The organism is Kitasatospora kazusensis (genome assembly GCF_039529945.1).
GTDB classification, from domain to species: domain Bacteria; phylum Actinomycetota; class Actinomycetes; order Streptomycetales; family Streptomycetaceae; genus Kitasatospora; species Kitasatospora kazusensis.
The window spans coordinates 1-55940 of sequence record NZ_BAAANT010000026.1 but is presented as its reverse complement, the minus strand read 5'-3'; the positions used below and the strand labels follow the sequence as shown (position 1 = coordinate 55940).

Below are 55940 nucleotides of genomic sequence, written 5' to 3'. Positions count from 1 at the left end.
GCCCGAGCTCGGAGGCGAGCAGCAGGAAGCGGCGGTTGTGGTAGCGCCCGGCTCGCGAGGTGTCACGGATGTCGCGCGCGGCGGCCAGTCCGTGTGCGGCCTCGTGCAGCAGCCGCTCGAAACCGAGCCGGGTGCCGCAGGCCGAGGAGGACTCGCCGATCAGTGCCTCGGGCGAGGCGAGGTCGGGGAGGTCCTGATGATGGGCCTGGATGTCGCTCCAGGCGGCGGCCAGTTCGGCCGCCAGGACGAGAGGCTGTGTCGTGCTCACGCTATACCAACGATGGAGTGAGAGCCGATGTTCCGCGAGTTCCCCATCGCCGGGAATTCCCAGCGAACTCTCAGGAATGCACTGTCGTGCGTAAATTGCGCTGCTCGGATCTGACGCAAGACCAACCCCCTGCAACTCTGGGCCCAGCGAATCTCGCCGGCCTCTCGGCATCGCCCCGGGACGTGTCCGACTCCCACAGCGAACGGCCCGCAGCCGCATCGAAATTGACAGGGCCACGGGCCGTATACCGTACCGCTAGTTCAGCAGGACCGGCAGTTGACCCGTCAGTAGCCTCTCGGAAGAGTGGACGGGAAGTAGAACAATCGGACCGCAGTGGCGCAAAGAGCGACTCACCTTCGCCTCAGCGGTCCATCCACAAGTCAGGGATGGACCGCTGACGAACCACGAGGGAAGTCGATCCGAACAACCGGCGAACCGGATAGCGGGGCGAACCTCCCCGCACACCGGCCGACCGACCGTCAGGTCGGGCGGCACCGTTCGGCCGAAAGCGTCCGCCCGAGGCCATCCGGCCGCGACAGTCCGAACGCGACCGTCCGGGCGACGGCTCGGTACGTCCGGGCGACGGCTCAGTATGCGCGCGCCACGATCGCGACGTTGCCGTCCTGGTCGTCGGTCAGCGGCACCGAGCCGTCGGCCGCGACGATGCACCGCACCGAGACGCCCTGCTCGGCGAGCTTGGCCTCGCCCTCCGGGCCGAGATCGGCCCAGGAGATCCGGCCCCAGCCGGTCGCGGCGGCCTCGGCGGCCTCCTCGATCGTCTTGACCTCGACCGTGCGCGACTCGCGGCGCTCGCGGGACTGGCGGAGCAGCAGGGCCTGGTCCTCCTCCAGGATCCCGGGCAGCAGGGCGGCCAGACCGTCGATCGAGACCGGCTCCTTGCCACCGGAGATCCGGCGGGCCAGCATGGCCGTCCCGTTCTCCAGGTCGCGCGGGCCGACCTCGATGCGCAGCGGTACGCCCTTGAGCTCCCAGTCGACCGCGCGGCGGCCGAACGGGGTGTCGGTGCGGTCGTCGACCACGACGCGGACACCGGCCGCCTCCAGCTGGGCGCCGATCTCGCGGACCTTGGCGATCACCGCGTCGTCACCCTTGATCGCGAGCACGACGGCCTGGACGGCCGCCAGCCGCGGCGGGACGCGCAGGCCGTTGTCGTCGCCGTGCGACATGATCAGGCCGCCGACCATCCGGGTCGAGACGCCCCAGGAGGTCTGCCAGACGAACTCGCGCTCGGCGCCCTGCAGCTGGTACGTGGTGTTGAACGCCTTGGCGAAGTTCTGGCCCAGCTCGTGGCTGGTGCCCATCTGCAGTGCCTTGCCGTCGCCCATCATCGCCTCAAGGGTGAGGGTGTTGATGGCGCCGGCGAAGCGCTCCTTGGCGGTCTTGCGGCCGAGCACCACGTCGATGCCCAGGATGTTGGTCATGAAGTCGCCGTAGACGTCCGTGTGGATCATCGAGGCGTACTTGGTGGCGTCCTCGTACGTGGCGTGGGCCGTGTGGCCTTCCTGCCAGAGGAACTCGGTGGTGCGCAGGAAGACGCGGGGGCGCAGCTCCCAGCGGACCACGTTGGCCCACTGGTTGATCAGCAGGGGCAGGTCGCGGTGGCTCTGCACCCACTTGGAGAAGTACTCGTTGATGATCGTCTCGGAGGTCGGCCGGACGACGATCGGCTCGTCCAGCTCCTTGCCGCCGCCGTGGGTGACCACCGCGAGCTCGGGGGCGAAGCCCTCGACGTGCTCGGCCTCCTTGGTGAGGTAGGACTGCGGGATGAACATCGGGAAGTAGGCGTTCTGCGCGCCGGCCTTCTTGATCCGCGCGTCCATCTCCTGCTGCATCCGCTCCCACAGGCCGTAGCCGTACGGCCGGATGACCATGGTGCCCCGCACCGGACCGTTGTCGGCCAGCTCGGCCTTGTTGATGAGGTCCTGGTACCAGCGCGGGAAGTCGTCCGCCTGGGGGGTGAGAACGGGTGCCTTGGCCATGGGGCAGATGGTACGGGGATCGGGGCCCTGACTGTGAATCCGGCCGGGGCCGGGACAGGTGGGCCGGCCGGGAGCGCGCACGGGGGCGCACGCCCGCCGCGCGCGGATACCTCCTTGCACCCCTCTGGACGCCGGGGGCGAGCCAGGGTTCGCTGGAGGTGGGGCGGGACAGCTGGGGGGTCCGGAGGCAACAGGTCCACGGACCGGATGGGAGGCCGCGATGGCTTCGACACAGGTGGGCGGCACGACGGCACAGCGACCACGCACCCACGGCGGTGGTGGCGCGCACAGCCGGGCGCGGGACTGGGCCGAGATCCAGGAACGCATGCTCGTACCGCTCTACCAGGCCGTCTACGACCGTTTGGAGGTAGGACCGGCCACCAGTCTGCTCGGCCTCGGCTGCCGCTCGGGGCTGGCTCTGCTGCTCGCGGCCGAGCGCGGCGCGCAGGTGTCCGGAGCCGAGCCGGAGACCGAGTTGCGCGAGCTCGCGCAGGGGCGCGGCCTGCCGGTGTCGGCCGACGGGTACGAGGCGCACGGGGAGCGCACGGCCACCGCTCTCCCCCGCACGGCCCACTCGCTGGTCACGGTTTTCGACCAGCTCCCCGGCACCGAGGACCCCGCCCCGCTGATGGCCGAGGCGGCCCGGCGGACGCTGCGGGGCGGCCAGGTGGTGCTGGCCGGCTGGGGGCCGCCGGAGCGCTGCGAGAGTGCCTCCGTCCTGGACGTGGCGCACCGCCGGGCCCACCGCGGCGCCGGGCGCGCGCCGTCCGCTCCGTTCGCGCTGAGCAGGCCGGGCGCGCTGGAGGCCCTGCTCGCCGGGGCCGCCCTGCGGCCCGCCGGCAGCGGGCTGGTCAGCTGCCCGTTCGCCTACGCCGACCTGGAGAGCGCGGTACGCGGGATGCTCTCCACCGGGCTGTACCGGACGGCGGTCGAGGACTCCGGCCAGGCGGTGGTGGCCAAGGAACTGGAGGAGGCCCTCCAGCCGTACGTCCGCCCGGACGCCTCCGTCCGCATGGCCAACGTCTTCCGCTACGTGGTCGGCGACAAGCTGCGCTGAGCGCGGCCGCGCAGGGCGCCGAGCGGCATCGGGAAGACCGTGACCGCGCGGCTGCTCACGCCTCGGCCAGGCCCCCAGGGGCGCGTGGCGGTGCGCGACCCGGGCACGCCGAGAGTGCACGGTCGCGCGCGCGGTTCTCCCCCGGCCTTCGGGCGGGAGGTACCCCACGCGCCCCTGCTGTGGTGATCCGAGTACGGCTGGGGGAGGCCGCCGCTACCGCCGCTCGGCCGGCTTCCAGTCCTCGATGGTCAGCGCGAACCGCTCGTGGTCCCGCCAGCCGCCGTCCAGGAACAGCATCCGCGGGGTGAACCCCTCGTGCCGGAAACCCAGCCGCCGGGCCATCGCGATCGAACGCTCGTTGTCCGGCTGCACGTTGATCTCCAGCCGGTGCAGGCCCAGGCCGCCCTGGTGGGCCGGGGTGAAGCACTGGTCCAGCACCAGCAGCATGCCCTCGGACATCATCCCGGTGCCGGCGAACGGCAGGTACGAGTCGTAGCCGAGTGCTCCGTTGCAGAACCGGCCCATCACGATGTTCGCCACGTTGCACTTGCCGACCAGGCCGCCAGTGGCCTCGTCCACGATCAGGAAGGTGCGAAGCCCGGGGCCCTGGCGCTCCAACAGCTCCGGCAGCGCGTCCGGCTCGATCGGGTTCCACCGCCCGATGTGCTCGGCGGACCGCCGGACCGCTTCGGAGTAGGCCACCACGTCGTCGGGCCTCGGCGCCCGGATCGTCACTCGCACCCCACCATCATCGGGCATGTGTGCGGCCCGCCGCCCGGAACTTCCGGGCGGCGGGCCGCACGACGACCACCGGGTGGATCAGAGCAGGTCCTTGAACTCCTTGGGGAGCTCGAAGTCGGCCGGGCCCTTGCCCGCGCCCAGGCCGAACGCGCCACCGGGGGCGGGTGCCTCCGCGGCGCCCGGGCCGAGCGCCCGGCGCTCGGCGGCGGCCGCCTCCTCCTGCGCGCGCTTCAGCGGGTTGCCGGACTTCTTGCGGCCCTTGGCGGGCTGGGCCTTCTTGCCGGACTTCTTCGCCCCGCCGCCCATGCCCGGGATCCCCGGCATGCCGGGCATGCCCTTGCCGGAGGCCATCGCGGACATCATCTTGCGGGCGTCGAAGAACCGCTCGACCAGGTTGCTGACCTCGCCGACGCCGACGCCGGAACCCTTGGCGATGCGCAGCCGGCGCGAGCCGTTGATGATCTTCGGGTCGGTCCGCTCGGCCGGGGTCATCGACTTGATGATCGCGCCGACGCGGTTGACGTCCTTGTCGTCGATGTTGTTGATCTGCTCGCGGATCTGCCCCATGCCGGGCAGCATCCCGAGCAGCTTGGAGATCGAGCCCATCTTCTGGACCTGCTCCAGCTGCGACAGGAAGTCGTCGAGCGTGAAGTCCTTGCCGCCGCCGCTCTGCAGCTTGGCGGCCATCTTCTCGGCCTCGGCCTGCGAGAAGGTCTGCTCGGCCTTCTCGATCAGCGAGAGCATGTCGCCCATGCCGAGGATGCGCGAGGCCATCCGGTCCGGGTGGAAGGCGTCGAAGTCGTCGACCTTCTCGCCGTTCGAGGCGAACATGATCTGACGGCCGGTGACGTGTGCGACCGAGAGCGCCGCCCCGCCGCGTGCGTCGCCGTCCAGCTTGGAGAGCACCACACCGGTGAAGTCGACGCCTTCGAGGAAGGCCTGCGCGGTGGTGACCGCGTCCTGGCCGATCATCGCGTCGACGACGAACAGGACCTCGTCCGGGTCGACGGCGGCGCGGATGTCCGCGGCCTGCTGCATCAGCTCGGCGTCGATGCCCAGACGGCCGGCGGTGTCGACGATGACGACGTCGTACTGCTTCTGCTTGGCGTACTCGATCGCGTCCCGGGCGACCTTCACCGGGTCGCCGACGCCGTTGCCCGGCTCGGGGCCGAAGAACGCCACACCGGCCCGGTCGGCCACCACGTTCAGCTGGGTGACGGCGTTGGGGCGCTGGAGGTCGCAGGCGACCAGCAGCGGGGTGTGCTTCTGGGACTTCAGCCAGTGGCCGAGCTTGCCCGCGAGCGTGGTCTTGCCGGCGCCCTGAAGGCCCGCCAGCATGATCACGGTCGGGCCGGTCTTGGCGAACCGGACCCGTCGGGTCTCGCCGCCGAGGATGCTGATGAGCTCCTCGTTGACGATCTTGATGATCTGCTGGGCGGGGTTCAGCGCACCGGAGACCTCGGCGGTCAGCGCCCGGTCCTTGACCTGCTTGATGAAGGCCCGCACCACGGGGAGCGCAACGTCCGCCTCAAGGAGGGCGATCCGGATCTCGCGGGCGGTGGCGTCGATGTCCGCCTCACTGAGGCGGCCCTTGCCCCGGAGGTTCTTGAACGTCGCTGCGAGGCGATCGGAAAGAGTGTCGAACACGTCGGTCGCGGGTCCCTTGCGGCATCGGTATGGGTACGGTCGTCGCCCCCAGGGTATCCGGCCGTCCCCCGTACGGTCTCCACCCGGGGCGGAGCAGCTCAGCTGCCGGCCGCCTCCAGCACCTGGGTGACCAGCGCGACATCGGCCTTGGGGATCACGACCACGTGCTGCTGACCGGCCGCCACCAGGTCGAAGCGGGCGAACTTCCAGTGCGCCGTCTTCTTCTCCGACGGCGTCAGGGCGAACGGCCCCTGGACGGCGACGATCTCGTTGGACGCCTTGTTCTGCCAGGTGATCCGGTCCGCCGCGAGGAGCAGGTGACCGGAGGAGAGGTGCGGGATCTTGCGGCCCTTGCCGACGGACAGCATCTTGACCGTGCCGAGCGTCGTGCTCATGCACAGCACCTTGAGCGTGGTGCCCTCGCGCAGGTCCGCGAGGTCCTGCTCCGTACTGAAACGCCGTCCGCGCAACGCCGAGAGGAGGACATCGGAGAGGGTCTTGGTTCCCGCCGAGCGGCGGATCTTGGTGGTCATGGCCAGGGATCCTCGCAGAGCCGCCCGGGCGGCTCACGACCGGGCCGCTCCCCCGGCTCAGCCCAGTGCCGCCTGCACCTGCGCCGCCACCTCCCGGGCCCGGTCGGGGGTGAGCGCCAGGCCCGCCGGATCGGTGACGTAGAAGGCGTCGACGGCGTCCGCGCCCAGCGTGCTGACGTGGGCGGTGCGGACCCGGACGCCCGCGGCGTCCAGCGCCCGGCCGATCCGGTGCAGCAGGCCGGGGGCGTCGTGGGCGCGGATCTCCAGGATGGTCGCGCTGGACGAGGCGCCCGGGGCGACGCTGACCACCGGCGGCGGGGTGGGGACGCCCCGGCGGCGCGGGGCCGCCGCGTCCCGCTCGGCGAGCTTGCGGGCCACGTCCAGCGAACCGTCCAGGGCCCGGCGCAGGTCGGCCCGGAGCCTGGCGGCCTCGGGGAGTTCGCCGTACTCGGCGGCGACCGTCCAGGAGAGCAGCAGGACGGGCCCGGCGCCGATCGGGTCCAGCTCACGCAGGCCCGCCGCCCGGACGGTCAGCCGGTGCAGGGCCAGCACACCGGCCACCGTGCCGAGCAGACCCGGCTGGTCGGGGATGGCCAGGGTCAGCTCGACGCCCATCGGCTCGGCGGTGAAGTCGCCCGGTGCCGCCTGGGCGAGCAGCGAGAGCGCCGGCCCGTCGCCACGGGCGGCCTCCACGGCCAGCCGCTCCTGCTCCGCCGTCGGGTCCGCGTCGGCCGGGTAGCCGGGGGCGCCCTCCAACCGGTCGGCCACCCGGGCGACCAGACCGGCTACCAGGGAGGCCCGCCAGCCGGTCCAGGCGGCGGGGCCGGTCGCGGTGGCGTCGGCCTCGGTCAGCGCGTGCAGCAGCTCCAGGCGGGGCAGCGTGCCGACCACCCCCGCGATCAGGGCGACGGTGGCCGGGTCGTCCGGATCGCGCCTGGTCGCGGTGTCGACCAGCGTCAGATGGTGCCGCACCAGCAGCGCCAGGGTCTCGGTGTCCGCCTTGTCGAAGCCCATCCGGACGGCGACGTCCCGGACGATCACCTCGCCCGCCTCCGAGTGGTCGCCCGGCCAGCCCTTGCCCAGGTCGTGCAGCAGCGCCGCGACCAGCAGCAGGTCGGGCCGGGCCACCCGCCGGGTCATCGCGGCGGCCCGGACGGCCGTCTCGACCAGGTGCCGGTCCACCGTCCAGCGGTGCACGGCGTTGCGCTGCGGGCGGCAGCGGACCCGCTCCCAGTCCGGCAGCAGCCGGGTGATCAGCCCCTCGGCCTCGTACGCCTCCCAGACCGGGAGGCAGGACTCCCCCGCGCCCAGCAGGGTGATCAGCTGCTCGCGCGCCTCGTCCGGCCAGGGCACCGGCAGCGGCCGGGCCTCGGCGGCCAGCCGGCGCACGGTGGCGTACGAGACGGTCAGCCCGGCCTGTGCGGCCGCGGCGGCCGCGCGCAGCGGCAGCACCGGGTCCTGGGCCGGACGGGCGGCCTGGGCCAGCACCGCCTCACCGTCCTGTTCGACCACGCCCTCGGCGAGCGGGCGGCGCTCGACGGCGCCGCGCGCCACCGCGCCGGTGCCGCGGCCGGCGCCGGTGAACGGGAAGGCCAGCCGGACGGCCCGGCGGCCCCTGCTCCCGCGTGCGGCCAGAATCCGTTCGACGGACCGCCAGGTCACGTCCCCGGCGTAGGCGATGGTGCGGGCGGCCTCGTAGACCTGGCGCAGCAGGATGTCGGCGTCCAGCACGCCGAGCCGGGCCGCCACCTGGTCCTGGTCGTGCAGGCCGAGCCGTTCGGTGGCCCGGCCGGTGGTGAGGTGCAGCGCGTCGCGGACGTCGGCGAGCCGGGCGGCGGCGTCCGCCAGGCCGTCCCGGGGTGCGTCGGCGAGCCAGGTCGCGGCGATCGCGTCGAGCACGACCACGTCGCGCAGACCGCCCTTGGCCTCCTTCAGGTCCGGCTCCAGCAGGAAGGCCAACTCCCCGTGGCGCTCGGCCCGTTCGGCACAGAGCTCGTGCAGCTCGGGCAGCCGCTTGGGCGCGGCGGCCCGCCAGTCGGCGAGGACGGCCGAGCGCAGCGCGGCGGTCAGCGCCGGGTCGCCGGCCAGATGGCGGGCGTCGAGCAGGCCCAGCTGTGCCTTGAGGTCCTCGGCGGCGACCTTGCGGGCCTCGCCGAGGGTGCGCACCGAGTGGTCGAGCGCGACACCGCTGTCCCAGACCGGGTACCAGATCCGCTCGGGCAGCGAGCTGCCGACCGCGCCCTGGTGCAGCAGCAGGACGTCCAGGTCGCTGCGCGGGGAGAGTTCGCCGCGACCGTAGCCGCCGACGGCCACCAGGGCCGTGCCCGACGGAGCGCCGGCCGTCGAGAACAGCCCTGCGAGCCAGCCGTCCGCCAGCCGGGCGAGCGCCTTCCGGCGGGCGGCGCCGCTCTCGCCGGGCTCGGCGAGCAGCCGGTCCCGGGCGGATGCGTAGTCGGAGGGACGGCTGTCGTCGGCGCTGCGGCCTCCGTCCGAGGGGCGGTCTGCGTCAGAGGGGCGGTCTGCGGTCGTCACTTCGGGTTCCCCGTCCGTCGTACGAGCCTGTCCGGATACGCCTCCGGCGGACCTGCGGCCCGGGGGCGCAGGTCCGCCGAGGACCAAGGTGGAGAAGCGGGACTAGAGAGCGTCGGGACCGCGTTCGCCGGTCCTGACCCGGACGGCGGTGTCGACCGGGACGCTCCAGACCTTGCCGTCGCCGATCTTGCCGGTCCGGGCGGCCTTCACCAGGACCTCGATCACGTCCTCGGCGGCGTCGTCCTCGACCAGGACCTCTATCCGCACCTTGGGGACCAGGTCGACGGTGTACTCCGCGCCCCGGTAGACCTCGGTGTGGCCGCGCTGGCGGCCGTAGCCGCTGGCCTCGGTGACGGTCAGTCCCTGGACTCCGAAGGCCTGCAGCGCGGTCTTCACGTCTTCCAGGCGGTGCGGCTTGACGACCGCGGTGATGAGCTTCATCAGGCGTCGACCTCAGTCTTCTTCTCGGCGGGCACGGTGGACACGGCGGTGTGGGCGGGCGTGCTCAGCGCGCGGGCCAGGCTGGCGCCCACCGCGCTGAAGTCGTACGCCGACTCGGCGTGTTCGGCCTGGTCGATGCCCGCCACCTCGACGTCCTCGGAGACCCGGAAGCCGATGGTCTTGTTGATCGCCTGGCCGAGCAACCAGGAGATCACGAAGGAGAAGGCCGCGACGGCGGCGACACCGATCGCCTGCTTGCCGAGCTGGCCGAACCCGCCGCCGTAGAAGAGGCCCCGGGCGGTCTGGCCGACGTGGCCGGTGGCGAAGAAGCCGATGAGCAGCGAGCCGATCACACCGCCGACCGCGTGCACGCCGACCACGTCGAGCGAGTCGTCGAAGCCGAGCTTGTACTTGAGGCTGATCGCGGCGGCGCAGGCGGCACCGGCGATCACCCCGATGGCGAGCGCGCCGAGCATGCTGACCGAGCCGCAGGCCGGGGTGATGGCGACCAGGCCGGCCACCGCGCCGGAGGCGGCGCCCAGCGTGGTGAACGCACCGTGCTTGATCCGCTCGTAGGCGAGCCAGCCGAGCATCGCGGCGGCCGTGGCGACCTGGGTGTTCATGAAGGCCATCCCGGCCACGCCGTTGGCGGCCAGCGCCGAGCCCGCGTTGAAGCCGAACCAGCCGAACCAGAGCAGCCCGGAGCCGAGCATCACCAGCGGCAGGCTGTGCGGACGCATCGGGTCCTTCTTGAAGCCGACCCGCTTGCCGAGCACCAGGCAGAGCGCCAGGCCCGCCATACCGGCGTTGATGTGCACCGCGGTGCCGCCGGCGAAGTCGATCACGCCGACCCGGTCGATCAGCCAGCCGCCCTTGCCGCTGTCGGTCATGAAGACCCAGTGCGCGACGGGGAAGTAGACGATGGTCACCCAGAGCGCCACGAACAGCGCCCAGGCGGAGAACTTGGCGCGGTCCGCGATCGCGCCGCTGATCAGCGCCGGGGTGATGACGGCGAACATCAGCTGGAAGGCCGAGAACGCGGTGACCGGAATGGTGCCGGCCAGGTCGTTCAGACCGATGCCGCGCATCCCCAGGAAGTCCAGGTTGCCGATCAGGCCCGCGCCGGCGTCCGGGCCGAAGGAGAGGGTGTAGCCGTACAGGACCCAGAGCACGCTGACGATCGCCAGCGCGATGAAGCTCATGACCAGCATGTTGAGCACGGACTTGACCCGGACCATGCCTCCGTAGAAGAAGGCCAGGCCCGGGGTCATCAACATGACCAGGGCCGCACTGATGAGCACAAAGGCGGTGTCGCCTGCGCTGAAGCCGTCGGGCATCGGCGTCTCCTCGTGAATGAACGCCGCTCCACCCGCAGGATCCCTGTCCCGTGCCACCCGGGGTGTCGGCGATGAGGAGGAGCGTGCCGAAGCCTGGTTTCGGCCGATGCGACCCGTTGTTTCGCTCCCGTGACGGGGTTGACGGGAGCGTTACGACGACGTGAACTACGGCCGCGCCAGGGGGGTACATCCGCTACCGTACGGCCGCACAGCACGAGGAGTGCGCAGACGATCACCGGACGTGCCGATGTGCACCGGAACGGCCGTCCTGACGTTCACCCGGGCAGCGCCCACCTCCCGGGCCCGGGGTCACCCCGCCGGAGCGAACTCCGGGATGTCCTGGACCACCCGGTCGGCCAGCCGGTTGATCTCCGCCACGCCGTGGAAGTCCCGCGAGGCCGCCGCCGAGGTCTTCCGGACCCGGGTGTTGAGGCGCTCCGAGCGCACCTTGGTGGCGATGTCCACCGCCTGCTCGGCCATCACGGCGGCCTGCTCGGGCTCGCCCTGGAGCAGGTGCACGCTGGCCATGCCGACCAGGTTGAAGGCGTAGCTGCGGACGTGCTCCGGGTCCTTGCGGAACAGGTCGACGGCGCGCTCCATCACGGGGGCGGCCATCGAGGCGTAGAGCGGGCTGCGGGTGGAGTGGTAGGCGAGGTCGCGGTAGGAGTGGGCGTTCTCCGCGTTGAGCTCGGCCTCGGAGAAGAACTTCAGCCAGTCCGGGTCGTGGTCGCCGGGACGGCAGTCGCTGAAGGTGTCCTCGGCGAGCCGGGCGGCCCGCGAGCAGCGGTTGATCTCGCCGATGTTGGAGTAGGCGCGCGCCTCCATCGCGTACAGCAGGGCCTGCTGGCGGGGGGTGGCGGTGTCCCGGCTGCCGTACTGGGCCAGGTGGATCAGCTCCAGGGCGTCGTCGCCCCGGTTGAGGTGGATCATCTGGCGGCTCATGTCGGTGAGGATCAGCGCGCCGAACGGCCGGTCCCCGGCCTCCTTGGCGGCGTGCAGCGCGAGCACGTAGTACTTCTGCGCGCTCGGGTGCATCCCGACGTCGTACGACATCCAGCCCGCCAGGTGGGCGAGTTCGGCGGTGAGCCGGAACAGGCGCTTGGTGGTCTGCTCGGGGTAGGTCTCCTGGAGCAGGTCGGTGACCTCGTGCAGCTGGCCGACGACCGCCTTGCGGCGCAGGCCGCCGCCGTTCTGCGCGTCCCACTGGCGGAACATCACCGTGGTCTGCTCCAGCAGTTGGAGTTCGGGCTCGGAGAGCCTGCCGGTGTGCGGCTCGCCGCCGTTGGCGGCGGTCAGGATCGGGGTCGGGGCTCCGCTCGGACCGGGGGTGAGCCAGCGCTGCATCGGCTCGATCAGCGCGGCGCCGGCCGTCAGGGCGAGCGAAGTGCCCAGGAAGCCCCGGCGGTTGAGCATCAGGTCGCTGCGCGAGTACTCGCTGATCAGCTGGACGGTCTGCGGGGCGCTCCACGGCAGGTCGACCCCGCCGCCGACGGTGCTCACCTGGGTGACGGCGCGCAGCCCGAGGTCCTCGATCGAGACCACCGACCCGAACCGCTCGGAGAACAGCTCCGACATGATCTTCGGAATCGGCTCGCGCGGCTGCTCGCCGTCCAGCCAGCGGCGCACCCGCGAGGTGTCGGTACTGACGTGGTGCGCACCCGTCTGGCGGGCCCGGCGGTTGACCTGGCGGGCCAGTTCCCCCTTGGACCATCCGCTGCGGCCGAACCAGGAGGTCAGCTTCTCGTTCGGTTGCTTCTCTGCCATGGGAACGTCCCATCCCGCCCGGCCCCGGAGGGCCCCGCTCGTTATGACCGATACCACTTCTTGCCTACCCCGCTGCGTTCCGTGGTCCGAACGTAACGCCCCGTCCGCCATCCGGGGGAGCACCGCCGGAGAAACGCCACCTTTCGCCACCCCTACGAGTGAACTAATCGGCGTCGACCCGCGCTTGACTGTTACCCCGCCCCGTCGGCCCCCCGCCGCACCGGACCCGCCGCCGCCGTAGCCGGCTTTTCCCGCAATTCCCCTTGGCGCCATGGGCTTTGCCGCCCCAAGACGATCCGAGAACGACGGAGGCACCCGAGTGCAGCAGCGACGATCCGGACTCCGCCAGGCCGGTGCACGGCGCCTCCTCGCCCGGGCGGCCCGAATTGGAGCGCGCGGCCCACTGCGCGCCGCCGACGCACAACCAGCTCCGCGGCGGACAATCGACGGGCCGTCACACTCCCGTAACCACCGGCCATACGAATCTGTTGGGGGAGGCATGGACAACCTCTTCGGCGACCTGCGCTTCGGCGCACGCCGCCGTGCCCGGGGCGGCGCCTTCCAGGCGGCCGCCGAGTACACCGGCCGCTGGGGCTGGTCGGTCGCCGTCGGCTCCGGCCAGGGCTCGCCCGACGGGGTCTGCGGCTGCGCGGCGACCCGCTGCGCAGCGCCCGGCCTGCACTCCGCCGTCGACCCGGCGGCCGCCGTCGGGCCGGGCGCTGGATTCGGACCGCAGGCGCCCGAGCTGCGCGAGCTCTGGGCCGTCGAAGCGCCCGTCCTGCTGCCGGCCGGCCGTTCCTTCGACGTCCTGGACGTACCCGCCCAGCCCGGCCTGCAAGCCCTGGTCCGGCTGGAGCGGATGGGCACCCAGGTCGGCCCGGTGCTCGCCCTGCCGACCGGACGGCTGCTCTTCTTCGTCGCGGCGGGCACCGCACAGCGGCTGCCCGAGCTGCTCTACCGGATGGGGTGGGACGACGCCGCCCTCGACCTCGCCTGCCACGGCGAGGGCAGCTTCGTCGCCGCACCCCCGACGGTCCTCGGCGGCCTCGGCCCGGTCCGCTGGCTCCGCCGCCCGTCCCGCGACAGCGCCGGCTGCCCACCGGAGGCCCGGCTGCTGCTCGGCACGCTGGCGTACGCGTGCCACCGCAGCCGCGAACGCTCTGCCGAGCTGGCCTCGTAACGAGCCTGGACTGCCGGCACCCTGGGGGTAACCGATCCTGATGGGACAACAACAGCAGGGGCGCGGGGAACTGCGCGCGCAACCGTGCGGCTCCGTAGAGCCCTGGTCGCGCAGTTCCCCGCGCCCCTGGCGGGTGTTGCTCAGAGTGCACACAGTTGCTGCTGCGCCCCTGGTGGGTGTTGCTCAGAGTGCCAAATGTTGCGCTAGTCGCCGATCAGCGCGTCGACGAAGGCGGCCGGCTCGAAGGGGGCCAGGTCGTCCGCTCCCTCACCGAGGCCGATGAGCTTGACCGGGACGCCCAGCTCGCGCTGGACGGCGATCACGATGCCGCCCTTGGCCGTGCCGTCCAGCTTGGTGAGCACGATGCCGGTGATGTCGACCACCTCGGCGAAGACCCGGGCCTGGACCAGGCCGTTCTGGCCGGTGGTGGCGTCGAGGACGAGGAGCACCTCGTCCACCGGGCCGTGCTTCTCGACGACCCGCTTGACCTTGCCGAGCTCGTCCATCAGGCCGGTCTTGGTGTGCAGCCGGCCGGCGGTGTCGATCAGCACGGTGTCGGCGCCCTCGGCGATGCCCTCCTTGACCGCGTCGAAGGCGACCGAGGCCGGGTCACCGCCCTCGGGCCCGCGTACGGTCGCCGCGCCGACCCGCTCGCCCCAGGTCTGGAGCTGGTCGGCGGCGGCGGCGCGGAAGGTGTCGGCCGCGCCGAGCACCACCTTGCGGCCGTCGGCGACCAGGACCCGGCCGAGCTTGCCGGAGGTGGTGGTCTTGCCGACGCCGTTCACACCGACGACCAGCACGACGGCCGGGCGGCCGTCCTCGTGCTTGGCGGTCTTCAGCGAGCGGTCCGCCTCGCCGATCAGCGTGACCAGTTCCTCGTGCAGCAGGCCGCGCAGCTCCTCCGGAGTGCGGGTGCCGAGCACCTTGACCCGGGTGCGCAGCCGGTCGACCAGCTCCTGGGTGGGGGTGACGCCGACGTCGGCGACGAGCAGGGTCTCCTCGATCTCCTCCCAGGTGTCCTCGTCGAGCCGCTCGCGGGAGAGCAGCGTGAGCAGCCCCTTGCCGAGCGAGTTCTGCGAGCGGGAGAGCCGGGAGCGCAGCCGGACGAGGCGTCCGGCGGTGGGCTCGGGCACGTCGAGGGCGGGGAGCTCCTCGACGGCGGGAGGCTCTTCGACGGTGGGCGCCGCCTCCGCCACCGGCGGGAGCTGCACCTCCTCGATGGTCTGGACGGGCTCCTCGGTCGGTGCAGCGGCTTCCTCGCCGACCTGGGGCTCGCGCGGGGTCGGCGGCGCGACCACCCCACCCTTCGGGAGGGGCGCGCCGGACGACTTCGGGGGCAGGGTCTTACGTCGTCTGCCGGTGACGACGAGGCCGGCGATCGCGCCGACGGCGACCACGGCGATGATTACGGCAAGGATTACGTATTCCATAGCCCGACCAGTATCCGTGACCGGGGTGCCGTTCGGGGGTAGCCGGGCTTTCCCGGGATCGTCTGCCGCACGGACCCGGGGGCGACGGCGCCGCTCCCGCCGCGGCGCGCGGTCCCGCCACCCGGCGGGCGGACCGGGCGGGGACTGTGGGGCGGACCCTAGCCGCGCAGGCGCTGGCTGATCACCTGCGAGATGCCGTCGCCCTTCATCGTGACGCCGTAGAGGGCGTCGGCGCACTCCATGGTCAGCTTCTGGTGGGTGATCACGATCAGCTGAGAGCTCTCCCGCAGCTCCTCCATGATCGCGATCAGCCGGCGCAGGTTGGTCTCGTCGAGCGCCGCCTCCACCTCGTCCATCACGTAGAACGGGCTGGGCCGCGCCTTGAAGATGGACACCAGCAGCGCGACCGCCGTCAGCGAGCGTTCGCCGCCGGAGAGCAGCGAGAGCCGCTTGACCTTCTTGCCCGGCGGCCGGGCCTCCACCTCGACGCCGGTGGTCAGCATGTTCTCCGGGTCGGTCAGCACCAGCCGCCCCTCGCCGCCCGGGAAGAGCCGCGCGAAGACGCCCTCGAACTGGGCCGCCGTGTCGTGGTACGCCGAGGTGAAGAGCTGCTCGACCCGGACGTCGACGTCCTTGACGATCTCCAGCAGGTCCCGCCGGCTCCGCTTCAGGTCGTCCAGTTGCTCGCCGAGGAACTGGTGCCGCTCCTCCAGCGCCGCGAACTCCTCCAGCGCCAGCGGGTTGACCTTGCCCAGTTGCTGGTACGCCTTCTCGGCCGCGCGCAGCCGCTGCTCCTGCTCGGCCCGGACGTACGGCTTCGGCGCGCCCGGCTCCTGCCCCTCTTCGGGCACCGGCGGCGGCACCGGCCGGTCCGGGCCGAAGGAGTCGAGCAGTTCGCCGGCCTCGATGCCGAAATCCTCCAGTGCCTTGGCCTCCAACTGCTCGATCCGCAGCCGCTTCTCCGCGCGCAGCACCTCGTCCCGGTGTCCGGCGTCGACCAGCTTGTCCAGCTCCGCCTTGAGCTCGCGGCCGTGCTCGCGCCCGGCCCGCAGCTCGGTCTCGCGTTCGCCGCGCTGCTGCTCGGCCTCGGTGCGCTCGGCCTCCGCCCGGGCGAGCGAGACCTCCAGGCAGCCGAGCAGCTGCCGCGCCCCGGCTGCCACGGCGGTCGCGACCTCGGCCTGGTGGCGGGCGCGTTCGCGGCGCTCGGCGGCCCGGGCCCGGGACTCGCGCTCCGCCCGGGCGGCGCGGTCGAGCTGATCCGCCCGCCCGGCCAGCCCGCGCACCCGTTCCTCGTGGGTGCGGACGGCGAGCCTGGCCTCCATCTCGGTCTGCCGGGCCTGCGCGGATTCGTCCGCCAGCCGGCTGCGCCGCCCGCCGTCCGGCTCGTCCTCGCCGTCCTGCGCCGACTCCTCGGCGGCCAGCAGGCGTTCGGCCAGTTCGGCGGCCTCCTGGAGGGCGCGGGCCAGCCCGTCCTCGGCCTTGGCCGCCGCTGTCGCGAGCCGGTCGGCCTCCCCCGTCGCCGCTCTGGCCTGGCCGCCGAGCCGCCCGAGCTCCCCGGCCGTCCGCGACCGCTCCTTCTCGGCCTGGCGCCGCGCGAGCGCGAGCCGCTCCAGCTCGGCGGCCCACTCCCGCCCGAGCTCCGCCGCTTCGGCCAGCCGCTGCGCCAGCTGCTCGCAGCGCAGGTCGAGTCCGTCGATCCGGTGGGCGGCGTCGGCGACCGCCGCCTGGGTCTCCAGGAGGCTCGGCGCCCCGGCCGAACCGCCCTGCGCGAAGCCACTGCCGAGCAGGTCGCCGTCGGCGGTGACGGCCAGCAACTCCGGCCGTTCGGCGATCAGTTGCCGTGCCTCGTCGAGGTCGGCGACCAGGACCGTCCGGTCCAGCAGCGCGGCGACGGCGGGCAGCAGCTCGGCGGGGCCGTCCACCAGGCCGGCGACCCGGCGCAGCCCGGCGGCCGCCCGGCCCGGCTGCGCGGGGGCGCCCGCGATCAGCAGCGCCGCCCGCCCGGCGTCCTCCTTGCGGAGCAGCCGCAGCGCCTGCGCGGCGGCGTCCACCCCGTCCACCACGACGGCGTCGGCCGCCGCGCCGAGTGCGGCCGCCACCGCCACCTCGTGGCCGGGGGCGACCCGGAGCAGCTGGGCCGCCGGGCCGAGCAGCCCGGCGAGCCGGTCGCCCGCCGCCAGCAGGGCACCGCTGCCGTCTTTGCGCCGCAGCCCGAGCGACAGCGCTTCGTGCCGGGCCGCCAGTGCGGCCCGCTCCCGCTCGGCGGTGCCCGCCGCCGCACGGGCGGCGGCGAGTTCACGCTCCGCCTCGGCCCGGGCGGCGCGGGCCCGGTCGTGTGCGGCGTCCAGTTCCTCGTCGGCCGCGTGGACGGCGGCCAGCTCTTCCTGGAGCTGCTGGTGCTCCTGGTGTGCGGCCTCCGCCCGCAGCAGGGCCTCGTCCCGGGCCTCGGCGAGCCGTCCGATCTCGGCCTCGGCGCCGGCCGCCCGGGAGCGGGCGGCGCCGGCCTGGCCCTGCAGCCGGGCCAGGCCCTCCCGGCGGTCGGCAACGGCCCGGGCGGCGGCCCGGAGCCGGCTCTCCTCGGCCGCCAACTCGCGCTCCAGGTCCGCCCGTTGTTCCACGGACTCGGCCAGCGCGTACTGTGCCTGCTCCAATGCCTCGGCCAGCGCGGCTTCCTGCTCCCGGACGTGCTCGGCCTCGCGCTCCAGCTCCTCCGGGTCGCGCCCGCGCCGCTCCTCGTCCTGCGCGCCGCTCACGGCGTGCCGGACCCGGGCCTCGGCCAGGCCGATGGTGCCCCTGGTCCGCTCGGCGAGCGCCGAGAGCCGGTACCAGGTGTGCCGGGTCTGCTCCAACTGCGGCCCCAGCTGCTCGACCTGGGCCTCCAGTACGGCTTCGCGCTGCTGGGCCCGGGCCAGTTCCTGTTCGACGGTGGAACGGCGCAGCCCCAGGGCCAGTTCGTCGGCGATCTCGGCCTCGATGGCGCGGCGCAGGGTCAGCAGGTCGTCGGCGAGCAGCCGCAGGCGGGCGTCCCGCAGGTCGGCCTGGATGCCGGCGGCCCGGCGGGCGATCCGGGCCTGCCGTCCCAGCGGGCCGAGCTGGCGGCGGAGTTCCGCGACCAGGTCCTGGACGCGGTTGAGGTTGGCCGCCATCGCGTCCAGCTTCCGCAGCGCCTTCTCCTTGCGCTTGCGGTGCTTGAGGACGCCGGCCGCCTCCTCGATGAAGGCCCGCCGCCCCATCGGGTCGGCGTGCAGTACCGAGTCCAACTGGCCCTGGCCGACGATGACATGCATCTCACGGCCGATGCCGGAGTCGGAGAGCAGCTCCTGGATGTCGAGCAGGCGGCAGGTCTCGCCGTTCAGCGCGTACTCGCTGCCGCCGCCCAGGAACATCGTCCGGGTGATGGTGACTTCGGCGTAGTCGATGGGCAGCGCGCCGTCGGAGTTGTCGATGGTGAGGCTGACCTCGGCCCGGCCGAGCGGAGCGCGGCCGCTCGTCCCGGCGAAGATGACGTCCTCCATCTTGCCGCCGCGCAGCGACTTGGCGCCCTGCTCCCCCAGCACCCAGGAGAGCCCGTCCACGACGTTGGACTTGCCGGAGCCGTTCGGCCCGACCACGCAGGTGATGCCCGGCTCGAAGCGCAGCGTGGTGGCGGAGGCGAAGGACTTGAAGCCGCGCAGCGTCAGACTCTTCAGATGCACGCGCCCGCTCTCCTCGCCTCGCCGGTGCCGCCGCCGGAGCCGCTACGGCCCCCGTCGGCGACTGTATCCGGCTGCGCGCACAGCGGACCGGCAGGCGGCGGTTTCACCACGCCGGGCACTGGGCACCATCACCAGCAAAAGGCCGTGGACACGACGAAGGGACGCCACGCCGGGCGTCCCTAGCAAGCTGCGTCCCGTACGGGGAACCCGGTGCGCAGCAGCGTCGATCTGTACAGTGCAGATCTCTTGATCGGGCCGGATCAGGTGAGTGCGGGCTCCCGCTGATCCAGTTCGATGCTGCTGAGCAGCGAGTGCTCGTCAGCGACAGCGTTGAGAGCGTCGTTCTCCGCCTGCATCCGGGTGAGCTCGGACTCCAGGTCGAGAACGCGCTGCTGAAGCCGTCGCATCTCGGAGAGCATTCGCGGGTCGGGGCCGCCGACGTACCCGAGAAGCGCCTTTGCCATGATGAATGGTCCTCCACGCTGAGTGACCGAACCGGAACGGTATGGGTCTAGGGGGAAGGGGATTGCACACCTGTCAGCGAACCGGTGGTGCTGGCTGGGCACTACGGGAAAGCCGTTGTGAACTGGGCCCACGACGACATGACCCTGCCGGGTAAACGCAGATTGGTGCGCGGGCTTTCAGCGTCTCACCAAAGACCGTACGGGTCAACACGATCACCGCACGCTACCGCGCGCCTGTCACCTGCATGGCGGGACGGACACACCATGGGCCGGGCGGGGCCGTGATCAGCGGCCGCTCTGCAGCACAGTCGATCACTGCTCGCTGCGGAGTCAACCACGAGTCTGCCCAGAAGGCAACCCTATGACACCAGCGGTTGCCTTTACCGTGTCTTGAGCGCCGTTCGTCGGCGAAGCAGTCAGGTCGCAGTGGCGCACCGGGCCGGATCCGCCGACGGCGGACGGCGGTGGCAGTGGCGGTCAGCGGCAGACGGCCGTGGCGATCAGCGGCGGACGGCGGTGGTCAGCGGATCGCGAAGCTCTCGTAGCCGTCGCCGGTCGCGCTCCAGATCTCCGTGACGCCGGCGACGCTGCCCGGGGTGCCGGGGCCGCGCAGCAGTGCGAGCAGTTGCTCGCAGTCGGCGTGCGTGCCCTCGGCGACCACCTGCACCCGGCCGTCGCCCAGGTTGCTCGCGTAGCCGGTCAGGCCGATCTCCAGCGCGCGGGCCCGCGTCCACCAGCGGAAGCCGACCTGCTGGACCCGGCCGCGCACCCAGACGGTGGCGCGGACGGGCTGGGAGCTGTCGTGACCGTGCATGGTCCGACCATAACCGGCGCGCGGAGCCCGTTCCGCGCCGGGCGGGGCGGGGTGGGGCGGGGTGCGCGGGGTGGGGCGGGAAGGCGGACAGCCCGGCTCCGCGAGTGCGGAGCCGGGCTGTCGGAATCCGATAGCTGTCAGCTGTCATCCGTCGGTCGGTGCGGGTCGGCCGGCACCGGCCGATCAGAAGCTGCCGAAGTCCCCACCGCCACCGTCGCCGCCGCCGAAGTCGCCACCGCCGTCGAAGCTGCCGAAGTCGGCGGGGTTGAAGTCGGCACCCACGTAGTCGCCGCCCTCCACGCCGTTGTCGTACCCGCCGCCCTCGTGCCCGTAGCCGCCGGGCTCGCCCGCCCAGGCGCTGCCGGGCGAGGAGAAGACCGAGCCGAGTGCGGTGCCCACCAGCAGCCCGGGCAGCAGCCCCGAGCCGAAGTAGCCGCCGGCCCACGGGCTGTACGCCGGGCCCGCGTTCCAGTACGGCTGCCGTCCGTACTCGGTCTCCACCGTCCGGATGTCCGGCTCCTGGCCGGTCGCCAGCCGTGCCGCGTCCGCCGCGCAGACCGGCACCGTGCGCTCGGCGCCGCCGGCCGGGGCCCACTGGGCGTCCTGGACGGACGGGCCGTGGCGCGGGTCGAAGAAGCAGGACGGACGGCGCTCGGGCAGCGGCCGCCCGTCGCGCCGGGCGGCCAGCGTGGCCAGCGCGAACCGGCCGTCCGAGAGCGCCTCGGTGACGGCGGTGACGTCCGACGGCTGCTTCGCCGCGTCCATGCTCTGCTTGGCCCGCTCGTAGGAGTCCAGCGCGCTGGTGTAGTCCGTCCGCTGGGCGTCGTCCGCACCGGGCGCGCCCGGGTTGAAGTCGAGGCGGTCGAGCTCCTCGCCGAAGGCGGTGATGTCCTCGTCCACGACGGTACGCAGCTGCGCGAGTTCGGCCCGGTTCTTCTCCTCCTTGCGCTTCTTCGCACGGCGGAAGAGCAGGAACACCCCGCCGCCGGCCAGCGCCAGCACCACGATCGGCACCACGATCGCGGCGGCGCTGATGCCGCCGGAGTCCACTCCGTGGCCCTTGACCTGACCGGTCGCCTGGTCGACGAAGTCGTTCAGGGTGGCGTTGATGTCACCGGAGTTCGCCCGGGCGGCCGCACCGGCGATCCGGGTGGCGGCGGCGGGCGCGATGGCGGCCCGGTCCGCGAAGGCCTTGAACTCGCCGCCGCGCCAGATCCCGTAGAGACCGGCCACGCCGACCTTGGCACGGAGGTCGCCCGCGAACGTCTTGACCGGGTACTGCGCGCTGTCCGGCACGACCGCGACGAAGATCGGCTTGTCCGCCTTCTCGATCTTCTTGGTCAGCGCCGCCGCCTGGGCCTCGGAGAACCGCCCGGTCATCGCCGGGTCGACGTACACCTGCCCCTTCTTCAGGGCCTGGGAGACGTCGTTCAGCCCGCCCGCCGCCGAAGCGGGCGAGGCGAACAGGAGGAGCAGCCCCAGCAGCGCAGCCAGCAGAGCGGCGGGCGCGGCGGCGGGCGGACGGCGAAGCACTGTTCTCATGAGTAAAGACCGTACCTGGCGCGACCGGGCGACGGGCCATCCCCCCGGGCGGACCGTCCCCGCCGGTCGGACGCCCTGACTCTCCTCCCGGCGGGTGACTCTCCACCGGTCGGCCGGGCATAGGGTTGGCCGGTCGGTACTGCCGGAATCTCCCGGTCCAGTACGTTCGTCCCTCCCGGTCCAGTACGTTCGTCCCTCCCGGTCCAGTACGCCCGGAGACACGTCAGCACCGCAAGATCCGATCGGAGCACCGGGTGATCATCGGCCTCGTCACCGCCGTCGCGGCGTCCGCCTGCTACGGCACCGGCTCGGTCCTGCAGGCCGTCGGCTCACGCCGCTCGGCCCGTGCGGAGGCCGCCGCCGCAGGCCGGCAGGCAGGGACCACCGAGCACGGCGGGCCGAGCCTCGCCTCGACCGCGAAGGCCGCGGTGACCTGGGAGTTCATCCTCGGCACGGTGCTCGACCTGATCGGCTTCGGGCTCGGCGCACTGGCCGCGCGGCTGCTGCCGCTGTTCCTCTCCCAGACCATCATCAGCGCCAACCTGGTGATCACCGCCGTGCTCAGCATCCAGCTGCTCGGCATCCGGCTCAAGCGCCCCGAGTGGGCCTCGATCGCCGTCCTCTGCGCGGCCCTGGTGATGCTCGCCGTGGCGGCCGGGCCCGAGGGCGGCCACCACGCCGCAATGGCCGTGCACTGGTGGCTGCTCGGCGCGGCGGTGGTGCTGATCGCGGGCGGCAGCCTGCTGGTGCGGCGGCTCGGCGCGAGCGGGGCGATCGTCGCCGGCCTGCTCTCCGGCCTCGGCTTCGGCGCGCTGGGCATCGGCGTCCGGATCCTGGACGGGTTGCAGCCGTTCTCGCTGGGCCAGCTGCTCGGCGACCCGGCCCTGTACGCGATCCTGGTCGGCGGGCTCGGCGGGATGTACCTGCACACCGTCGCCCTGCAGCTCGGCTCGGTGAACGCCGCGACGGCCGCCCTGGTGGTCGGCGAGACGGTCGTCCCCGGGGCGGTGGGGGTGCTCTGGCTCGGCGACTCCTCGCGGGCGGGCCTCGGCTGGATGGCGGCGCTCGGCTTCGTCCTCGCGGTGGTCAGCGCGGTCGGCGTCGCGCACTTCGGCGCGGCCGAGGAGTCCGCCGAGCCGGCACCGCACCAGGAGCTCACCAACCACTGACCTGCGGAAGCGCTCGCGCGACGCAGGCGCCTCCGGGGGCGCGTGGGGAACTGCGCGAGCGAGGCACGACGTGGGTGCACGGTTGTTCGCGCAGTTCCCCGCGCCCCTGCCGTGGTTGCCGTGAGCGGAGGGGTCAGGCCTTCGGCGGGCGTTGGCAGCGTGGGCAGAAGTAGCTGGAGCGGTTCATCCAGGCGGCCCGGCGGATCGGGGTGCCGCAGCGGCGACAGGGCTCGGCTTCGCGGCCGTAGGCGTCCAGGTCGCGGGAGAAGTAGCCGCTCTCGCCGTTCACGTTGACGTAGAGGCTGTCGAAGCTGGTACCGCCGACGGCGAGCGCGGCGTTCATCACGTCGCGTGCGTGCTGGAGCAGCGCGGCGGCCTGCGGGCGGGTGAGCGTCGCGGTGGGGCGCTCGTAGTGCAGCTTGGCGCGCCAGAGGGACTCGTCCGCGTAGATGTTGCCGACCCCGCTGATCAGCGTCTGGTCGAGCAGGGCCCGCTTGACGGTGGTGCGCTTGGCCCGGAGTGCGGTGATGAAGGCGCCGTCGTCGAAGCGCGGGTCGAGCGGGTCGCGGGCGATGTGCGCGATCGAGACCGGGGTGGCCTCCGGGTCGTCCGGCTCGGCCTCCTCGATCGCCAGGCCGCCGAAGGTGCGCTGGTCGACGAAGCGCAGCTCGCGGCCGTCGTCGGTGAACCGCAGCCGGACCCGCAGGTGGGTCTCGTCGGGCACCGACGGGTCCTGGACGAGCAGCTGCCCGCTCATGCCGAGGTGCCCGATCATGGAGAAGCCCGAGTCCAGCGGCACCCAGAGGTACTTGCCCCGCCGCTGGGCGGTGCCGAAGGTGGCCCCGGCCAGCCGGGCCGCGAAGTCGGCGGCGCCGCCCGGCTGACGCCGGACGGCCCGGGGGTGGAGCACCTGGACGTCGGCGACGGTGCGGCCGGCGACCCAGTTGGCCAGGCCGCGCCGGACCACCTCTACCTCAGGAAGTTCCGGCACGGCGCGGTCAGCCTGCCGACTTGGGGAGGCTGTCGGCGTACTTGGCCTTGATGGCCCGCCAGGCGCTCTCCGCCGCCTTCTGCTCGGCTTCCTTCTTCGAGCGGCCGCTGCCGTGCCCGAAGTCCTCGCCGGCGACCCGGGCCGCGGCGTTGAAAAGCTTCTCGTGGTCGGGACCGGACTCGGCGACCACGTACTCCGGCACTCCGATGCCCGCCGACGCGGTGAGCTCCTGGAGGCTGGTCTTCCAGTCCAGGCCGGCACCCAGCTGCGAGGACTCCTCGATCAGCGGGTCGAACAGGCGGTGGACGAAGTCCGTCGCCGCTTCCAGACCCTGGTCAAGGTAGATCGCACCGATCACGGCCTCGACGGTGTCCGCGAGGATCGACGACTTGTCACGGCCACCGGTCCCCTCCTCGCCCTTGCCGAGGCGGATGAAGGAACCGAGTTCAAGGCCCCGGCCGACCTCGGCGAGCGCGCGGGAGTTCACCACCGCGGCGCGCAGTTTGGCGAGCGTGCCCTCGGCGACATCCGGGTGGATGCGGTAGAGGGTGTCGGTCACCACCAGACCCAGCACCGAGTCGCCGAGGAACTCCAGGCGCTCGTTGGTGGGCAGCCCGCCGTTCTCGTACGCGTACGAGCGGTGGGTCAGCGCACGTACCAGAAGGGCGCGCTCGAGTACGAACCCGAGGCGCCCTTCCAGAACGTCGTATTCGGTCGAAGCCGGTCCGCCGGCCCTGCTCCCGTTGTTGGGAGCCGACTTGCGGGATGAGTTGCTATCCGACATCGATCCGTACACCCTGCCGATCAGACCGAGAGGACCTGGCGACGGTTGTACGTGCCGCAGCTCGGGCACGCGATGTGGCCGAGCTTCGGCTCGTGGCAGCGGTCGCACGCCACGAGGGCCGGAACGACGGCCTTCCAGTTGCTACGGCGGTGGCGCGTGTTGCTGCGCGACATCTTCCGCTTCGGAACAGCCACGGCTACTTCTCCTGGTTCTCGGCGAGACCCTCACGGGTACCGCTGTTCTTGATTCCGTCACCCTCGTCGCCGGGGGCGGCGGAGAGTCCCTGCAGAGCCGCCCACCGGGGGTCGGCGGCCTCGTGGTGGTGCGCCGGGTCGTCACTCAGGCGTGCCCCGCATTCGGAGCACAGGCCCAGGCAGTCTTCCTGGCACACCGGCTGCAGCGGCAGTGCGAGCACCACCGCGTCACGCAGCACCGGCTGGAGGTCGAAGAAATCGCCCTCCAGGCGGTAAGTCTCTTCCTCTGAGTCCTCTTCGAGGTCATCGGCCACACCGGTGCGGCTGCGGTGACGCTCGTCGGACTCCGAGTAGTAGAACAGCTCCTGGAACTCGACGTCGATCTCGTCGTCGAGGGGTTCGAGGCAGCGCACGCACTCGCCCTCGACCCGGGCCTCGGCCGTGCCCGTCACGAGCACGCCCTCGACCACCGACTCCAGACGGAGTTCCAGCTTGATGTCGCTCTTCTCCGGAACACCGATCACGTCGATGATCCCGAGCCCCTCGGGGGCCTCCAGGGTGCGGGACACCTTGCGCATCGATCCCGGGCGACGTCCGAGCTCATGCGTGTCGAACACGAGCGGGTCGCGGTGGTCGAGGCGGTTCAAGGTGTCCTGACTTCCTGAGGGCGGCACGCAACGATCGCGCGGCGCGGTTTGGTCTGTCCGTTGTCCGGGCTCAAGTTGGGCAGCCGGACAATCCCAGCACGAACGGCCGGAGTGGTCAGACTACCGGAGAGTCCAGCCAGGCCCAACTTCGGACCCGTTCACCGGCCGCCGAGCTCCCGCAGCCGGGTCATGTCGATCATGCTGGTGTCGAAGAAACTGGTCTCGTCGAGGCCGGCCTGCTGGGGCACGTGCGGCTGCTGGCCCGGCTGGTGGCCGGGCTGCTGCGGGTAGCCGTAGGCGTCGTAGGCCTGCTCCTGGTAGCCCTGCTGGGGCTGGGCGTAGCCCTGCGGGACGCCGTACGGGTCGTGCAGCGCGGCCTCCTGCCCCTGGTACTGGGGCTGGTAGCCGTACTGGTTGCCGTAGGGGTCGGTCTGCGGGGGCCCCGCCGGGTCGTAGCCGCCGCCGTACACCTCGGCGTACTGCGGCTCGCCCTGGCCCTGCGGCTGCCCCTGGTAGTGGGCGGCGGCCGCGTACGGGTCCTCGCCCGGCGCCTGCCAGCCGGCCCCGGCCGGGGTCTGCTCGGGCCAGCTCTGCTGCTGCGGGACGGCCTGCGGCTCGGCCGGCGGCTCCTCGCGGTACCAGGGCTGCTCCTCGCCGTCCTCGGCGAAGCCCGCCGCGACGGCCTCGGCGCGGTGCTTGAGCTGCTGGGCCTCGTCGGCGGCGGCCAGGTAGGCGCCGAGCTCGTCGATCGGGGCCTTGCCGAGCAGCTTGTCGCGGCCCTTGCCGACGGCCTCCAGCGTCTTGCTGAGCACCGTCTCCAGGGTGGCGAGCTTCACATCGACGTACTCGTCGACCTCGGGGCTCGGGGTGTTGCGAGGGCGGAACTCCTCGCCGTCCTCGGTGTACTCCCCGTCCTGCTCGAAGACGCTCGCGTCGCCGCGCAGCTTCTGCCGGCCGCGGCCGACGGCACCCAGCGTCTTGGTGAGCACGACCTCGAAGTTGGCCAGCTTGCTGTCGACGTAGTCGTCGGCCTCGGCGAGCTTGGTCTGCACCTCGGTCCGGGTCTCGCCCAGGATCCGGTCCGCCTCGGCCTGGGCCCGGCGGACCACCTCGGTGTCGGAGATCAGCGAGCCGCGCTCGCTGTGCGCGCCCTGGATGATCTGCTCGGCCTGGGCCTGGGCGTCGGCCACCACCTGCTCGTGGTCGGCCATCACCGACTGGGCATGGGCGAGTTCGGCGGGCAGCGCCGACCGGAGGTCCTGGAGCAGGCCGACCAGCTCGGCCCGGTTCACCACACAGGAGGCCGACATCGGCATCGAGCGGGCGTTCTCCACCGCGGCGACGATCGCGTCGAGTCTGTTCTGCACGTCCACGGGCGTTTCGGTCTTTCCGTGTGCCGCCGAGGTGCGGCGGAGGCAGGTCCCGACGGCACCAGTTCATCGCCAGCGGGCAGGACTACAGACTGTACGTCCACTCCGGCCGCAGCTCACAACGTCCGAGGCGGCCAGGCCACCCGAGAGGCGGACAGGATGTGACAGTTCGACAGGAGTTGTCCGAATTACCCACCGGCCCGCCCGTACCGGACCGCCCACGCCGGGCCGGTCGCACCGGACCGCCGGACCGGCCGCGCCCTCAGGCCCGGTCGGCCTGCGCCTGGCGCTCGGCTATCCGGTCGACCAGCCGCCGGTTCACCAGCTCCGGCAGCAGGTGGGAGACGTCGCCGCCGTACGAGGCGACCTCCTTGACCAGGCTGGAGGAGAGGAAGCTGTACGTCGGCGAGGTCGGCACGAAGAGCGTCTCGACCCCGGTGAGCCCGTGGTTCATCTGGGCCATCTGGAGCTCGTAGTCGAAGTCGCTGACCGCGCGCAGGCCCTTGATGATCGCCGGGATGCCGCGCTCCCGGCAGAAGTCCACCAGCAGGCCCGCGTGCGCCTCGACCTCGATGTTGCCGTACTTGGCCGTGGTCTCCTCGATGAGCCGGATCCGCTCGTCGACGGTGAACATGCCCTGCTTGTTCTTGTTGATCAGCACGGCGACGTGGACCACGTCGTACAGCTTCGAGGCGCGCTCGATGATGTCGAGGTGGCCGTTGGTGATCGGGTCGAACGACCCCGGGCAGACGGCACGGCGCATGGCGTGAACTCCCTTGTGGGGTGCGGTTGCTACGACTCTTGATCGGCATCGGCCTCGTCGGCGGCGCGACCGTACCAGAGGGTGCCCTCTCCGTACTTGCGCGAACGCAGCGCTTCGAAACCCTCGGGCCAGTCGAACCCGCCGCCGCGAGTGCTGCGTTCCACGGTGACGAGTGCGTCGTCCGTGAGCCAGCCCCCGGCCCGGAGTGTGATCACAATCTCCCGTACCTCCTCGTCCGTGACGGAGTAGGGCGGGTCCAGGAAGAGCAGGTCGTACGGCTCCGCGGGCGCCGGCCCGGCGATCACCCGTTCGGCCCGTTCGGCGCGGACCTCGGCGCCCGGCAGGCCGAGCGTGCGGACGTTCTCCCGGATGACCGCCGCCGCGCTCGGGTCGGACTCGGCCAGCAGGACGTGCGCGGCGCCCCGGGAGAGCGCCTCCAGGCCGACCGCGCCGGAGCCGCCGAACAGGTCGAGCATCCGCGAGCCCTGGATCGTCCCGTGCAGGGCGTCCAGGGTGGAGAACATCGCCTCCCTGGCCTTGTCGGAGGTCGGGCGGGTGGTCCGGCCTGGCGGCACGGCGAGGCGGCGGCCGCCGGCCGTACCGCCGATCACGCGGGTCATGCGGGGTCCCTTCGTGGCTGGGCTTGAGCACCACGTTATCCCCGAAGCGCGGGCGGCTCCGCCGCTGGGCGCACGGATCGGGACCGGGCATCCCGGGGGCGCGCGGGGGTACCCCCACGCGCCCCTGTCTGGCGGGCCCGTCTACTCGGAGGGCTCGGAGGACACCGGCGCCGTTGCGCCCAGCAGTGCCGGGGAGGCGTAGCGGGACCAGGAGAGGCAGCCGTCGGGCGGGCAGTACTCGGGGCGGCGCGGGTCGTGGCCCAGCTCGCGCAGCTTGGTGCGGACCGAGTCCGGCGTGCGGCCGAAGCGGGCGGCTATCCGGGCGACGGTCTCGTTCTCGTGGAAGCGGCGGATCAGCTCCTCCTCGTGCTGCGGCACCCAGGGGGCGCCGTGTCCGGGGTAGAGCTCGCGCAGCACGTCGCGGTCGGGGATGGGCTCGGAGACGTCGGCGACGATCGCCAGCGCCCGCAGCGCGCGGTTGAGCGCGATCCGCAGCGAGGCGACGTCCTCGACCGGGAGGCGGAGCTTGCCGGCGGCGATGGGCGCGGCGGCGGCCCCGTCGCGCCAGCCGGTCAGGGTGAGGGTGACTTCGCGGTCGTCCTCGCTGGCGAGCTCGATCCGGAAGATCTTGTCACCGAGCGGGAGCTCGTTGAGATGACGAAAAGCCATGGCAGGACCCCCAAGTGTCGTGCCAGGGAAGCACCTTGAGGTGCGCCCTGAACACCTTCATTCTCTCGCGGGGCACTGACAATCCACGCGGTGTCAGCCCTTCTCCAGGTACTCCGCGCGGTCCTCGTCGAGCAGGCCGGCCAGGGTGAGCTTGAGGTCCGGGTGGTCGGTCAGGTCCGGGTCCTCGGCGACCAGGGCGGTGGCCTCCGTGCGGGCCGCCGTGATCACGTCCTCGTCGTCCAGGACGGAGAGCACCTTGAGCGAGGACTTCACGCCGGACTGCGCCTGGCCGAGCACGTCGCCCTCGCGCCGCTGTTCGAGGTCGATCCGGGAGAGCTCGAAGCCGTCCAGCGTCCCCGCGACGGCGTCCAGCCGGGCCCGCGCGGAGGAACCGGCCGGCATCTCGCTGACCAGCAGGCACAGGCCCGGGGCGCTGCCCCGGCCGACCCGGCCGCGCAGCTGGTGCAGCTGGGAGACGCCGAAGCGGTCGGCGTCCATGATCACCATCACGGTGGAGTTCGGGACGTTGACGCCGACCTCGATCACGGTGGTGGCGACCAGCACGTCCACCTGGCCGGCCGCGAAGCGCTTCATCACGTCGTCCTTGGCGTCCGGCGTGAGCCGCCCGTGCAGGATCTCCACCCGCAGCCCGGCCAGCGGCCCCTTGGCCAGCATCTCGGCCGTCTCCACGACGGCCAGCGGCGGACGGCGCTCGTCGCTCGCCGCGCCCAGGTCCTCCGGGTCGTCCGGGGCCGCCTTCCGCTTCTTCGCCCCGCCCCTGCCGCTCTTGGCGTCCTCCGGCTCGTCGCCGATCCGGGGGCAGACCACGTACGCCTGGTGCCCCTTGCCGACCTCCTCGCGGACCCGCTCCCAGGCGCGGGCGAGGAAGTTGGGCTTCTCCAGGGCGGGCACCACGTGGGTCGAGATCGGCGAACGGCCGGCCGGGAGCTGGTCCAGCACGGACGTCTCCAGGTCGCCGAAGACCGTCATGGCGACGGTGCGCGGGATCGGCGTCGCCGTCATCACCAGCAGGTGCGGCGGCTGCTCGCCCTTGCCGCGCAGCGCGTCCCGCTGCTCGACGCCGAAGCGGTGCTGCTCGTCCACCACGACCAGGCCGAGGTCCTGGAACTGCACCTTGTCCTCGATCAGCGCGTGCGTGCCGATCGCGATCCCGGCGTCCCCGCAGGCCATGTCCAGCATCACCTGCCGCCGCGCCGGGACCCCCATCGACCCGGTCAGCAGCACGACCTTCGTCCCGAGGTCCGAGCCGCCGAGCATCCCGCCCTCGGCCAAGTCCCCCATCATCTCCACGATCGACCGGTGGTGCTGCTGCGCGAGCACCTCCGTCGGCGCGAGCAGCGCGGCCTGGCCGCCGCTGTCGACCACCGTCAGCATCGCCCGCAACGCGACCAAGGTCTTCCCGGAGCCGACCTCGCCCTGGAGCAGCCGGTGCATCGGGTGTTCGGTTTCGAGATCCTTGAAGATCTCGCCGCAGACCTTCTGCTGCCCGTCGGTAAGGGTGAAGGGGAGGCGGGCGTCGAACGCATCGAGCAGGCCGTTCTTCCGGCCCTTGCGAACGACGGCCGGCCGGGCCCGGTCCTCGGCGCGGCGCTGGGCCAGCGCGACCTGGAGGACGAAGGCCTCGTCCCAGCGGAGGCGGGCCCGGGCTCGTTCGCGGTCGTTCTCGGTGCGGGGGCGGTGGATCAGTTCGAGGGCCTCGGTGACCGGGATCAGCTGGTGCTTCTCGCGCAGCTCGGCCGGGAGCGGCTCGCCGACGCCGGACCAGCCGGTGGCCGCGAAGCTGTCCAGGACGAGGTCGACGCAGGCGCTGATCTTCCAGCTGGGCAGTTGGGCGCTGGCCGGGTAGACCGGGATCATCCGGCCGGCGAACTGCGCGGCGGCCGAGCCCGCCTCGGTCGACGCTGTGGCCTCGGCGTCCAGCAGCTGGTAGTCGGGCGAGGCGAGCTGGCGGGTGCGGTTGAACAGCCCGACCTTGCCCGCGAACAGGCCCTGGAGGCCCGGCCGGAGATCCTTCTGGCGCCAGCCCTGGTTGAAGAAGACCAGGCTGAGCCGGCCCCGGCCGTCGGTGACCACGACCTCCAGGCGGTCGCCGCGGCGCGCCTTGAAGGGGATCAGCGTGACCTTCTCGATCCGGGCGAGCACGGTGGCGTGCTCGTCGACTTCAAGGTCGTCGAGGCTGGTGAGCTGGCCGCGCTCCACGTACCGGCGCGGGTAGTGGTGCAGCAGGTCGCCGACCGTGCGCAGCTTGAGGCTGTCGGCGAGGACCTTCGCGGTGCGGTCGCCGACCACCTTGACCAGGGATTCGTCCAGTGCAGGCATCAAGCCCTATTGGACACCACGCGGGTGACAGCGGGGGCTACTCGACCCCGATGAGCAGTGGTGCCGACTCCTGGCCGCCCGCGAAGACCACGGTGTCGACCTCGGGCCGCTGCCTGCGGGCGTGCGCGACCAGCTGGTCGGCGAGCCCGTCGGAGGTGCCCGCGCCGAGGACCAGGGTGACGAGTTCACCGCCGGCCGCGAGCATCCGGGAGAGCACCACCTCGCCCGTCCCGAGCAGGTCGGGGCCGATCACGGCGACGTCGCCGTCGATCAGGCCCAGCACGTCCCCGGCCTGGCAGACCCCGGCCATCGTCCAGGACTCCCCCTCGGCGACGGCGAGTTCGGCGTACCGGGTGGCTCCGGCGGCGGAGGTCATGGCGACCACGTCCTCGTCGAAGCGCCGGGAGTTCTCGTGCACGGCGAGCGCGGCCAGGCCCTGGACGGGCGAGCGGGTGGGCAGTACCGCGATCCGGACGCCCTCCTCACGGAGCTGGTCGGCGGCGGCTCCGGCGGCGGCGCGCAGTTCGGGGTCGTTGAGCAGCAGCACCACCTCGCGGGCGCCGCAGCGGCGCAGCGCCTCCGCGAGTTCGGCGCTGGCGGGCGGCCGGTCCGGGTCGGCGAGCAGGACGGCGGCGCCCGCCTGCTCGCAGAGCTCGGCGAGGCCGCTGCCGGAGACCACGCTGAGGACGGCCCGGCCCTGCGGCGCCGCCGTGGCGCCCTCCCCCGCACGGGCGGCGGCCTCGGCGAAGTGGGTGATCCGGATCTGGTACGGCCGCCCGGCCTCGACCCCGGCCTCGACGGCGGCTCCGGCGTCGTCCACATGGACGTGGATGTTCCAGAGGCCGTCGCCGCCGCCGACCACCAGCGAGTCGCCGAGCGAGGCGAGCCGGGAGCGGAGCATCGGGAGCGCCTCGTCGGGGGCGTCCAGCAGGTAGATCACCTCGAAGGCGGGGTGGCCGGGGCCGGGCGGGCGCTCGTGGCCCTCGCAGGTGCGGAAGACCCGGTAGTCGGGCGCTGAGCCCGCCCCCAGCTCCTGGCGCAGCGCGACCGGGCCCATCGGGCGCTGCCCGGTGACGGTGTCCGAGAGCGCGCCGAGGATGGCGACCAGACCGCGTCCGCCGGCGTCCACCACGCCCGCCTCGGCGAGCACGTCGAGCTGTTCGGGTGTGTGCAGCAGGGCCCGGCGGGCGGCCTGGTAGGCGGTGTCGGCGGCCTCGGCGAGCCCGCCCGGGTCCGCGGCGGCGGCCTGCGCGGCCGCGGCGGCGACGGTGAGCAGGGTGCCCTCGACCGGTTCGGCGACGGCCTGGTAGGCGGATTCGGCGGCGCGCAGCAGGGCAGCGCGCAGGTGTTCGGGTTCACCGCCGCGGGCGAGCACCTCGGCCATCCCGCGCAGCAGCTGGGCCAGGATCACGCCGGAGTTGCCACGGGCCCCGATCAGCGCGCCCCTGGCCATCGCGGCGACGGTGGTGCCCAGGTCGGGCTCGGTGCCGTCGGCGAAGCAGTCCTCGACGGCGACGGCCGCCGACTCCACGGTCAGGTAGAGGTTGGTGCCGGTGTCGCCGTCCGGTACGGGGTAGACGTTGAGCGCGTCGATCTCCTCGCGCGCCTGGCCGAGGGCGGTGAGTGCGAGCCTGCACCAGGTACGGACCGCCGGGGCGTCGAGCGTGTCCAGCACCAGGTCTCCTCCGGATGAACGCCACCGGAACACGACGGAACGCGGCTGCTGAGCGGTGGCAAGGGGCGATGCTGGCAGGTTATCCGGGCGGCACGGGGATCGTCGCTGGCAGGAGGCCCGCCCAGCGACGATCAAGCTCCCGATCGTGGTAGTTTCGTTGAACCGGAGTCGGCGTTGTATGCTCTCCCGGTTGCCTGGAACAGTCCAGGCTCACCCCTTGATCCGGTCGGCCCACGCGAGTGGTCCAGTTGGTTCAGCCGGGGTTTTCGAACGTAAATGATCTGAAGTCTTGGAGTGACTCCTGTGGCTGCCAACTGCGACGTCTGCGGCAAGGGGCCGGGCTTCGGCAACAGCATCTCCCACTCACACCGCCGTACCCCCCGTCGTTGGAACCCCAACATTCAGACGGTGCGCGCTGTGATCGGGCGGACGCCGAAGCGGCTCAATGTCTGCACCTCGTGCATCAAGGCCGGTAAGGTCTCGCGCTGACGCGCAGACCGGTAAGCCGGTCCTCCAGTTAGCCGATCCACTTTCGAGTGGGTCGGCTTTCTGTCTTTCGGGCTGTCCCGCTCCGGCGGGACGGCGGACGCCCGGCCGGGGCAGCTTCCCCGGCCGGGCGTCCGGCGTCCGGGCACTCCGTCGGCCCTACGGCCACCCGCCGGCCCTGCGGGGCCCGGCGGGGCGGCCCGTCAGCGCCAGCGCCAGGCGTGGTCGACCGGCCCGATGCCCGCGCCCAGGGCGAAGCCGGCCCGGATGGCGCCGGTGATGTACTCCTTCGCGGCCGCGACCGCCTCGGGCATCTCGCGGCCCTTGGCCAGCTCGGCGGCGATCGAGCTGGCGAGGGTGCAGCCGGTGCCGTGGGTGTGGCGGTTGTCGTAGCGCGCGGCGCGGTACCAGTGCTCCGTACCGTCGGGGCCGACCAGCAGGTCCGCGGCCTCGCCCGCCAGGTGGCCGCCCTTGATCAGCACCCAGCGCGGGCCGAGCGCGAGCAGCGCGTCGGCGGCGGCCCGCATCTCGCGCTCCTCGGTGACGGTGATGCCGGTGAGCTGCGTCACCTCGTGCAGGTTGGGCGTGGCGAGGGTGGCGACCGGGAGCAGCCGCTCCCGTACGGTGGCGACGGCCTCGGCGGCGAGCAGCGCGTCCCCGTGCTTGGAGACGCCGACCGGGTCGACGACCACCGGGGCGTCGACGTCCGCGAGCAGCTCGGAGACGGTCTCCACCAGCTCGATCGAGGCGAGCATGCCGGTCTTGACCGCCTGGACGCCGATGTCGTCGACGACGCTGCGGAACTGCGCGCGGACGGCCTCGGCGGGCAGCTCCCAGTAGCCCTGGACGCCGAGCGAGTTCTGCGCGGTGACGGCGGTGATCACGCTCATGCCGTGCACGCCGAGGGCGAGCATCGCCTTCAGGTCGGCCTGGATGCCGGCGCCGCCGCCGGAGTCGGAGCCGGCGACGGTGAGCACGCGGGGAGGGGCAGTCGAAACCATGGCCCCAACCTACCGGGAGCGGTTCGGACGGGCCGGCACCTGTCGGCCCGTCTCAGAGCACCGCTTCCGACTCCACCCAGCGGTCCTGCGGGACGGTCTTGAGGCCCGCGACGGCCTCGCTGACCGGGATCAGCTGGATCTCGGTGCCGCGCAGGGCGGTGAAGTGGCCGAACGCGCCCTTGTGGACGGCCTCGACGGCGTGCCAGCCGAAGCGGGTGGCGAGGACCCGGTCGATGGCGGTCGGGCTGCCGCCGCGCTGGGTGTGACCGAGGATGACCGGGCGGGCCTCCTTGCCGAGCAGCCCCTCCAGCTCGCCGGCCAGCCGGTTGCCGATGCCGCCGAAGGTCTGGTGGCCGTACTGGTCGACCTCGCCGTGGTCGAAGCGCAGCGTGCCGGGGGCGGGCTTGGCCCCCTCCGCGACGGCGATGATGGCGAACTTCTTGCCGCGCCGGAAGCGCTCCTCGATCATCCGGGCGACGGCCTCGATGTCGAAGGGCTTCTCGGGGATCAGGATGCCGTGCGCGCCCGCCGCCATCCCGGCGGTCAGCGTGATCCAGCCGGTGTGGCGGCCCATCAGCTCGACGACCATCACCCGCTGGTGCGACTCGGCGGTGGTCTTGAGCCGGTCGATCGCCTCGGTGGCGACGTGCACGGCGGTGTCGAAGCCGAAGGTGACGTCGGTGGCGGCGATGTCGTTGTCGATGGTCTTCGGTACGCCGACCACCGGCAGCCCGGCGTCGCTGAACATCCGGGCGGCGGTCAGGGTGCCCTCGCCGCCGATCGCGATCAGGGCGTCGATGCCGAGGTTGCGGGCCAGCTCCTCGGCGTTGTCGACCGCCTGGTTGATCCGCTCGCGCTGGACCCGGGCCGAGCCGAGGATGGTGCCGCCCAGGGTGAGCAGGCCGGTCACGTCGTCGTGCGAGACCGGGCGGCTGCGGCCCTCGATCAGACCGAGGAAGCCGTCCTCGATCCCGATGATCTCGTCGCCGTGCACGTCGGTGCCGCGGTGCACCACCGAGCGGATCACCGCGTTGAGGCCGGGGCAGTCTCCCCCGCTGGTCAGGACACCGATACGCATGGTGGCTGTGCTCTCCGCTCCGGGGGCGGCGGCCCCCGAGTCGCTGGCTGGTACGAGCCGGACACACCGGACATACCAGCCCGGACCGACAGCGTAAGACTACGCGGTCCAGCCCTGCCGAAGCCCGTACCCGCGCTCCGGCAAGGTCACTCCTCGCGGTCGGCCCGGCGACATCCGGTGACGGTCACTCCGCCGCGAAGTGGTCCCAGCCGCCGACCCGGTCCCAGGGCGCCCCGTCCACCGTGACCTGGCCGCCGCGCGCCTTGCCCGCCGTCCGCACCACCCGGCCGACCACCCGCCAGCGGGCCGGCAGCTGGACGCTGTTCGGGAAGGTCGCGACGATCGCGTGGTCCTCGCCGCCGGAGAGCACCCAGACCAGCGGGTCCACGCCGACGGCCTGTCCGATGTCGGCCATCTGCGCCGGGACGTCGAAGTCCGCGGCGCGCAGGTCGATGTCGACGCCGCTGGCCTTGGCGACGTGGCCGAGGTCGGCCACCAGGCCGTCGCTCACGTCGATCATCGCGGTGGCGCCGAGCTCGGAGGCGGCCGGGCCGGCGTGGTACGGCGGCTCGGGGCGGCGGTGCGCCTCGACGAAGGCGCGCGGCGAGCGGAAGCCCCGGGAGAGCACGGTCAGCCCCGCCGCCGACCAGCCCAGCCAGCCCGTCACCGCGACCACGTCGCCGACCTGCGCGCCGGAGCGCACCACCGGCGCGCGCCCCTGGAGGTCGCCCAGCGCGGTGATCGCCAAGGTGATGGTGTCGCCGCGTACGACGTCGCCGCCGACCACGGCCGCGCCGGCCACCTGGCACTCGTCGCGCAGACCGTCCATCAGCTCGGTGGCCCAGGTGGTGGGCAGGTCGGCGGGGGCCACCAGGCCCAGCAGTATCGCCGTCGGCACGGCTCCCATGGCGGCGATGTCGGCGAGGTTCTGCGCGGCGGACTTGCGGCCGACGTCGTACGCCGTGGACCAGTCGCGGCGGAAGTGCCGGCCCTCGATCAGCACGTCGGTGGTGGCGACCACCCGGCCGTCGGGCGCCGTGACCACGGCCGCGTCGTCGCCCGGACCGAGCTCGACGGCCGGGGTCAGCGGCAACCTGGCCGTCAGCTCCCGGATGAGCCCGAACTCACCGAGCTCGCCCACGGTCCCCTGCATGTGCCGTCCTCTCCACTCCACCGATTGATCTGTCGCTCCCGGGGCCTGCGCGCCCCCGCGCGCAGCGTACGCCCCTCGGGGGTGACGAAGTCTCCCCTCCCGGCCCCACCGCGCGGTAGCGTGGTGATCAGACTGCCGGTCAGCCCGCCCCCACCACTCCCCTGGGCCGTCCCGGCGGCGCGCTCCGCAACCAGCCGCTGGAGGTCCCCGTGATACAGGCGTACATCCTGATCCAGACCGAGGTGGGCAAGGCCACGGCCGTGGCCCGGTCCATCGCGAACATCGAAGGCGTCCTCCTGGCCGAGGACGTCACCGGGCCGTACGACGTGATCGTGCGCGCCGAGGCGGACACCGTGGACGACCTGGGCCGGCTGGTGGTCGCCCAGGTCCAGCAGGTGGAGGGGATCACCCGGACACTCACCTGCCCGGTGGTGCACCTGTAGCCGCGGCTACCATCGGCGGATGGCCCGCATCCCCCTCCTCGGCTCGCTGCCCGCCCCCGTGCGGTGGGCGGCGCCGCCGGCCGTCCTGCTCGGCGGGCTGGGCCTGCTGCTCGGCGGCTGGACGGGGTCCGGCTCCGACCGGGTCACCCCGCCGGTCCCGAAGGCGGACCAGGCCGGGTACTGCGCGGCGCTCGGCCGGGCCCTGCCGCAGACCGTGCTCGGCCACCCCCGCGCGGACCCGTCGCCCGCCTCGCCGTACACGGCGGCCTGGAGCAGCTCACCGCGGACGGTGCTGCGGTGCGGGGTGGCCCGGCCCGAGTACCTGAACCGGGACATGTCCGCGACGGCGCCCGAGATCAACGACGTGCAGTGGGGCATGGGCCCGGACGGCTCCGGGGGGTACCGGTTCGTCACCACGCTGCGCAAGGTCTACGTCGAGGTGACCGTCCCCAAGGGCGCCTACCCCAACTACGCCGACCCGCTCAGCTCCCTCACCGACGCGATCAAGGCGACGATCCCCGAGGGCTTCTGAGCGGAACCCGCCCACCCGGCACGCCCGAAGGGCACTGTCCGGAGGCACGTACGCTCTCCGGACGGCGCCCCTGCGTGTCCGGAGACCTCAGCGCAGGCCGGTGGAGCGCCGCAGCGCGGCCTGGAGCAGACGGTCGATCAGCTCGGCGTACGGCAGGCCGGTGGCCTCCCACATCTTGGGGTAGGCCGAGATCGGGGTGAAGCCGGGCATGGTGTTGATCTCGTTGACCACCCAGCTGCCGTCGGTGAGGCGGAAGAAGTCCACCCGGGCGAGGCCCTCGCAGCCGAGCGCCTCGAAGGCGAGGACGGCCTGGCGCCGGATCTCGGCGGTGTCGTCCGCGTCGAGCTCGGCGGGGATCCTGACCTCGGACGAGTCGATGTACTTCGCCTCGAAGTCGTAGAACTCGTAGCCGCCGCCGACCAGCACCTCGGCGGGCACGCTCGCGCGCGGGCCGTCCTCGAACTCCAGGACGGCGCACTCGATCTCACGACCCTCGACGCCGCGCTCGACGATCACCTTGGGGTCGTGGCGACGGGCCTCGTCGATCGCGGAGTCCAGGTCGGCGAGGTCCTTGACCTTGGTGATGCCCATGCTGGAGCCGGCCCGGCAGGGCTTCACGAAGAGCGGCAGGCCGAGCCCGGCGATCCGGGCCCGGGCGGCGGCGCGGCCCTCCTCCGTCTCCCAGTCACGCGGCTTGACCACGGCGTAGGAACCCACGCCGATGCCGTGCGACTGGAGGATCCGCTTGGTGAACTCCTTGTCCATGCCGACCGCGCTGGCCAGCACGCCGGAGCCGACGTACGGGACGCCGGAGAGCTCCAGCAGGCCCTGGATGGTGCCGTCCTCGCCCCAGGGGCCGTGCAGCAGCGGCAGCACGACGTCGACCTCGCCGAGCACCTTCGGCGCGGCGCCGGGCTCGCTCCAGACCACCTCGCGGCTGCCCGGGCTGCCGGGCAGGCTGACCTGGCCCTCGGCGGACTCGGCGATGCCCGCCACGTCGGGCAGCTTGCCGTCGGTGATGGACATCCGGGCCGGATCGTCGCTGACCAGCGCCCAGCGGCCCTCATGGGTGATGCCGATCGGCAGCACCTCGTACTTGCTGCGGTCGATGGACCGGAGCACGCTCGCGGCCGTGGAGACCGAGATGCCGTGTTCGGAACTGCGGCCGCCGAAGACGATCGCCACGCGCGGCTTGACGGCGCCCGAAGCGCCCGGGTTCGGGGAGGTCTGTTCGATGCTCATATCGCGTTCGAGACTACCGTGCGGGGTCGGCTCCGCCTGGGAGAGGCACCCGTTCGGTCATGGTCAGGGGCGCGGGGGGCTGCGCGAACCGGAAGGCGACTACGTTCGGCCGCGGCAGTGCAGGTCATTCTCGGCGGTACGAGTGACGCTGCTGGTCTTCCGGATTCGCGCAGTTCCCCGCGCCCCTGGTTGTGGCTGGGCGAGTGCCTTCCGGGGGCCCTGGTTGTGGTTGAGCGGGTGCCTAGCGGCGTTCGGGCTTGGCGGAGCGGGCCATCAGGGCGGCCAGGGCCTCCTGGGTGGGGCGGCCGTTGTGGACCACGTCGACCACCGCCTCGACGATCGGCATGTCGACGCCGTTGCGCCGGGCCAGGTCGAGGACCGACTCGCAGGACTTCACTCCTTCGGCGGTCTGCTTGGTGGCGGCGATGGTCTCGGCCAGCGACATCCCGCGTCCGAGGTTGGTGCCGAAGGTGTGGTTGCGGGAGAGCGGCGAGGAGCAGGTGGCGACCAGGTCACCCATCCCGGCCAGCCCGGCGAAGGTGTACGGGTCGGCGCCGAGCGCCTCCCCGAGCCGGGTGATCTCGGCCAGGCCGCGGGTCATCAGGGTGGCCTTGGTGTTGTCGCCCAGGCCCATGCCGTCGGCCATGCCGACCGCCAGGCCGATCACGTTCTTGACCGCGCCGCCGAGCTCGCAGCCGACCACGTCGGTGTTGGTGTACGGGCGGAAGTACGGGGTGTGGCAGGCCTTCTGGAGCCGCTTGGCGACCGCCTCGTCCAAGCAGGCGACCACGCTCGCGGCGGGCTGCCGGTTGGCGATCTCGCCGGCCAGGTTGGGGCCGCTGACCACCGCGACGCGCTCCGGTCCGACCCCGGCGACCTCCTGGATCACCTCGCTCATCCGCTTGGCGGTGCCGAGCTCGATGCCCTTCATCAGGCTGACCAGCACCGTCCCCGGGTCCATCAGCGGCGCCCAGCCGGCCAGGTTCTCCCGCAGGGTCTGCGAGGGGACGGCCAGCACGGCGAACTCGGCGCCGGCCAGTGCGGCGGCCGGGTCGGTGGTCGCGGTGACGCGGTCCGACAGGTCCGCGTGCGGCAGGTAGTCGGGGTTGCGGTGGGTCTCGTTGATCGCGTCCACCAGCTCCTTGCGGCGGCCCCAGAGGGTCACCTCGCAGCCGGCGTCGGCCAGGATCATCGCGAATGCGGTACCCCAGGATCCCGTCCCGAAGACGGCGCAGCGGGTCACTTGGAGTTCTCCTCGGGGGTCGTGCCGTCGTTCGGATTCCGGCCCGCGGCCCGGTCGCCCTTGGCCTCGGCGGCCTCGCCGCGGAGGCGGGAGGCCTGCCGCATGTCGTAGCGCTCGGCGGGCGGCTGTTCGCCGCGGATGCCCGCCAGGACCTCGGTGATCGCGGCCATGATGTCCTCGGTCGCGTCCTTGAGGACCTGGGCGGTGAGCTCCTGGCCCTGGTACTTGCCGAGGTCCACCGGCGGCCCGGCCGCCACCGTCACCCGGTGGCGGGGGAAGAGGTTGAACCGGCCCTTCCCGCCGCGCCCGTACGGCGGGATGATCTCGTGCGCGCCCCAGTGCGCGACCGGCACGACCGGCGCGCCGGTCATCAGCGCGACCCGGGCGGCGCCGCTCTTGCCGGTCATCGGCCACAGGTCCGGGTCCCGGGTGAGGGTGCCCTCGGGGTAGAACTGCACGCACTCGCCGCTCTCGATCGCCGCGATCGCGGCCCGGAAGGCGTGTGCGGCGTCGGTCGAGTCCCGGAACACCGGGATCTGGCCGGTCTTGCGCAGCATGAAGCCGATGAACGGCACCGAGAACAGCGAGGACTTGCCCAGTATCCGGGGCGGCCGGCCGCTGTTGTACTGCCAGTGCGCGTAGACCAGCGGGTCGATCAGGGAGTTGTGGTTGACCACCGTCAGGAACCCGCCCCGCTCGGGCAGGTGCTCCCAACCGCGCCAGTCCGGCTTCACCAGGGCGGTGGTCACCGGCTTCACGAGTACGGCCGCGAAGCGGTACCAGATCCCGTAGTCGGCGTTGCCGAACCTGGCGTACGAGCGGCGGGCCACCCCAGCTCCTCCTCATCCGGTGCGGCACCCCGAGTGCCGCGACATCAGTCACGCTGGCCGCCCGGCCCGGCCGGGCCGGGCGCGGACCAGTCTCGCCCGTGGGCTCGCCGACTGTCGAGCGCCCTCCCCGGAGGCCGGGCGCAAGTGATCAATCGCACGTCGGCCCGGCGGGCGCGACCTGGCGAGGCTTCGGGCGTCGGCGCCACAATGGCGCCGATGACCCAGGACACCGTACGCCCAGCCGAGCCCCCCGCGCCCGCACCTTCCGCCGCGCGCGGCGGGTGGTCCCTCGTGCTGCCGGTGAAGCCGCTGGCGCTCGCGAAGAGCCGGCTCGGCCCGTTCGCGGGTGCGCGGCGGCCCGAGCTGGCATTGGCCTTCGCCCTGGACACCGTGACGGCCGCGTTGGCCTGCCGGTCGGTCGGGCGCGTCCTGGTGGTCACTCAGGACGCCATCGCGGCAGCGGAGTTGACGCGGCTCGGCGCGGTGGTGGTCGACGGCGAACCCGGCGGCGGCCTCAACCCGGCGCTCGCCCACGGCGCCGAGTACGCCCGCCGGATCGCGCCGGGCGCGCCGCTCGCGGTGCTCTCCGCCGACCTGCCCGCGCTGCGGCCCGCCGAGCTGGCCCGGGTGCTCCGGGCCGTGCCGGCCACCGGGCGGGCCTTCCTGGCGGACACCCCCGGCATCGGCACCACGCTGCTCGCCTGCCCGCCGGGCCACCGGCTCGGCCCGGCCTTCGGCGGCGCCTCCCGGGCCCGGCACGCGGCGGGCGGCGCCCAGGAGATCGGGCTGCCGGACGTGCCGTCCGTCCGCCGCGACGTGGACACCGGCGCCGACCTCACCGAGGCCCTCGCCCTCGGCGTCGGCCCGCACACGGCGGCGGTCGCGGCCGCACTGGTCTGAGACCGACCGGCAGATGGTGGGCGGTCTGAGCCGCGGCCCCGGCTCCGGGCCCGCGCCTCGCTATGCTGCTGGCATGCAGGCCACCGCGTTCACCTTCGACCCCGACACCCGCGCGGGCTCCGTGCTGCTCGACGACGGCACGCCCGTCCCGTTCGAGGCGGCCGCCTTCGACGCCGGCGGCCTGCGGCTGCTCCGGCCCGGGCAGCGGGTCCGGATCCGCACCGAGGGCGCCGGGGAGGCCCGCCGGGTGGTCTTCCTGACCCTGCAGACCTTCCCCGACCCCGCCGAGGCCTGAGGGTCAGCGCTCCGGCACGACCCGGACGGCGTGCGAGCGGCCCGCGAGGGCGAAGCTGAGCGTCAACTCGCCGTCCCGCTCCAGGAAGCCCTCCACCCGCTGGACGGCGCCCGGCCCGAAGAAGTACCGGTACGCCTCGTACTGGGTCCACCCGAGCGGCAGCACCCGCAGTGCCTCCCAGAGCGCCGCCAGTGCGTCCGGGAGCCGCTGGAAGGTGGCCGGCGCGGTGATGCCCTCGATGGACACCGTGATGCGCCGTCCCGTACCCGCGCCGTCCCTGGGCCTAGAGCTGTTCACTGCGGGGCTCCTCCTGCTCCTTGTCGTACTCGGCCCAGACGCTCTGCGCCTTGTCCGTGTAGTGGTGTCCGTAGCGGTCCGCTCCGGCCAGTGCTTCGAGCACCAGCAACTGGTTCTCCACCGGCAGCCCCTGAGGCAGCGCCAGATCCACCCGGTAGCCGCCGCCCGGCCGCAGGCGGATGCGCGCCCGCATCCCGGTGGCCCTGGCCAGCCGGTTCGCGGCGTCAAACACCCTGGTGGTTCGCACGCAACGGCTCTCCCCGCGAGCGGTCAGTCACGGAACGTGAATCTAAGTAATTAGATTCCACCTGATGCATTAGATTGTCAATGCCGAATCACCCGCCCTGCCGCATCGGCAGGGATCGTGCCTGCGCCGGGAGAGCCAGATGCGCTCAGAAGAGCCCCCGTACCTGCAGATCGCCGACAAGCTGCGCGACCGCATCACCCGGGGCGACTGGAAGCTGGGCGAGCGGCTGCCGTCCCGGGCCCGGCTCGCCACGGCCTACGGGGTCGGCGCCAACGTGCTGCAACGGGCCCAGGAGCTGCTGATCACCGAAGGACTGCTGGAGGGCCGTGCGGGCTCCGGAACGTACGTCCGGCAGCCGACCGAACGGCGCCCGATGCTGCGCACCCGCCATCTCGGCCTGCACAGCGCCACGCCGTTCCGCGCCGACTTCGCCAAGTACGGCCCGTACGGCACTTGGGACGCGCACAGCAACGTCCGGACCCCGGCCACGCCGGAGGTCGCCGCCAGGCTCGGCATCGAGCCGGGCGAGCTGACCGTCCACACCCTGTACGAGTTCCTCATCGAGGGCCGGCCGGTGCAGCTCGCCATGAGCTGGGAGCCGCACGCGATCACCGTCGGCTCACCGGTGCTGATGCCCGAACTCGGTCCGCTGGCGGGCCGGGGCGTGGTCGAGCGGATGGCCGGGATCGGCGTGCACGTGGAGTTCGCCGTCGAGCGCCCGCGCCCGGCACGGGCCACCCAGGAGCAGGCGCTGTTGCTCGGAATCTCGGCCGGCGACCTGCTGACCCTGGTCGAGCGGACCTATTTCGACGCGGACGGCCGGGCGGTGGAGACCGCCGACATCGTCATTCCGGACTCGCGCTGGGAGATCAGCTACGAACTCCCGGTCGAACGCCCGCAGCATCCCCGGCGGCCACCGCACCAGCAGTCCCAGCACCCGCAGCAACGCCGCCCGCGATAACGGCGCGGACGGACGCGAAAGAGCCGTGGCGACTCGCACCGGGGGTATTCCAGAGGATGGAGTACCCGGAGTGCGAGCCGCCACGGCTCACGGCCGTCGAACGGCCGTCGGCTGAAGAACCGTCAGGACTACTTGGCGGTGGACTTGCGCGCGGTGGTCTTGCGCGTGGTCGTCTTCTTCGCCGGGGCGGTCTTCTTGACCGCCGTCGCCTTCTTCGCCGCGGTGGTGGCCTTCTTCGCGGCCGGGGCGGCGGCGGTGGTCTTCTTGACCGCCGTCACCTTCTTCGCCGTGGCGGTGGCCTTCTTCGCGGCCGGGGCGGCGGCAGCGGCGGTCTTCTTGACCGCCGTCGCCTTGACCGCGGTCGCCTTGACGGCCGTGGCCTTCTTGACCGCCGTGGCCTTCTTCGCGGCGACGGTGGCGGTGGTCTTCTTCGCGACCGTCTTCTTGGCGGCGGCCGGGGCGGCGGCGGCAGCGGCGGCGGACCGCTTGGTGGCGGCGCGCTTGACGGCGGCGGTCGTGCCGCCCTTACCGGGGGTGAGCGAGCCCTTGGGGGCCTTCTTCACCGAGGGGCCGTCCTTCGGCAGCTTCTTGCTGCCGCTGACCAGGTCCTTGAAACCCTGGCCCGGGCGGAAGCGAGGCACCGAGGTCTTCTTGACCTTGACCTTCTCGCCGGTCTGCGGGTTGCGGGCGAAGCGCGCGGAGCGCTCCACCTTCTCGAAGGTGCCGAAGCCGGTGACCGACACCCGGTCACCCGCCACAACGGCACGCACCATGGTGTCGAGCACTGCGTCGACGGCCTCTGCGGCAGCCTTGCGACCGCCCAGCTGCTCGGCCACCGCTTCGACAAGCTGAGCCTTGTTCACGTCTTCCCCTTCGGAAACGGGCGCCGGATGATTCCATCCGTTCATTTCGCACGTTAGGTATGTATCTGCGGACTTTCAATTACCAAACGCGTGAATCACCCTAGTGTCGCAATGGATTTGCGCGTCAGCGACCTCAGTGGACGGGCGGATGCCCCTCGTCGAGGTCTCGCACAAAGCAACTCAACCGCCGCGCCGCCTCCGGAAGATCGCGCTTGGCGGTCTCCGTGACGATCAGCAGTTGACGGGTGAGAGCGGTCTTTGCCTCCGCTGGCACGTTCAGCGCATGAACGCGGGCATGGGCTTGCTTCAACCGCTCTGCCACGAGCGCGTAACGCGCTGCGACTTCCGACTCGTCCGGCTCCTCGGTAGGTGAGGTGTCGTCGTCCGGCCGATCGTCAATTCGACTCTCGGTTGGCCCGGCCGTCCCCTCCGTCGGCGCGGGTTCGCGGCCCGCGTACGGAGGTTCAAGGTCCCGGTGCATGCAACGATTGTGCCATCTGTGCGGAGTTGCGCTGCGCAGACCCCGTCTGCGGCTAATCACGGACAACTATCCGGGGTGTCCCCCGACCCGAACTCAAGGTCGAACTCAGGCCCGAACTCGGGCCCGGAACTGCCGGATGGCCCGCCCCCCCGAGGGGGCGGGCCATCCGGTGGACCGTCAGAAAGCAGTGACTCAGGCGACCGGCAGCGTCCGGGGCTTGAAGGCCGGACGGGTGGCCTCGAATGCCGCGATGTCCGCCTCGTCGCTCAGCGTGATGCTGATGTCGTCCAGGCCGTTCAGCAGTCGCCAGCGGGCGTTGTCGTCCAGTTCGAAAGCGGCCGTCACGCCTTCGGCGCGGACCTCCCGGGCCTCCAGGTCGACGGTGACCTCCGCCGTCGGGTCGGCCTCGGTCAGCGCCCAGAGCCGCTCGACGGTCTCCTGCGGCAGCAGCACCGTCAACAGGCCGTTCTTCAGCGAGTTGCCGCGGAAGATGTCGGCGAAGCGGGACGAGATGACGGTCGCGAAGCCGTAGTTCTGCAGCGCCCAGACGGCGTGCTCACGCGAGGAGCCGGTGCCGAAGTCGGGGCCGGCCAGCAGCACGGTGGCGCCCGCGCGCTCGGGCCGGTTGAGGACGAAGGACTCGTCCTTGCGCCAGGCCTCGAAGAGCCCGTCCTCGAAGCCGGACCGGGTGACCTTCTTCAGCCAGTGCGCCGGGATGATCTGGTCGGTGTCGACGTTGCTGCGGCGCAGCGGGACGGCCCGGCCGGTGTGGGTGGTGAACTTCTCCATGGCGGCTCAGACCTCCGCGTTGATGTCGGCCGGCAGATCGGACGGGGCGGCCAGGCGGCCGAGGACGGCGGTCGCGGCGGCGACCTGCGGCGAGACCAGGTGGGTCCGGCCGCCCTTGCCCTGCCGGCCCTCGAAGTTGCGGTTCGAGGTCGAGGCGCAGCGCTCGCCCGGGGCCAGCTGGTCCGGGTTCATGCCCAGGCACATCGAGCAGCCCGCGTGCCGCCATTCGGCTCCGGCGGCGGTGAAGACCTTGTCCAGGCCCTCCTCGATCGCCTGCAGGGCGACCCGGACGGAGCCGGGGACGACCAGCATCCGTACGCCGTCGGCGACCTGGCGGCCCTCGACCACGGCGGCGGCGGCGCGCAGGTCCTCGATCCGGCCGTTGGTGCAGGAGCCGACGAAGACCGCGTCCACCGCGACCTCGCGCAGCGGCGTACCGGCCTCCAGGCCCATGTACCGCAGGGCGTTCTCGGCGGCGGCGCGCTCCGACGGGTCGGCGAACGAGGCCGGGTCCGGGACGCGGGCGCCCAGCGGCGCGCCCTGGCCGGGGTTGGTGCCCCAGGTGACGAACGGGGTCAGCTCGGTGGCGTCGATGAAGATCTCGTGGTCGAAGACCGCGTCCTCGTCGGTGACCAGGGTCTCCCAGTAGGCGACCGCGGCGTCCCAGTCCTCGCCCTGGGGGGCGTGCGGACGGCCCTGGAGGTAGTCGAAGGTGGTCCGGTCCGGGGCGATCATGCCGGCCCGGGCACCCGCCTCGATGGACATGTTGCAGACGGTCATCCGGGCCTCCATGGAGAGGCTGCGGATGGCCGAGCCGCGGTACTCCAGGACGTAGCCCTGGCCGCCGCCGGTACCGATCTTCGTGATGATCGCCAGGATCAGGTCCTTGGCGGTGACGCCCTCGGGCAGCTCGCCCTCGACGGTGACCGCCATGGTCCTGAACGGGGCCAGCGGCAGCGTCTGGGTGGCCAGCACGTGCTCGACCTGGCTGGTGCCGATGCCGAACGCCAGCGCGCCGAAGGCGCCGTGGGTGGAGGTGTGAGAGTCGCCACAGACCACGGTGGTGCCGGGCTGGGTCAGGCCCAGCTGCGGGCCGACCACGTGGACCACGCCCTGCTCGATGTCGCCCAGCGAGTGGATCCGGACGCCGAACTCGGCGGCGTTGCTGCGCAGCGTCTCCAGCTGGACCCGGGAGACCGGGTCGGCGATCGGCTTGTCGATGTCGAGGGTCGGGGTGTTGTGGTCCTCGGTCGCGATGGTGAGATCGGTCCTGCGGACCTTCCGGCCGGCCAGCCGGAGCCCGTCGAAGGCCTGCGGGCTGGTCACTTCGTGCAGCAGGTGCAGATCGATGTAGAGCAGGTCGGGCTCGCCCTCGGCGCGCCGGACGACGTGGTCGTCCCAGACCTTCTCTGCGAGTGTCCGTCCCATCGCTTTCCCTCCAGCCGGCCGCTCTGCCGGCCTTCTCGTGTGGTCGAGGTCGCTCCGGAGCCGATCACTGTGATCCGCTCGGGATGACCTGCACGCCGGATCGTGTCCAGAATGTGGACACTGGGGAAGTGGCCGATCCTGGGTGTCTCCCGGGCTGCGTTATCCAGAGTGGCGCTTTTCCGGGAAAATTGAACTTGCGTCTCGCGGAATGAGACTGCAGTATCAGGGCATGGACAACTCTAGCGGCGTCGGCGTTCTCGACAAGGCCGCTCTGGTGCTGAGCGCACTGGAGTCGGGCCCCGCCACGTTGGCGGGGCTGGTCGCCGCCACCGGATTGGCGCGGCCCACGGCCCACCGACTCGCCGTCGCACTCGAACACCACCGCCTGGTCACCAGGGACATGCAGGGCCGCTTCATCCTCGGCCCCCGACTCTCCGAGCTCTCCGCCGCGGCGGGCGAGGACCGGCTGCTCGCCACCGCGGGCCCGGTCCTGACCCATCTGCGCGACGTCACCGGCGAGAGCGCACAGCTCTACCGCCGGCAGGGCGAGATGCGCATCTGCGTCGCCGCCGCCGAGCGCCTCTCCGGCCTGCGGGACACCGTCCCGGTCGGCTCCACGCTGCCGATGAAGGCCGGCTCCGCCGCGCAGGTCCTGCTGGCCTGGGAGGAGCCCGAACGGCTCCACCGCGGCCTCCAGGGCGCCCGCTTCACCGCGACCGCCCTGAGCGGCGTCCGCCGCCGCGGCTGGGCCCAGTCGATCGGCGAGCGCGAGCCGGGCGTGGCGTCCGTCTCCGCGCCCGTCCGCGGCCCCTCCAACCGCGTGGTGGCCGCCGTCTCGGTCTCCGGCCCGATCGAGCGCCTGACCCGCCACCCGGGCCGGATGCACGCCCAGGCCATCATCGAGGCCGCGAACCGCCTCACGGAGGCGCTGCGGCGCGGCTGAGCCGCATTTGCTGAGAGGCGCGGGGTGCTGCGCGACGTCGGAAGCTGTGGGCTGTTGCCTTCCGAATTCGCGCAGTTCCCCGCGCCCCTTGGGTCAACCATCTCTGCAAACGCAAAAAAGCCCCGCATGTGCGGGGCTTCTCATTTACCTACTGGCTGGGGTACCAGGACTCGAACCTAGACTAAATGAACCAGAATCACTCGTGCTGCCAATTACACCATACCCCAACAAAGCATCGGGCCGATGGGGCTTGAACCCACCGGCCTTACTGCCTTGGTACCCCCGACCGGATTCGAACCGGCGCTACTGCCGTGAGAGGGCAGCGTGCTAGGCCGCTACACAACGGGGGCAAACTTGGTGATCCCAGCTTCGTCGCCTCCGGGGTTGCGAACACGTCCGGATGGTGACAGTGGAAGGATCTGGTACCCCCGACCGGATTCGAACCGGCGCTACTGCCGTGAGAGGGCAGCGTGCTAGGCCGCTACACAACGGGGGCTTGATCTTCTTCAGTTGTTGCGTACCCCCGACCGGATTCGAACCGGCGCTACTGCCGTGAGAGGGCAGCGTGCTAGGCCGCTACACAACGGGGGCTTGTCACTACTTGTACTGCGCTGGGGTACCAGGACTCGAACCTAGACTAAATGAACCAGAATCACTCGTGCTGCCAATTACACCATACCCCACCGGAGTTAAACCCCTGCGGGGTCTCGCTCGGCGTTGCTCCGACTGGTTGGTGCTGACGAGGTTTCTGGTCCCTCGCCGTTCCCTCCCGGGCGGCGCAGAAAGAACATTACCCGACGCCGGGCCCCGCTCCAAAATCGATAACCGCAGGCCCGCCCCCGGACACCCTCCGGACGCCCCCAGGACGGCTGCGCGGCTGGTCGCGCAGCCGTCCTGGGTACGGGCTCAGGAGGCCGGGACGAGCTCCAGAGCGGCCGTCAGCCGACGCAGCGTCTCGGGGCGGCCGAGCAGCTCCATCGACTCGAAGAGCGGCGGGGAGACCCGGCGGCCGGTCACGGCCACCCGCAGCGGGGTGAAGGCGAACTTGGGCTTGATGCCCAGGCCGTCCACCAGGGCCTCGCGCAGCGCCGCCTGGATGGGCTCCGGGGTGAAGTCCCCGAGCTGCTCCAGCGCCTTGATGCTGGCCTCCAGCACCGGGCGGGCGTCGGAGTTGAGCACCTTGGCCGCGTCCTCCGGGTCGACCGTGAAGTCGGCCGGGTCGACGAAGAGGAAACCGGCCATGGTGACGATCTCGCTCAGGACGACCATCCGCTCCTGGGTGAGCGGCGCCACCTTGGCGAGCAGGTCGAGCTGGCTCGGCGTGGGGCCCCCGGCCGATTCCGCCGGGAGCAGGCCGGGGGCCTGCAGGTACGGCACCAGGCGGCGGGCGAACTCGTCCGGGGCCAGCAGCCGCAGGTGGTCCGCGTTGATCGACTCGCACTTCTTCAGGTCGAACCGGGCCGGGTTGGCGTTCACCTTCGCGATGTCGAAGGCGGCGACCAGCTCGTCCATCGAGAACCGGTCCTGGTCCTCGGAGAGCGACCAGCCGAGCAGCGCGAGGTAGTTGAGCAGGCCCTCGGGCAGGAAGCCGCGCTCGCGGTAGAGGTTGAGCGAGGCCTGCGGGTCGCGCTTGGAGAGCTTCTTGTTGCCGTCGCCCATCACGTACGGCAGATGGCCGAAGCGCGGGGTGGTGCCGGTGCCGACACCGATCTCGGCCAGCGCCGCGTAGAGCGCCACCTGGCGCGGGGTCGAGGAGAGCAGGTCCTCGCCGCGCAGCACGTGGGTGATGCCCATCAGGGCGTCGTCCACCGGGTTGACCAGGGTGTAGAGCGGCGCGCCGTTGGCCCGGACGATGCCGTAGTCCGGCACGTTCTCCGGCTCGAAGCTGAGCCGGCCGCGGACCAGGTCGTCGAAGACGATGGTCCGGTCGGGCATCCGGAAGCGCAGGATCGGCTGGCGGCCCTCGGTGCGGTAGACGGCGACCTGGTCGGCCGTCAGCTCGCGGCAGTGGCCGTCGTAGCCGGAGGGCTTGCCGGCCGCGCGGGCGGCCTCGCGGCGGGCGTCCAGCTCCTCGGTGTTGCAGTAGCAGTGGTACGCGAACCCGCCCTCGTGCAGCTTGGCGGCGACATCGGCGTAGATGTCCATCCGCTGCGACTGCCGGTACGGCTCGTGCGGGCCGCCGACCTCGGGGCCCTCGTCCCAGTTGAAGCCGAGCCAGCGCATGGCGTCGAGCAGCTGGTTGTACGAGTCCTCCGAGTCGCGGGCCGCGTCGGTGTCCTCGATCCGGAAGACCAGCGTGCCGCCGTGGTGGCGGGCGAAGGCCCAGTTGAAGAGGGCGGTCCGGACCAGGCCGACGTGCGGGTTGCCGGTCGGGGAGGGACAGAAGCGGACCCGGACGGTCGGGTCCAGGTCCGCAGGAGTGTTAGCCACGCTTGATCACCTTATTGGTGAGAGTGCCGATGCCTTCGATGGAGACGGCGACCTCGTCGCCGACGTTCATGGGGCCGACACCCGCAGGGGTGCCGGTGAGGACGACGTCGCCCGGGAGCAGCGTCATCGCCTCGGAGATGTGGACGATCAGCTCGGCGATCGAACGGACCATCAGGGAGGTCCGGCCGGCCTGCTTGAGCTCGCCGTTCAGGGTGGTGGTGACCGCCAGGTCGCTCGGGTCCAGCTCGGTCTCGATCCACGGGCCGAGCGGGCAGGCGGTGTCGAAGCCCTTGGCGCGGGCCCACTGGCCCTCGCGCTGCTGCACGTCGCGGGCGGTCACGTCGTTGGCGCAGGTGTAGCCGAAGATGATCTCCGGGACGCGCTCCAGCGGGACCTCACGGCCCATCCGGCCGATCACCACGGCCAGCTCGCCCTCGAACTGCACGTCGGAGGAGAACGGCGGGTAGGCGATGGCCTCGGTGGGACCGATCACGGCGGTCGAGGGCTTGAAGAAGGTCAGCGGGACGTCCGGGACCTCGTGGCCGAGCTCGGCGGCGTGCGCCGCGTAGTTCCGGCCGACCGCGACGATCTTGTTGGGCAGGATCGGGGAGAGCAGCCGGATGTCCTGCATCCGGTAGCTCTCGCCGCTCAACTGCATCGAGACGATCGGGTGCCCGGCCAGCGCGTGGACGACCAGGGAGTCGGGCTGGGAGGGATCGCCCTCGACCACACCGAAGGAGACGCTGCCGGCGGCAGGGCTTCCTTCCCGGACGGAGAACCTGGCAATTCGCACGGTTGGGAGCCTCTCGGTCAGTCGGGCTCCGGCCTCGCCGGGCCCTGCTCGAACGCGACCCAGGCTATCGCGTGGGCCGGCGCCGACCGCTTCGAGCGGGGCCGGTGGGCCGCCGACTTCGCCGTACTTCGTCAGTCCGGGCGGGCTCCGGTCAGTCCTGCGGGGTGCGCGGGGCCGGTGCCGTCATCAGGATCGTCCGGCGCGGGTTGGCGGTGTTCGTCGGCAGCTCGGCCGCGTACGTGACCGGCTTCGCCGGGGCGCGGTCGCCGAGCAGCTGGCCGAAGTCCGCGACGGCGGCCAGGGTCGTGCGACGCGGGTTCGCCGTGGGGCGGGGAACGATCGTCGACTGGGCGGCCTGCTGCGCGGACTGGGACATTGCGTCACACCTCTGGGGTCGGAGCCGGCCACTGGGGGCCGGGGGGAGTGTTCTGGGGCGTTTGCGGGCAGGCTGACGGAGGCCCTGCTCGTTATCAGCCAGGTTAGGGATCTCTTTCCACAGTCGCCGTGACCAAGGCTATACATTCGGCTGTGACTTTGCTCACAAATAAGCCGAGAATTCGCACATGTCGGACATTTCACGGCGTCAGATAATTCCGGCAAACGGGATATCTAGGACATTCAGGTAGGTCTGTGACTCTTCCTGACCCATGGTCCACTTGGCATGTAACCGGCGAGTGTCCGAAAAGGGCCGTATTTGAGCCTGGCTACCGCACAGTCAGTAAGGTGACGCACGCGGTGTGTAGCTCAGGACACCGACGTGTAACGGCCCTTGTTGGACTTCCTGCGCTGTGCTGGAATGCCACGGAAAAACTCGACACCGTCCCATCCGCGTCAGCGGGTAGGGGCGCCCGGTCCAGAGGTTGCGACGCCAGTGCAGGGACGTTTCAAGAGGGGCAGCGGCGCCGTGGGTGACCCGGAGTCGCGTGAGCCCGCGGCAGGCCCCCACCAGGCAACGCCGATCACGGGCCCCGGCGAGCAGACAATCGGCGCCGGCGCCGAATCCGAGCAGGACACCGTGGAAGGAGCTGAGCAGCCCGAGAAGCGAAGCGGCCGATCACGCCTGCGCGGAACACTGAACCGCCGCAAGGCCACCGGCCTGAGCCGCTTCGCCATGCGCAACTGGCGGATTCGTACCCGCCTGATCGCGCTGCTGCTGCTCCCGGTGGTCGTCGCCCTGGTCCTCGGTGGCCTGCGGATCGAGACCTCGCTCCAGAACTCCCAGCAGCTCTCCCAGATGACCGGCCTGGCCGACCTGGCGAAGAAGGCGACCGCGCTCGCGGACGCGCTGCAGACCGAGCGCGACATCAGCGCCGGCCCGCTCACCGCGAAGAGCAGCGAACTCGACGACGTCTCCGCCGCGCGGAAGAACACCGACGACCTGAGCAAGGCCTTCGCGATCTCCGCCGACAACTTCGACGAGCTCGACCTCGCCGGTGGCAAGGCACTGCTGCTCCAGGTCCGCAAGGACCTCAACCAGCTGTCCCAGGCCCGGACCAACGCGTACAGCAACCCGGACAACATCCAGGCCACCATCACCAACTACGACGTGATCATCGTCGACCTGCTGGGTCTCAGCCAGGACATCGCGATCGCGTCCAACAGCACCGAGCTGGTCAAGGTGACCCGGGCGCTGCAGCAGTTCTCGCTGGCCAAGGAGAGCGCCTCCGAGCAGCGTGCGCTGATCAGCGCCGCGCTGGCCCGCCCCCCGAAGCCCGACCTGAACGGCTCCGACGCGACCTTCGGCATCCGGCTGCAGACCTCCGAGACCAACGCGAACACCAACTTCACCGCGATCTACGGCACCGGGCCCGCGAACGCGCTGCAGGCCAGCCTCAGCTACAACCAGGTGATCGCGGACGCGAACCGCTACTCCCAGCTCGTGCTGAACTCCAACGGCATCGAGCAGGCCCAGAGCCGCAGCTACAAGGACTGGTACGACGCCGCCTCGGCGAAGATCAACGCCGAGCGGAAGATCGAGACGTCCCTGCTGGAGCAGCTCGACGGCAAGGCCGGCCAGCTGCAGTCCGACGCCGACACCCAGACCATCCTCAACGGCGCCCTGATCGCCCTGGTGCTGCTCGTCGCCATCGCCGGTGCGGCGCTGGTGGCCCGCGGCATGGTGCGCTCGCTGACCCGGCTGCAGACCGCGGCCGAGGACGTCGCCGAGCGGCGGCTGCCCGAGCTGGTCAAGACGCTCTCCGAGAGCGACCCGCACGACGTCGACGTCACCGTCGCGCCCGTCGGTGTCGACTCCTCCGACGAGATCGGCCACGTGGCGCACGCCTTCGACATGGTGCACAAGCAGGCGGTCTCGCTGGCCGCCGAGCAGGCACTGCTGCGAGGCAACATCAACGCGATGTTCACCAACCTCTCGCGCCGCAGCCAGGGCCTCATCCAGCGCCAGCTGTCGCTGATCTCCGAGCTGGAGAGCCGCGAGGCCGACCCGGACCAGCTGGCGAACCTCTTCAAGCTGGACCACCTCGCGACCCGTATGCGCCGTAACGGCGAAAACCTCCTCGTCCTCGCGGGCGAGGACCCGGGCCGCCGCTGGACCCGTCCCGTCCCGCTGGTCGACGTGCTCCGCGCCGCCGCCTCCGAGGTGGAGCAGTACGAGCGCATCGAACTCGCCGCCGTCCCGTCCGCCGAGGTCGCGGGCCGCGTCGTCAACGACCTCGTCCACCTGCTCGCCGAGCTGCTGGAGAACGCCACCTCGTTCTCCAGCCCGCAGACCCGCGTCCGGGTCACCGGCCACGCGCTGCCGGACGGCCGGGTGCTGATCGAGATCCACGACACCGGCATCGGCCTCTCGCCGGACGACCTCGCGGACATCAACGAGCGTCTCGCCAACCCGCCGGTCGTGGACGTCTCCGTCTCCCGCCGCATGGGTCTGTTCGTGGTCGGCCGCCTGTCCCTGCGACACGGCATCCGGATCCAGCTCCGCCCCAGCGACTCAGGCGGCACCACCGCACTCGTCATGCTCCCGCTCGACGTCACCACCTCGGCCGACCGGCGCACCGCCGGGCGTCCGGCGGGCCCGGCGCAGGCCAGGCAGCAGCGCGGTGTCGGTCCGACCCCGCGCCAGCAGGGCCGGGCGGGCATGGCCGAGACGGCACTGCCGATGCGCCCGCAGGCGGGCAACGCCGCCGGCGCGCTCGGCCAGGGCCCGGCGGGTCCGGCCGGTGGCCGGCCGCAGCTCGGCCAGGGCCCGCAGGGTGGGCAGCCCCAGGGCGGCCCCCAGCAGGGTGGCCAGCCCCAGGGCGGCCGTCCGGCCGCTCCCGCACAGGCGCCCGGCGGTCCCGCCGGCGGCCTGCCGACCCGCGAGGTCGGCCAGGCGCTGCGCGAGACCCCGCCGAACGGACGGCCGCCGCGCCGTACGCCCGGTGCCTCCGGCGCTCCCGGTGCTCCCGCCGCCCCTGGTACTCCCGCTGCCCCCGGCGGTGCACTGCCGCGCCGCGGCCGCACTCCGGAGCAGGGCCTGCCGGCCGGTGGTCGGCGCCCCGCGCCGGAGCGTCCCCGCCCCGGGGTGGACCAGCCCAACAACGGCCAGCCCAACGGCGGCCAGCCCAACGGCGGCCAGCCCGGTGCCGGCCAGCCCGGCCAGGGCCGGCTTCCGCAGCGCCCGAACCAGGGCCAGGCCCCCGGCCAGGGCCAGGGCCAGGGTCAGCCGCAGGGCCGACCGGTCCGGCAGCAGCAGGACGGGCCCTCCCAGCGCCAGCAGTTCGGCCAGGAGCGCCCGCAGCAGGCCGGCCAGCCGCTCGGCCAGCAGGCACCCCAGGCTCCGCAGCAGCAGGCTCACCAGCAGCCCCAGCAGCCGCTCGCTCCGCTGCCGGCCGCCGCGCCGGTCGAGAGCACCGTGCAGTTCGCCCGCCCGCGTTTCGAGGCGAGCGAGATCGACCCCCGGGACCCGCTGGGCCTCGGGCTGGTCGAGCCGGTGCTGCCGAGCGTCGCCAACCCGGCGCCGCAGGCTCCGCAGGGCCAGCAGCAGGCCCCGGCCCGGCAGCAGATGCCGCAGCCGGTCCAGCAGCAGGCCCCGCAGCAGCCGATGGCGCTGCCGACCGGTCCCGGCGCCCAGGACACCCAGTGGGCCCGGGCCGCCGACGGCCGGGCGGCCGGGCAGTTCGAGTCCGCCGAGGCCCGGTCCCGGTCGTACCAGCCCCGCCGTCCCGGTACCAGCGCGCCCGGCTTCGCCGAGCAGCCGCAGGGTCAGCAGGGTCAGCAGCAGGGCCGACCGGCTCAGCAGCAGGCGCCGCAGGCTCAGCAGCAGCCCCAGCAGCCGCAGGAGCACCCGCGCGCCGACAACGCCGCCGACGCGCCGTGGCGGCTCTCCGCCAACGACGAGCGCTGGCGTCGGGCCGAGCAGGTCCGGGAGCCCTCGACCAACGGCATCACGATGTCGGGCCTCCCCCGGCGTACACCGCAGGCCAACCTGGTCTCCGGTACCGCCGAGGCGGCCCCGCTGACCGGTCCGCAGGTCTCCCGGGCACCCGAGGAGGTGCGCGGCCGGCTCACCAACCTGCGTCGCGGCATCCAGCAGGGACGCCAGGCGGGCGCGGACGCGGCCCAGTCGGCGCAGTCGGACCAGCACGCCCAGCAGGGCCGTCCGCCCCAGCAGGGGCAGCAGTTCCCGCAGGGGCGCCAGGGCCAGCCCGGCCAGTCGGACCAGCACGAACGGACCCAGCAGCGCTTCGACGGCTTCGGCAGCCCGCGCACCAACCGGGGCAACGGCTCGTCCGGCCCAGAACACCAGGAGCGTTGAGTTGAGTCAGATGAGTCAGGCCGCACAGAACCTGAACTGGCTGATCACCAATTTCGTGGACAACACCCCCGGGGTGTCGCAC

50 protein-coding genes, 5 tRNA genes and 1 pseudogene (1 of these 56 running past the window's edge) are annotated in these 55940 nt (G+C 72.3%); 12 read left to right on the top strand and 44 right to left on the bottom strand.

Annotated elements, in window-relative coordinates; genetic code table 11:
* Both ABD330_RS21165 and proS read right to left on the bottom strand, forming a co-directional pair.
* Positions 1–268 carry the 5' portion of a hypothetical protein gene (locus tag ABD330_RS21165; protein ID WP_344467444.1) on the bottom strand. Its footprint begins 311 nt before the window's first position, so 268 of the gene's 579 nt are visible here — the first part of the coding sequence; its start codon is at positions 266–268; its stop codon lies beyond the left edge, outside the window.
* Between the two features lie 587 nt (positions 269–855).
* Positions 856–2268, bottom strand: coding sequence for a proline--tRNA ligase (gene proS / locus ABD330_RS21160; protein ID WP_344467442.1), 1413 nt, complete (start codon positions 2266–2268; stop codon positions 856–858).
* Between the two features lie 220 nt (positions 2269–2488).
* Between proS and ABD330_RS21155 the strand changes: the two genes are divergently transcribed.
* Entirely contained in the window at positions 2489–3325 is an 837-nt protein-coding gene (locus ABD330_RS21155) for a class I SAM-dependent methyltransferase (protein WP_344467440.1), read from the top strand.
* Positions 3326–3538: 213 nt separating this feature from the next.
* On the opposite strand, the gene ABD330_RS21150 is transcribed toward ABD330_RS21155, so the two are convergent.
* From ABD330_RS21150 to nsdA, 7 genes are all read right to left on the bottom strand, one after another.
* Positions 3539–4084 (bottom strand): GNAT family N-acetyltransferase, encoded by a 546-nt coding sequence (locus ABD330_RS21150; protein ID WP_344467438.1) that lies wholly within the window; start codon positions 4082–4084, stop codon positions 3539–3541.
* A 60-nt stretch (positions 4085–4144) separates the two neighbouring features.
* Positions 4145–5713 (bottom strand): signal recognition particle protein, encoded by a 1569-nt coding sequence (gene ffh / locus ABD330_RS21145; protein ID WP_344467436.1) that lies wholly within the window; start codon positions 5711–5713, stop codon positions 4145–4147.
* Between the two features lie 98 nt (positions 5714–5811).
* Positions 5812–6246, bottom strand: a complete 435-nt coding sequence (locus ABD330_RS21140) for a hypothetical protein (protein WP_344467434.1) — start codon at positions 6244–6246, stop codon at positions 5812–5814.
* A 57-nt stretch (positions 6247–6303) separates the two neighbouring features.
* Positions 6304–8778, bottom strand: coding sequence for a [protein-PII] uridylyltransferase (locus ABD330_RS21135; RefSeq protein ID WP_344467432.1), 2475 nt, complete (start codon positions 8776–8778; stop codon positions 6304–6306).
* 102 nt (positions 8779–8880) lie between these two features.
* Complete coding sequence (locus tag ABD330_RS21130; protein ID WP_344467429.1) at positions 8881–9219, bottom strand: P-II family nitrogen regulator; 339 nt, start codon at positions 9217–9219, stop codon at positions 8881–8883.
* Positions 9219–10556, bottom strand: coding sequence for an ammonium transporter (locus ABD330_RS21125; protein ID WP_344467427.1), 1338 nt, complete (start codon positions 10554–10556; stop codon positions 9219–9221). The genes ABD330_RS21130 and ABD330_RS21125 overlap by 1 nt, the downstream gene beginning before the upstream one ends.
* 309 nt (positions 10557–10865) lie before the next feature.
* On the bottom strand, positions 10866–12320 hold the full coding sequence (nsdA, locus tag ABD330_RS21120; protein ID WP_344467425.1) for a transcriptional repressor NsdA: 1455 nt from the start codon (positions 12318–12320) through the stop codon (positions 10866–10868).
* Between the two features lie 499 nt (positions 12321–12819).
* On the opposite strand from nsdA, the gene ABD330_RS21115 reads away from it, so the two are divergent.
* Positions 12820–13500: a bifunctional DNA primase/polymerase gene (locus tag ABD330_RS21115; protein WP_344467422.1), complete on the top strand. Its 681-nt coding sequence runs from the start codon at positions 12820–12822 to the stop codon at positions 13498–13500.
* 203 nt (positions 13501–13703) lie between these two features.
* On the opposite strand, the gene ftsY is transcribed toward ABD330_RS21115, so the two are convergent.
* The 5 genes from ftsY to ABD330_RS21090 form a co-directional block, all read right to left on the bottom strand.
* Complete coding sequence (gene ftsY, locus ABD330_RS21110; protein WP_344467420.1) at positions 13704–14930, bottom strand: signal recognition particle-docking protein FtsY; 1227 nt, start codon at positions 14928–14930, stop codon at positions 13704–13706.
* A 158-nt stretch (positions 14931–15088) separates the two neighbouring features.
* Entirely contained in the window at positions 15089–18625 is a 3537-nt protein-coding gene (gene smc / locus ABD330_RS21105; protein ID WP_344467418.1) for a chromosome segregation protein SMC, read from the bottom strand.
* Positions 18626–18885: 260 nt separating this feature from the next.
* Positions 18886–19089, bottom strand: a complete 204-nt coding sequence (locus ABD330_RS21100; RefSeq protein ID WP_344467416.1) for a hypothetical protein — start codon at positions 19087–19089, stop codon at positions 18886–18888.
* Positions 19090–19609: 520 nt separating this feature from the next.
* Complete coding sequence (locus ABD330_RS21095; protein ID WP_344467414.1) at positions 19610–19903, bottom strand: acylphosphatase; 294 nt, start codon at positions 19901–19903, stop codon at positions 19610–19612.
* Between the two features lie 183 nt (positions 19904–20086).
* The gene (locus tag ABD330_RS21090; protein ID WP_344467412.1) at positions 20087–21445 is read right to left on the bottom strand and encodes a hypothetical protein; all 1359 of its coding nucleotides are present in this window, start codon (positions 21443–21445) and stop codon (positions 20087–20089) included.
* Between the two features lie 254 nt (positions 21446–21699).
* Here ABD330_RS21090 and ABD330_RS21085 point away from each other — a divergent pair, with 254 nt between their 5' ends.
* Entirely contained in the window at positions 21700–22614 is a 915-nt protein-coding gene (locus tag ABD330_RS21085; protein WP_344467410.1) for a DMT family protein, read from the top strand.
* Between the two features lie 133 nt (positions 22615–22747).
* Here the strand turns inward: ABD330_RS21085 and mutM are convergent, their stop codons facing one another.
* The 10 genes from mutM to ABD330_RS21035 all read right to left on the bottom strand — a co-directional run bounded on the left by mutM (position 22748) and on the right by ABD330_RS21035 (position 32667).
* A complete protein-coding gene (mutM, locus tag ABD330_RS21080; RefSeq protein WP_344467408.1) occupies positions 22748–23605 on the bottom strand; it encodes a bifunctional DNA-formamidopyrimidine glycosylase/DNA-(apurinic or apyrimidinic site) lyase in 858 nt (285 codons plus the stop codon).
* A 7-nt stretch (positions 23606–23612) separates the two neighbouring features.
* Positions 23613–24389, bottom strand: a complete 777-nt coding sequence (gene rnc / locus ABD330_RS21075; protein WP_344467406.1) for a ribonuclease III — start codon at positions 24387–24389, stop codon at positions 23613–23615.
* 20 nt (positions 24390–24409) lie between these two features.
* Positions 24410–24583 (bottom strand): 50S ribosomal protein L32, encoded by a 174-nt coding sequence (gene rpmF, locus ABD330_RS21070; protein WP_030056747.1) that lies wholly within the window; start codon positions 24581–24583, stop codon positions 24410–24412.
* Positions 24584–24585: 2 nt separating this feature from the next.
* Positions 24586–25230 carry a YceD family protein gene (locus tag ABD330_RS21065; protein WP_344467403.1) on the bottom strand — a complete coding sequence of 215 codons (645 nt, stop codon included), beginning with the start codon at positions 25228–25230 and terminating at the stop codon, positions 24586–24588.
* Positions 25231–25388: 158 nt separating this feature from the next.
* Complete coding sequence (locus ABD330_RS21060; RefSeq protein WP_344467401.1) at positions 25389–26597, bottom strand: ATP synthase subunit B family protein; 1209 nt, start codon at positions 26595–26597, stop codon at positions 25389–25391.
* Between the two features lie 265 nt (positions 26598–26862).
* Positions 26863–27363 carry a pantetheine-phosphate adenylyltransferase gene (gene coaD / locus ABD330_RS21055; RefSeq protein ID WP_344467399.1) on the bottom strand — a complete coding sequence of 167 codons (501 nt, stop codon included), beginning with the start codon at positions 27361–27363 and terminating at the stop codon, positions 26863–26865.
* Between the two features lie 29 nt (positions 27364–27392).
* Positions 27393–28022 carry a 16S rRNA (guanine(966)-N(2))-methyltransferase RsmD gene (rsmD, locus tag ABD330_RS21050; RefSeq protein ID WP_344467510.1) on the bottom strand — a complete coding sequence of 210 codons (630 nt, stop codon included), beginning with the start codon at positions 28020–28022 and terminating at the stop codon, positions 27393–27395.
* A gap of 102 nt (positions 28023–28124) precedes the next feature.
* Complete coding sequence (locus ABD330_RS21045; protein WP_344467397.1) at positions 28125–28652, bottom strand: hypothetical protein; 528 nt, start codon at positions 28650–28652, stop codon at positions 28125–28127.
* A 93-nt stretch (positions 28653–28745) separates the two neighbouring features.
* Positions 28746–30992, bottom strand: coding sequence for an ATP-dependent DNA helicase RecG (gene recG, locus ABD330_RS21040; protein ID WP_344467395.1), 2247 nt, complete (start codon positions 30990–30992; stop codon positions 28746–28748).
* Between the two features lie 37 nt (positions 30993–31029).
* Positions 31030–32667 (bottom strand): DAK2 domain-containing protein, encoded by a 1638-nt coding sequence (locus ABD330_RS21035; RefSeq protein ID WP_344467393.1) that lies wholly within the window; start codon positions 32665–32667, stop codon positions 31030–31032.
* 303 nt (positions 32668–32970) lie between these two features.
* Here ABD330_RS21035 and rpmB point away from each other — a divergent pair, with 303 nt between their 5' ends.
* Positions 32971–33156: a 50S ribosomal protein L28 gene (gene rpmB, locus ABD330_RS21030; RefSeq protein WP_014138233.1), complete on the top strand. Its 186-nt coding sequence runs from the start codon at positions 32971–32973 to the stop codon at positions 33154–33156.
* Between the two features lie 200 nt (positions 33157–33356).
* Here the strand turns inward: rpmB and thiD are convergent, their stop codons facing one another.
* The 3 genes from thiD to ABD330_RS21015 all read right to left on the bottom strand — a co-directional run bounded on the left by thiD (position 33357) and on the right by ABD330_RS21015 (position 36385).
* Positions 33357–34154 carry a bifunctional hydroxymethylpyrimidine kinase/phosphomethylpyrimidine kinase gene (gene thiD, locus ABD330_RS21025; RefSeq protein ID WP_344467390.1) on the bottom strand — a complete coding sequence of 266 codons (798 nt, stop codon included), beginning with the start codon at positions 34152–34154 and terminating at the stop codon, positions 33357–33359.
* Positions 34155–34206: 52 nt separating this feature from the next.
* Positions 34207–35232 (bottom strand): 6-phosphofructokinase, encoded by a 1026-nt coding sequence (locus ABD330_RS21020; protein WP_344467388.1) that lies wholly within the window; start codon positions 35230–35232, stop codon positions 34207–34209.
* 184 nt (positions 35233–35416) lie between these two features.
* Positions 35417–36385: a thiamine-phosphate kinase gene (locus tag ABD330_RS21015; RefSeq protein ID WP_344467386.1), complete on the bottom strand. Its 969-nt coding sequence runs from the start codon at positions 36383–36385 to the stop codon at positions 35417–35419.
* Positions 36386–36594: 209 nt separating this feature from the next.
* Between ABD330_RS21015 and ABD330_RS21010 the strand changes: the two genes are divergently transcribed.
* A complete protein-coding gene (locus tag ABD330_RS21010; RefSeq protein WP_344467384.1) occupies positions 36595–36828 on the top strand; it encodes an Lrp/AsnC ligand binding domain-containing protein in 234 nt (77 codons plus the stop codon).
* 19 nt (positions 36829–36847) lie between these two features.
* Positions 36848–37360, top strand: coding sequence for a DUF3515 domain-containing protein (locus tag ABD330_RS21005; RefSeq protein WP_344467382.1), 513 nt, complete (start codon positions 36848–36850; stop codon positions 37358–37360).
* Between the two features lie 87 nt (positions 37361–37447).
* On the opposite strand, the gene ABD330_RS21000 is transcribed toward ABD330_RS21005, so the two are convergent.
* The 3 genes from ABD330_RS21000 to ABD330_RS20990 all read right to left on the bottom strand — a co-directional run bounded on the left by ABD330_RS21000 (position 37448) and on the right by ABD330_RS20990 (position 40675).
* Positions 37448–38602, bottom strand: coding sequence for a D-alanine--D-alanine ligase family protein (locus ABD330_RS21000; RefSeq protein WP_344467380.1), 1155 nt, complete (start codon positions 38600–38602; stop codon positions 37448–37450).
* Between the two features lie 241 nt (positions 38603–38843).
* Entirely contained in the window at positions 38844–39794 is a 951-nt protein-coding gene (locus tag ABD330_RS20995; RefSeq protein ID WP_425555601.1) for an NAD(P)H-dependent glycerol-3-phosphate dehydrogenase, read from the bottom strand.
* 47 nt (positions 39795–39841) lie between these two features.
* The gene (locus ABD330_RS20990; protein ID WP_344467376.1) at positions 39842–40675 is read right to left on the bottom strand and encodes a lysophospholipid acyltransferase family protein; all 834 of its coding nucleotides are present in this window, start codon (positions 40673–40675) and stop codon (positions 39842–39844) included.
* A 216-nt stretch (positions 40676–40891) separates the two neighbouring features.
* On the opposite strand from ABD330_RS20990, the gene cofC reads away from it, so the two are divergent.
* Positions 40892–41575: a 2-phospho-L-lactate guanylyltransferase gene (gene cofC, locus ABD330_RS20985; protein ID WP_344467374.1), complete on the top strand. Its 684-nt coding sequence runs from the start codon at positions 40892–40894 to the stop codon at positions 41573–41575.
* Positions 41576–41648: 73 nt separating this feature from the next.
* A complete protein-coding gene (locus tag ABD330_RS20980) occupies positions 41649–41870 on the top strand; it encodes a hypothetical protein (protein WP_344467372.1) in 222 nt (73 codons plus the stop codon).
* A 3-nt stretch (positions 41871–41873) separates the two neighbouring features.
* Here the strand turns inward: ABD330_RS20980 and ABD330_RS20975 are convergent, their stop codons facing one another.
* Positions 41874–42167 carry a hypothetical protein gene (locus ABD330_RS20975; protein ID WP_344467370.1) on the bottom strand — a complete coding sequence of 98 codons (294 nt, stop codon included), beginning with the start codon at positions 42165–42167 and terminating at the stop codon, positions 41874–41876.
* The gene (locus ABD330_RS20970; protein ID WP_344467368.1) at positions 42154–42414 is read right to left on the bottom strand and encodes a hypothetical protein; all 261 of its coding nucleotides are present in this window, start codon (positions 42412–42414) and stop codon (positions 42154–42156) included. Before ABD330_RS20970 ends, ABD330_RS20975 begins: the two co-directional genes overlap by 14 nt.
* Positions 42415–42553: 139 nt before the next feature.
* Here ABD330_RS20970 and ABD330_RS20965 point away from each other — a divergent pair, with 139 nt between their 5' ends.
* Complete coding sequence (locus tag ABD330_RS20965) at positions 42554–43375, top strand: GntR family transcriptional regulator (protein ID WP_344467366.1); 822 nt, start codon at positions 42554–42556, stop codon at positions 43373–43375.
* A 128-nt stretch (positions 43376–43503) separates the two neighbouring features.
* Here the strand turns inward: ABD330_RS20965 and ABD330_RS20960 are convergent, their stop codons facing one another.
* The 4 genes from ABD330_RS20960 to leuC form a co-directional block, all read right to left on the bottom strand.
* Positions 43504–44238, bottom strand: a complete 735-nt coding sequence (locus tag ABD330_RS20960) for an HU family DNA-binding protein (protein WP_344467364.1) — start codon at positions 44236–44238, stop codon at positions 43504–43506.
* A 133-nt stretch (positions 44239–44371) separates the two neighbouring features.
* Complete coding sequence (locus tag ABD330_RS32515; protein ID WP_425555597.1) at positions 44372–44719, bottom strand: SCO5555 family protein; 348 nt, start codon at positions 44717–44719, stop codon at positions 44372–44374.
* Between the two features lie 192 nt (positions 44720–44911).
* A complete protein-coding gene (gene leuD / locus ABD330_RS20950; RefSeq protein WP_344467362.1) occupies positions 44912–45508 on the bottom strand; it encodes a 3-isopropylmalate dehydratase small subunit in 597 nt (198 codons plus the stop codon).
* Between the two features lie 6 nt (positions 45509–45514).
* Positions 45515–46936 carry a 3-isopropylmalate dehydratase large subunit gene (gene leuC, locus ABD330_RS20945; RefSeq protein WP_344467360.1) on the bottom strand — a complete coding sequence of 474 codons (1422 nt, stop codon included), beginning with the start codon at positions 46934–46936 and terminating at the stop codon, positions 45515–45517.
* A gap of 229 nt (positions 46937–47165) precedes the next feature.
* On the opposite strand from leuC, the gene ndgR reads away from it, so the two are divergent.
* Entirely contained in the window at positions 47166–47879 is a 714-nt protein-coding gene (gene ndgR, locus ABD330_RS20940) for an IclR family transcriptional regulator NdgR (RefSeq protein ID WP_104818425.1), read from the top strand.
* 152 nt (positions 47880–48031) lie between these two features.
* Here the strand turns inward: ndgR and ABD330_RS20935 are convergent.
* The 8 genes from ABD330_RS20935 to ABD330_RS20900 form a co-directional block, all read right to left on the bottom strand.
* Positions 48032–48106: transfer RNA gene (locus ABD330_RS20935), tRNA-Gln, on the bottom strand.
* Positions 48107–48153: 47 nt separating this feature from the next.
* Positions 48154–48229 (bottom strand) — tRNA-Glu (locus ABD330_RS20930).
* A 70-nt stretch (positions 48230–48299) separates the two neighbouring features.
* Positions 48300–48375: transfer RNA gene (locus ABD330_RS20925), tRNA-Glu, on the bottom strand.
* A 22-nt stretch (positions 48376–48397) separates the two neighbouring features.
* Positions 48398–48470 (bottom strand) — tRNA-Glu (locus ABD330_RS20920).
* 20 nt (positions 48471–48490) lie between these two features.
* Positions 48491–48562: transfer RNA gene (locus ABD330_RS20915), tRNA-Gln, on the bottom strand.
* Between the two features lie 223 nt (positions 48563–48785).
* Complete coding sequence (gene gltX, locus ABD330_RS20910) at positions 48786–50309, bottom strand: glutamate--tRNA ligase (protein ID WP_344467355.1); 1524 nt, start codon at positions 50307–50309, stop codon at positions 48786–48788.
* Positions 50302–51102, bottom strand: coding sequence for a fumarylacetoacetate hydrolase family protein (locus ABD330_RS20905; protein WP_344467353.1), 801 nt, complete (start codon positions 51100–51102; stop codon positions 50302–50304). The genes gltX and ABD330_RS20905 overlap by 8 nt, the downstream gene beginning before the upstream one ends.
* A 151-nt stretch (positions 51103–51253) precedes the next feature.
* A complete protein-coding gene (locus tag ABD330_RS20900) occupies positions 51254–51478 on the bottom strand; it encodes a hypothetical protein (protein WP_344467351.1) in 225 nt (74 codons plus the stop codon).
* 639 nt (positions 51479–52117) lie between these two features.
* On the opposite strand from ABD330_RS20900, the gene ABD330_RS20895 reads away from it, so the two are divergent.
* Together ABD330_RS20895 and ABD330_RS20890 are read left to right on the top strand one after the other, a co-directional pair.
* A complete protein-coding gene (locus ABD330_RS20895; protein ID WP_344467349.1) occupies positions 52118–55858 on the top strand; it encodes a sensor histidine kinase in 3741 nt (1246 codons plus the stop codon).
* Between the two features lies 1 nt (position 55859).
* A pseudogene (locus ABD330_RS20890) lies at positions 55860–55940 on the top strand (roadblock/LC7 domain-containing protein); the annotation flags it as partial.

Coding starts and splice junctions, on each gene's coding strand:
- proS (WP_344467442.1), bottom strand. CDS start 2,268: ATGGCCAAGGCACCCGTTCTCACCCCCCAGGCGGACGACTTCCCGCGC.
- ABD330_RS21155 (WP_344467440.1), top strand. CDS start 2,489: ATGGCTTCGACACAGGTGGGCGGCACGACGGCACAGCGACCACGCACC.
- ABD330_RS21150 (WP_344467438.1), bottom strand. CDS start 4,084: ATGCCCGATGATGGTGGGGTGCGAGTGACGATCCGGGCGCCGAGGCCC.
- ABD330_RS21140 (WP_344467434.1), bottom strand. CDS start 6,246: ATGACCACCAAGATCCGCCGCTCGGCGGGAACCAAGACCCTCTCCGAT.
- ABD330_RS21130 (WP_344467429.1), bottom strand. CDS start 9,219: ATGAAGCTCATCACCGCGGTCGTCAAGCCGCACCGCCTGGAAGACGTG.
- ABD330_RS21125 (WP_344467427.1), bottom strand. CDS start 10,556: ATGCCCGACGGCTTCAGCGCAGGCGACACCGCCTTTGTGCTCATCAGT.
- nsdA (WP_344467425.1), bottom strand. CDS start 12,320: ATGGCAGAGAAGCAACCGAACGAGAAGCTGACCTCCTGGTTCGGCCGC.
- ABD330_RS21115 (WP_344467422.1), top strand. CDS start 12,820: ATGGACAACCTCTTCGGCGACCTGCGCTTCGGCGCACGCCGCCGTGCC.
- ftsY (WP_344467420.1), bottom strand. CDS start 14,930: ATGGAATACGTAATCCTTGCCGTAATCATCGCCGTGGTCGCCGTCGGC.
- ABD330_RS21100 (WP_344467416.1), bottom strand. CDS start 19,089: ATGGCAAAGGCGCTTCTCGGGTACGTCGGCGGCCCCGACCCGCGAATG.
- ABD330_RS21095 (WP_344467414.1), bottom strand. CDS start 19,903: ATGCACGGTCACGACAGCTCCCAGCCCGTCCGCGCCACCGTCTGGGTG.
- ABD330_RS21090 (WP_344467412.1), bottom strand. CDS start 21,445: ATGAGAACAGTGCTTCGCCGTCCGCCCGCCGCCGCGCCCGCCGCTCTG.
- rnc (WP_344467406.1), bottom strand. CDS start 24,389: ATGTCGGATAGCAACTCATCCCGCAAGTCGGCTCCCAACAACGGGAGC.
- coaD (WP_344467399.1), bottom strand. CDS start 27,363: ATGCGCCGTGCCGTCTGCCCGGGGTCGTTCGACCCGATCACCAACGGC.
- ABD330_RS21045 (WP_344467397.1), bottom strand. CDS start 28,652: ATGGCTTTTCGTCATCTCAACGAGCTCCCGCTCGGTGACAAGATCTTC.
- recG (WP_344467395.1), bottom strand. CDS start 30,992: ATGCCTGCACTGGACGAATCCCTGGTCAAGGTGGTCGGCGACCGCACC.
- thiD (WP_344467390.1), bottom strand. CDS start 34,154: ATGGTTTCGACTGCCCCTCCCCGCGTGCTCACCGTCGCCGGCTCCGAC.
- ABD330_RS21020 (WP_344467388.1), bottom strand. CDS start 35,232: ATGCGTATCGGTGTCCTGACCAGCGGGGGAGACTGCCCCGGCCTCAAC.
- ABD330_RS21015 (WP_344467386.1), bottom strand. CDS start 36,385: ATGCAGGGGACCGTGGGCGAGCTCGGTGAGTTCGGGCTCATCCGGGAG.
- ABD330_RS21005 (WP_344467382.1), top strand. CDS start 36,848: ATGGCCCGCATCCCCCTCCTCGGCTCGCTGCCCGCCCCCGTGCGGTGG.
- ABD330_RS21000 (WP_344467380.1), bottom strand. CDS start 38,602: ATGAGCATCGAACAGACCTCCCCGAACCCGGGCGCTTCGGGCGCCGTC.
- ABD330_RS20995 (WP_425555601.1), bottom strand. CDS start 39,794: ATGATCCTGGCCGACGCCGGCTGCGAGGTGACCCTCTGGGGCCGCCGC.
- cofC (WP_344467374.1), top strand. CDS start 40,892: ATGACCCAGGACACCGTACGCCCAGCCGAGCCCCCCGCGCCCGCACCT.
- ABD330_RS20980 (WP_344467372.1), top strand. CDS start 41,649: ATGCAGGCCACCGCGTTCACCTTCGACCCCGACACCCGCGCGGGCTCC.
- ABD330_RS20965 (WP_344467366.1), top strand. CDS start 42,554: ATGCGCTCAGAAGAGCCCCCGTACCTGCAGATCGCCGACAAGCTGCGC.
- ABD330_RS32515 (WP_425555597.1), bottom strand. CDS start 44,719: ATGCACCGGGACCTTGAACCTCCGTACGCGGGCCGCGAACCCGCGCCG.
- leuD (WP_344467362.1), bottom strand. CDS start 45,508: ATGGAGAAGTTCACCACCCACACCGGCCGGGCCGTCCCGCTGCGCCGC.
- leuC (WP_344467360.1), bottom strand. CDS start 46,936: ATGGGACGGACACTCGCAGAGAAGGTCTGGGACGACCACGTCGTCCGG.
- ndgR (WP_104818425.1), top strand. CDS start 47,166: ATGGACAACTCTAGCGGCGTCGGCGTTCTCGACAAGGCCGCTCTGGTG.
- ABD330_RS20900 (WP_344467351.1), bottom strand. CDS start 51,478: ATGTCCCAGTCCGCGCAGCAGGCCGCCCAGTCGACGATCGTTCCCCGC.